General features: G+C 37.2%; 52 protein-coding genes and 1 riboswitch (2 of these 53 running past the window's edge). Of the genes, 45 read left to right on the plus strand and 7 right to left on the minus strand.

All coding sequences use genetic code 11. From position 1 onward, the window contains the following. Positions 1 to 302, plus strand: the final stretch of a protein-coding gene (ezrA, locus tag AAFN87_RS00590) for a septation ring formation regulator EzrA (protein ID WP_347789049.1). The gene continues 1,402 nt to the left of window position 1, outside the view; the window shows 302 of its 1,704 coding nt (coding positions 1,403–1,704); its start codon lies off the left edge, out of view; it ends in the stop codon at positions 300 to 302. Between the two features lie 141 nt (positions 303 to 443). Here ezrA and AAFN87_RS00595 read toward each other — a convergent pair whose 3' ends face one another. Further along, a complete protein-coding gene (locus AAFN87_RS00595) occupies positions 444 to 2,063 on the minus strand; it encodes a M28 family metallopeptidase (RefSeq protein ID WP_347789050.1) in 1,620 nt (539 codons plus the stop codon). Next, positions 2,039 to 2,371, minus strand: coding sequence for a hypothetical protein (locus AAFN87_RS00600; protein WP_347789051.1), 333 nt, complete (start codon positions 2,369 to 2,371; stop codon positions 2,039 to 2,041). Before AAFN87_RS00600 ends, AAFN87_RS00595 begins: the two co-directional genes overlap by 25 nt. A gap of 95 nt (positions 2,372 to 2,466) precedes the next feature. Here AAFN87_RS00600 and AAFN87_RS00605 point away from each other — a divergent pair, with 95 nt between their 5' ends. The 9 genes from AAFN87_RS00605 to AAFN87_RS00645 all read left to right on the plus strand — a co-directional run bounded on the left by AAFN87_RS00605 (position 2,467) and on the right by AAFN87_RS00645 (position 10,784). Then, the gene (locus AAFN87_RS00605) at positions 2,467 to 2,598 is read left to right on the plus strand and encodes a hypothetical protein (RefSeq protein ID WP_347789052.1); all 132 of its coding nucleotides are present in this window, start codon (positions 2,467 to 2,469) and stop codon (positions 2,596 to 2,598) included. Positions 2,599 to 2,715: 117 nt separating this feature from the next. Beyond that, entirely contained in the window at positions 2,716 to 3,864 is a 1,149-nt protein-coding gene (locus tag AAFN87_RS00610) for a cysteine desulfurase family protein (protein WP_347789053.1), read from the plus strand. Further along, entirely contained in the window at positions 3,861 to 5,069 is a 1,209-nt protein-coding gene (thiI, locus tag AAFN87_RS00615; protein ID WP_347789054.1) for a tRNA uracil 4-sulfurtransferase ThiI, read from the plus strand. Before AAFN87_RS00610 ends, thiI begins: the two co-directional genes overlap by 4 nt. A 100-nt stretch (positions 5,070 to 5,169) precedes the next feature. Continuing rightward, positions 5,170 to 5,370, plus strand: a complete 201-nt coding sequence (locus tag AAFN87_RS00620) for an alpha/beta-type small acid-soluble spore protein (protein ID WP_347789055.1) — start codon at positions 5,170 to 5,172, stop codon at positions 5,368 to 5,370. A 154-nt stretch (positions 5,371 to 5,524) separates the two neighbouring features. Beyond that, positions 5,525 to 7,105, plus strand: a complete 1,581-nt coding sequence (gene mbcS, locus AAFN87_RS00625; protein WP_347789056.1) for an acyl-CoA synthetase MbcS — start codon at positions 5,525 to 5,527, stop codon at positions 7,103 to 7,105. Positions 7,106 to 7,227: 122 nt separating this feature from the next. Then, positions 7,228 to 8,244, plus strand: coding sequence for a signal peptide peptidase SppA (gene sppA / locus AAFN87_RS00630; RefSeq protein ID WP_347789057.1), 1,017 nt, complete (start codon positions 7,228 to 7,230; stop codon positions 8,242 to 8,244). Between the two features lie 14 nt (positions 8,245 to 8,258). Beyond that, on the plus strand, positions 8,259 to 8,783 hold the full coding sequence (locus AAFN87_RS00635) for an RDD family protein (protein ID WP_347789058.1): 525 nt from the start codon (positions 8,259 to 8,261) through the stop codon (positions 8,781 to 8,783). Between the two features lie 466 nt (positions 8,784 to 9,249). Next, positions 9,250 to 9,756 (plus strand): thiol peroxidase, encoded by a 507-nt coding sequence (gene tpx / locus AAFN87_RS00640; protein ID WP_347789059.1) that lies wholly within the window; start codon positions 9,250 to 9,252, stop codon positions 9,754 to 9,756. A 98-nt stretch (positions 9,757 to 9,854) separates the two neighbouring features. Next, complete coding sequence (locus tag AAFN87_RS00645) at positions 9,855 to 10,784, plus strand: class I SAM-dependent methyltransferase (protein WP_347789060.1); 930 nt, start codon at positions 9,855 to 9,857, stop codon at positions 10,782 to 10,784. A 197-nt stretch (positions 10,785 to 10,981) separates the two neighbouring features. Here AAFN87_RS00645 and AAFN87_RS00650 read toward each other — a convergent pair whose 3' ends face one another. Beyond that, on the minus strand, positions 10,982 to 11,323 hold the full coding sequence (locus tag AAFN87_RS00650; protein WP_347789061.1) for an NIPSNAP family protein: 342 nt from the start codon (positions 11,321 to 11,323) through the stop codon (positions 10,982 to 10,984). Positions 11,324 to 11,529: 206 nt separating this feature from the next. Beyond that, positions 11,530 to 11,976, minus strand: coding sequence for a universal stress protein (locus AAFN87_RS00655; RefSeq protein WP_347789062.1), 447 nt, complete (start codon positions 11,974 to 11,976; stop codon positions 11,530 to 11,532). A gap of 312 nt (positions 11,977 to 12,288) precedes the next feature. Between AAFN87_RS00655 and ald the strand changes: the two genes are divergently transcribed. After that, on the plus strand, positions 12,289 to 13,413 hold the full coding sequence (ald, locus tag AAFN87_RS00660; protein WP_347789063.1) for an alanine dehydrogenase: 1,125 nt from the start codon (positions 12,289 to 12,291) through the stop codon (positions 13,411 to 13,413). 49 nt (positions 13,414 to 13,462) lie between these two features. Then, entirely contained in the window at positions 13,463 to 14,233 is a 771-nt protein-coding gene (locus AAFN87_RS00665; RefSeq protein WP_347789064.1) for an ABC transporter ATP-binding protein, read from the plus strand. A 238-nt stretch (positions 14,234 to 14,471) separates the two neighbouring features. On the opposite strand, the gene AAFN87_RS00670 is transcribed toward AAFN87_RS00665, so the two are convergent. Beyond that, positions 14,472 to 15,560 (minus strand): M24 family metallopeptidase, encoded by a 1,089-nt coding sequence (locus AAFN87_RS00670; RefSeq protein ID WP_347789065.1) that lies wholly within the window; start codon positions 15,558 to 15,560, stop codon positions 14,472 to 14,474. A gap of 106 nt (positions 15,561 to 15,666) precedes the next feature. Between AAFN87_RS00670 and AAFN87_RS00675 the strand changes: the two genes are divergently transcribed. Further along, positions 15,667 to 16,347 carry a metal-dependent hydrolase gene (locus AAFN87_RS00675; RefSeq protein ID WP_347789066.1) on the plus strand — a complete coding sequence of 227 codons (681 nt, stop codon included), beginning with the start codon at positions 15,667 to 15,669 and terminating at the stop codon, positions 16,345 to 16,347. Between the two features lie 412 nt (positions 16,348 to 16,759). Then, the gene (locus AAFN87_RS00680; RefSeq protein ID WP_347789067.1) at positions 16,760 to 18,067 is read left to right on the plus strand and encodes a DRTGG domain-containing protein; all 1,308 of its coding nucleotides are present in this window, start codon (positions 16,760 to 16,762) and stop codon (positions 18,065 to 18,067) included. Between the two features lie 49 nt (positions 18,068 to 18,116). On the opposite strand, the gene AAFN87_RS00685 is transcribed toward AAFN87_RS00680, so the two are convergent. Beyond that, on the minus strand, positions 18,117 to 18,422 hold the full coding sequence (locus AAFN87_RS00685) for a YtpI family protein (protein WP_347789068.1): 306 nt from the start codon (positions 18,420 to 18,422) through the stop codon (positions 18,117 to 18,119). Positions 18,423 to 18,516: 94 nt separating this feature from the next. Here AAFN87_RS00685 and AAFN87_RS00690 point away from each other — a divergent pair, with 94 nt between their 5' ends. The 8 genes from AAFN87_RS00690 (at position 18,517) to AAFN87_RS00725 (ending at position 28,921) form a co-directional block, all read left to right on the plus strand. Continuing rightward, entirely contained in the window at positions 18,517 to 19,458 is a 942-nt protein-coding gene (locus AAFN87_RS00690) for a DHH family phosphoesterase (RefSeq protein WP_347789069.1), read from the plus strand. A gap of 16 nt (positions 19,459 to 19,474) precedes the next feature. Then, a complete protein-coding gene (gene dnaE / locus AAFN87_RS00695) occupies positions 19,475 to 22,549 on the plus strand; it encodes a DNA polymerase III subunit alpha (RefSeq protein WP_347789070.1) in 3,075 nt (1,024 codons plus the stop codon). Positions 22,550 to 22,702: 153 nt separating this feature from the next. Then, positions 22,703 to 23,326, plus strand: coding sequence for a FadR/GntR family transcriptional regulator (locus tag AAFN87_RS00700; RefSeq protein WP_347789071.1), 624 nt, complete (start codon positions 22,703 to 22,705; stop codon positions 23,324 to 23,326). A 24-nt stretch (positions 23,327 to 23,350) separates the two neighbouring features. Then, positions 23,351 to 24,223 carry an acetyl-CoA carboxylase, carboxyltransferase subunit beta gene (gene accD / locus AAFN87_RS00705; protein WP_347789072.1) on the plus strand — a complete coding sequence of 291 codons (873 nt, stop codon included), beginning with the start codon at positions 23,351 to 23,353 and terminating at the stop codon, positions 24,221 to 24,223. After that, complete coding sequence (gene accA / locus AAFN87_RS00710; RefSeq protein WP_347789073.1) at positions 24,216 to 25,178, plus strand: acetyl-CoA carboxylase carboxyl transferase subunit alpha; 963 nt, start codon at positions 24,216 to 24,218, stop codon at positions 25,176 to 25,178. Before accD ends, accA begins: the two co-directional genes overlap by 8 nt. Before the next feature lie 306 nt (positions 25,179 to 25,484). Then, positions 25,485 to 26,444, plus strand: coding sequence for a 6-phosphofructokinase (gene pfkA / locus AAFN87_RS00715; protein WP_347789074.1), 960 nt, complete (start codon positions 25,485 to 25,487; stop codon positions 26,442 to 26,444). Positions 26,445 to 26,473: 29 nt separating this feature from the next. Further along, positions 26,474 to 28,234: a pyruvate kinase gene (gene pyk, locus AAFN87_RS00720; protein ID WP_347789075.1), complete on the plus strand. Its 1,761-nt coding sequence runs from the start codon at positions 26,474 to 26,476 to the stop codon at positions 28,232 to 28,234. 297 nt (positions 28,235 to 28,531) lie between these two features. After that, positions 28,532 to 28,921, plus strand: a complete 390-nt coding sequence (locus AAFN87_RS00725) for an FxsA family protein (RefSeq protein ID WP_347789076.1) — start codon at positions 28,532 to 28,534, stop codon at positions 28,919 to 28,921. Here the strand turns inward: AAFN87_RS00725 and AAFN87_RS00730 are convergent. Continuing rightward, positions 28,905 to 29,831, minus strand: coding sequence for an AI-2E family transporter (locus AAFN87_RS00730; protein WP_347789932.1), 927 nt, complete (start codon positions 29,829 to 29,831; stop codon positions 28,905 to 28,907). The genes AAFN87_RS00725 and AAFN87_RS00730 overlap by 17 nt on opposite strands. Positions 29,832 to 30,126: 295 nt before the next feature. Here AAFN87_RS00730 and citZ point away from each other — a divergent pair, with 295 nt between their 5' ends. The 23 genes from citZ to infC form a co-directional block, all read left to right on the plus strand. Next, positions 30,127 to 31,242 (plus strand): citrate synthase, encoded by a 1,116-nt coding sequence (citZ, locus tag AAFN87_RS00735; RefSeq protein WP_347789077.1) that lies wholly within the window; start codon positions 30,127 to 30,129, stop codon positions 31,240 to 31,242. Between the two features lie 78 nt (positions 31,243 to 31,320). Continuing rightward, positions 31,321 to 32,586 carry an NADP-dependent isocitrate dehydrogenase gene (gene icd, locus AAFN87_RS00740; protein ID WP_347789078.1) on the plus strand — a complete coding sequence of 422 codons (1,266 nt, stop codon included), beginning with the start codon at positions 31,321 to 31,323 and terminating at the stop codon, positions 32,584 to 32,586. A 134-nt stretch (positions 32,587 to 32,720) separates the two neighbouring features. Next, positions 32,721 to 33,659: a malate dehydrogenase gene (gene mdh / locus AAFN87_RS00745; protein ID WP_347789079.1), complete on the plus strand. Its 939-nt coding sequence runs from the start codon at positions 32,721 to 32,723 to the stop codon at positions 33,657 to 33,659. A gap of 227 nt (positions 33,660 to 33,886) precedes the next feature. Continuing rightward, entirely contained in the window at positions 33,887 to 34,327 is a 441-nt protein-coding gene (locus AAFN87_RS00750; protein ID WP_347789080.1) for a MaoC/PaaZ C-terminal domain-containing protein, read from the plus strand. 46 nt (positions 34,328 to 34,373) lie between these two features. Further along, complete coding sequence (locus AAFN87_RS00755; RefSeq protein WP_347789081.1) at positions 34,374 to 35,081, plus strand: winged helix-turn-helix domain-containing protein; 708 nt, start codon at positions 34,374 to 34,376, stop codon at positions 35,079 to 35,081. After that, positions 35,078 to 36,625, plus strand: a complete 1,548-nt coding sequence (pnpS, locus tag AAFN87_RS00760) for a two-component system histidine kinase PnpS (protein ID WP_347789082.1) — start codon at positions 35,078 to 35,080, stop codon at positions 36,623 to 36,625. Before AAFN87_RS00755 ends, pnpS begins: the two co-directional genes overlap by 4 nt. Before the next feature lie 228 nt (positions 36,626 to 36,853). Continuing rightward, a complete protein-coding gene (hflK, locus tag AAFN87_RS00765; protein ID WP_347789083.1) occupies positions 36,854 to 37,807 on the plus strand; it encodes an FtsH protease activity modulator HflK in 954 nt (317 codons plus the stop codon). Then, positions 37,807 to 38,835: a protease modulator HflC gene (hflC, locus tag AAFN87_RS00770; RefSeq protein WP_347789084.1), complete on the plus strand. Its 1,029-nt coding sequence runs from the start codon at positions 37,807 to 37,809 to the stop codon at positions 38,833 to 38,835. Before hflK ends, hflC begins: the two co-directional genes overlap by 1 nt. Positions 38,836 to 39,085: 250 nt before the next feature. Then, positions 39,086 to 39,529: a DNA polymerase I gene (locus tag AAFN87_RS00775; protein WP_347789085.1), complete on the plus strand. Its 444-nt coding sequence runs from the start codon at positions 39,086 to 39,088 to the stop codon at positions 39,527 to 39,529. A 124-nt stretch (positions 39,530 to 39,653) separates the two neighbouring features. Continuing rightward, a riboswitch (SAM riboswitch) is annotated at positions 39,654 to 39,753 on the plus strand. A gap of 109 nt (positions 39,754 to 39,862) precedes the next feature. After that, positions 39,863 to 40,888 (plus strand): methionine ABC transporter ATP-binding protein, encoded by a 1,026-nt coding sequence (locus tag AAFN87_RS00780; RefSeq protein ID WP_347789086.1) that lies wholly within the window; start codon positions 39,863 to 39,865, stop codon positions 40,886 to 40,888. Continuing rightward, positions 40,878 to 41,540 (plus strand): methionine ABC transporter permease, encoded by a 663-nt coding sequence (locus AAFN87_RS00785; RefSeq protein WP_347789087.1) that lies wholly within the window; start codon positions 40,878 to 40,880, stop codon positions 41,538 to 41,540. Before AAFN87_RS00780 ends, AAFN87_RS00785 begins: the two co-directional genes overlap by 11 nt. 13 nt (positions 41,541 to 41,553) lie before the next feature. Continuing rightward, entirely contained in the window at positions 41,554 to 42,423 is an 870-nt protein-coding gene (locus tag AAFN87_RS00790) for a MetQ/NlpA family ABC transporter substrate-binding protein (protein ID WP_347789088.1), read from the plus strand. A gap of 15 nt (positions 42,424 to 42,438) precedes the next feature. Then, on the plus strand, positions 42,439 to 43,647 hold the full coding sequence (locus AAFN87_RS00795) for a M20 family metallopeptidase (RefSeq protein WP_347789089.1): 1,209 nt from the start codon (positions 42,439 to 42,441) through the stop codon (positions 43,645 to 43,647). A 139-nt stretch (positions 43,648 to 43,786) separates the two neighbouring features. Further along, positions 43,787 to 46,414 carry a DNA polymerase I gene (gene polA / locus AAFN87_RS00800; protein ID WP_347789090.1) on the plus strand — a complete coding sequence of 876 codons (2,628 nt, stop codon included), beginning with the start codon at positions 43,787 to 43,789 and terminating at the stop codon, positions 46,412 to 46,414. Positions 46,415 to 46,426: 12 nt separating this feature from the next. Next, positions 46,427 to 47,299, plus strand: a complete 873-nt coding sequence (mutM, locus tag AAFN87_RS00805) for a bifunctional DNA-formamidopyrimidine glycosylase/DNA-(apurinic or apyrimidinic site) lyase (protein ID WP_347789091.1) — start codon at positions 46,427 to 46,429, stop codon at positions 47,297 to 47,299. A 10-nt stretch (positions 47,300 to 47,309) separates the two neighbouring features. Next, complete coding sequence (gene coaE / locus AAFN87_RS00810) at positions 47,310 to 47,903, plus strand: dephospho-CoA kinase (RefSeq protein WP_347789092.1); 594 nt, start codon at positions 47,310 to 47,312, stop codon at positions 47,901 to 47,903. Positions 47,904 to 48,168: 265 nt separating this feature from the next. Continuing rightward, positions 48,169 to 49,188, plus strand: a complete 1,020-nt coding sequence (locus tag AAFN87_RS00815; RefSeq protein WP_347789093.1) for a glyceraldehyde-3-phosphate dehydrogenase — start codon at positions 48,169 to 48,171, stop codon at positions 49,186 to 49,188. A gap of 253 nt (positions 49,189 to 49,441) precedes the next feature. Next, entirely contained in the window at positions 49,442 to 49,804 is a 363-nt protein-coding gene (gene speD / locus AAFN87_RS00820; RefSeq protein ID WP_347789094.1) for an adenosylmethionine decarboxylase, read from the plus strand. A gap of 158 nt (positions 49,805 to 49,962) precedes the next feature. After that, positions 49,963 to 50,430, plus strand: a complete 468-nt coding sequence (gene nrdR, locus AAFN87_RS00825; RefSeq protein ID WP_347789095.1) for a transcriptional regulator NrdR — start codon at positions 49,963 to 49,965, stop codon at positions 50,428 to 50,430. Positions 50,431 to 50,456: 26 nt separating this feature from the next. Next, entirely contained in the window at positions 50,457 to 53,153 is a 2,697-nt protein-coding gene (locus tag AAFN87_RS00830; protein ID WP_347789933.1) for a DnaD domain protein, read from the plus strand. A 1-nt stretch (position 53,154) separates the two neighbouring features. After that, on the plus strand, positions 53,155 to 54,096 hold the full coding sequence (gene dnaI, locus AAFN87_RS00835) for a primosomal protein DnaI (RefSeq protein WP_347789934.1): 942 nt from the start codon (positions 53,155 to 53,157) through the stop codon (positions 54,094 to 54,096). 671 nt (positions 54,097 to 54,767) lie between these two features. Continuing rightward, positions 54,768 to 56,699 carry a threonine--tRNA ligase gene (gene thrS / locus AAFN87_RS00840; RefSeq protein WP_347789096.1) on the plus strand — a complete coding sequence of 644 codons (1,932 nt, stop codon included), beginning with the start codon at positions 54,768 to 54,770 and terminating at the stop codon, positions 56,697 to 56,699. A gap of 614 nt (positions 56,700 to 57,313) precedes the next feature. Next, a protein-coding gene (gene infC, locus AAFN87_RS00845; protein WP_347789097.1) for a translation initiation factor IF-3 crosses the window boundary here: on the plus strand, positions 57,314 to 57,671 show its 5' portion. 149 nt of this gene lie beyond the right edge of the window; only the first 358 of its 507 coding nucleotides appear in the window; the start codon lies at positions 57,314 to 57,316; its stop codon lies off the right edge, out of view.

The following is a 57,671-nucleotide window of genomic DNA, read 5'->3' on the forward strand; positions in this document are numbered from 1 at the left end:
ATATGGGACTTGTACATAATAATTTATTAAGTGCAAAAAAATGTATTGAAGAAGTCAACGACCGAGCAGAAGAAATGATTGAAAATGTCATGCTAATTGAGCGAATTATTCAGTATGGTAATCGTTATCGTGCAACAAACCCGCAAGTACATGCCCGTTTACTTGAAGCGGAGGAAGCATTCCATCAATTCCGTTATGTGAAGGCACTAGAAGATGCAGCGACTGCTGTAGAATCGGTAGAGCCAGGTGCAATAAAACGTATTGAAGCACTTGTGCAAGAAGAAATGTATACGGAATCTTGAATCTATACACTTTATTGACAGTAGCATATAAAAAAATTAGAAATAGAAAACCACCGCGCATTGTTTGTGCTGGTGGTTTTCTTATGACAAAAATGAAACAGCCGATTTCCCTGAACGAAATCGGCTGTATTACTTGCACTATTATAAACCCATCTGCTGTGTCCATTGTTCTAAGTTAAATGAATCAATCGTTTGTAACTCTTGTTCTAACTCTTCAGAATTCCACAAAAGGATATTTTCTCCTTTCTCATTTCGCTTGATTTTACTAATTGAATAATAATATGTTTTATTATCCCATTTACGTGTTGTGTGGATAGTAGTTAAATATGGATGAGAATCGTACACTGTATATTCATGTTCGCCAAATGTAACTAACTTATTAGTCTCATTATTTTGGATAGGGCTTGTACTAATCCAAATTGAATAACCATCAAAATTTGAATCTAAATATGTTAGGGAAATCGAGTTAAAATCTTCTAATGACACAACATCTATTTCATATACTTTATCGATTTCTAATGAATCATTATTATCAGGTGTTATATTTAAATGCATATTGGCACTATTAAATGAATAACTATTTAATTGCTCTGGGACCCGTAGCCAATTTAATTTATCTGGTATTGAAGTAGTTGATGTAAATTCGGCTACTGAATTAATAGCAAGCATAGAATGCGTATATTCAATCTCGTCATTAGTTAATTCGAGTAGTTTATATTGTCCGAATTGTAACTTACGTGATTCTTCATTTGCTAACTCTATAAACTCAATTAATCTTGCTTTTTCATCTTCTTCGCTTACATCAGTTTGTTCGTTTACTACATCTAAATGGTGACTATCATTTTCAATAATAAAATTAAATACAACTGTCATAATCTCATGAAGTTTTTCAGGGTCAATATTGTCTTTCGTGTCTTGAAGGGTATGAATGACTGATAAATTTCGTTGACTAATTGTGATAGCTGGAAAATTATTATTAGCAAATGATTTATGGTCGCTCGTTAAAGGAGGATTGTCATTTTGAATATTGATTTGATGTTCGGTCAAAGCGTTAACTAACTGTTCTCGTAGCATTTGTCCGTTATCGTGATTTACTAGCGTATATTCATCTCTGCCAGGTATACCAATACAGTCAATATTGATATTTGTGATATTAGTAAATTGTTTTGCAATATCTTTAACAAATGCCTCACTACCTAGCATATTAGATTCTTCACCATTAAAAGCGACAAATATAATGTCAGATTGAAATTCATTTGCTAAACTATGCTGCTGTATAGTAGAAATAAGCTGGATGAGTGAAGCGACACCAGAGGCATTATCAAGTGCACCCTCTATATAACTATCTCCCATTGCTCCAACTGAATCGAAATGGGCAGTTATAATCATGGCATCCTTATGATCACCGTGTCCTGTACCAGAGATTTTCCCAACTACATTATAGGCCTCGATCTTCTCGCTATATAGTTCCATGTTCATTTCAATTAGTTGAATTTTTTCATCATTATTGAGTAAACGAAGATAGATTTCCTCTTGAATTTGATAAATAGGAATTCCTTCTAAATGTGTAGGTAAGCGCTTTGAAAAAGTAGTTGTTGATTTGAGTACACCTTTAATAAAAGGATTATTTACTGGAAACGATTCATTTGCAATAAATATACAATCTTCTTGAATTAGTGTTTCTTGTTGAGGACAAATAGGTAATTGCAGTTGAATTGACTGTACAGATTTCTGCTCTAAAAAGTCTTTTCCATACTCCAATTCAATTTTCTCATCTTCAGAAATAAAAGATAACTCAATATTTTGTTTTTCTGGATCAAAAAAGTGTGAGTATATGGATGCAAGTAAGATTCATTAAAAACAGGCTCGAGCTTTGCAGAAGTAAATTGCTCTTTAATATAATTCATTGCATTTTCATTACCTTTTGTTCCCGTTAAACGTCCATTCATCTCTTCGCTTGTTAATTGATTGATCGTTGTTAAATAGGGATTAGTCTCTTGTTGCTCTTGTTCTACACATCCTGATAAAAACAAAAAGAAGAAAAGGAATACTATTTTGTATAGTTTCATTTTTATTACCTCCCATTTATTTCTCTACCAAAACCATATCATATATGTAAAATTTTACAAAATATTTAGAATGTTATAATAATTAGAAAGGGTAGATGAGGAACATTTCGTCAATCCGTTATGTGAAGGCACTAGAAGATGCAGCGACTGCTGTAGAATCGGTAGAGCCAGGTGCAATAAAACGTATTGAAGCACTTGTGCAAGAAGAAATGTATACGGAATCTTGAATCTATACATGCTACCTATAAAAGAGTTATAATAAAATAAGAAATATTAAACCACCGCGCATTTTGTGCAGGTGGTTTTCTTATGACAGTTCTCTTTAAAAAGAAGGTAGGATAACAATGATTTATTTAGATAATAGTGCGACGACAAAGCCGCATAAAGAAGTGTTGAACACATTTGTCCAAGTAAATGAAATGTATTATGCGAATCCATCGTCTATTCATGAGGCGGGTGTTGAAGCAAATACTTTACTTATGCGGGCACGTGAACAAATAGCCAATATTTTAAATACAGAAGCAAAAGAAGTAATCTTTACAGCGGGTGGTACAGAGTCGAATAATTTTGCGATTTTTGGTACAGCAAAAGTAAGTACGCATAAAGGAAAGCATATTTTAACGACTGCAATTGAACATCCTTCCGTTTTACAATCCGTGAAAAGACTAGCTGAAGAAGGCTACGAAGTCGAATATTTATCTGTTGATGCTACAGGTGTTATTTCATTAGATGAATTACATGAAAAAGTGCGAAAAGACACGATTTTAGTAAGTATTATGCATGTTAATAATGAAATGGGTGCGATTCAGCCTATTAAAGAGGCGGCAGCAATAATTCATAAGCAAAGTCGAGCAGTATTTCATGTCGATGCAGTACAAAGCTTTGGGAAATTACCAATTAGCTTTAATGACGACAATGGTCCAGATATTATTTCCATTTCAGGTCATAAAATTCATGCATTAAAAGGTTCAGGTGTTATAGCGTTCCGTAAGCATATGACAATTGCACCGCATATTGTCGGTGGCGGACAAGAATTTGGACTTCGCAGTGGGACAGTTGCTGTACCGCAAGCTGTTGCATTAGCAAAAGCGGCACGTATGGCGATCGAAACAATGCCTGAAAAAGTGCAGAACTACAAAAAATGGTCGACGGATTTACATGCTTTCTTACGCACTTTTGGTGGAGATATTCATTTATTATCTACTGAAGATGGAGCCCCGCATATTTTATCCTTTAGCGTAAAGGATTTAAAAGGTGAAATTTTGATAAATGCGCTTCAAAAACGAGGTGTCATTGTTTCTACATCTAGCGCATGTTCGTCGAAGCAAACGAAAACGAGCCATGTTGTAGAAGCATTAAATATAAACAAAGCATTTACAAAAGGTGTGCTACGCTTAAGCTTTGGAGCACAAACTAATGACGCTCATATAGAAGAGTTTAAAACAGTATTTACCCAAGTGATGAATGAACTAAAAGGAGAAATAGTAGTATGATTTTTAAAGAAATTTTAATACGTTACGGTGAATTATCGACGAAAGGGCGCAATAAAAAGGATTTTATCAATCGACTTCGTGAAAATATTCGCTATTCATTTGCAGATGTATTGCCATTAAACATACGTGCAGAAAGAGATCGTATGTTTATCGAAATTGAAAACGAAGAAAAGTTACAGCTGTTAATGACACGATTACCAGAAGTTTTTGGAATTCAATCCTTTAGCCCGGTTGCTTCTTGTACAAAAGACATCGATGAAATGAAAGAACTTGCTATTAAAATCATGGAGCAGTATAAAGACGAGGAACTTACATTTAAAGTAGAAGTGCGTAGAACAGATAAAACTTTTCCGCTTGATTCACATGCAATTCAACGGGAAATTGGTGGCACAGTACTTCGCAATTATCAAAATTTATCGGTTCAAGTACGGAAACCAGATGTGGAATTACGAATTGAAGTACGAAACGATGCCGTTTATATGATGGCCCAAGTAATTCCTGGTGCGGGTGGTATGCCTATTGGTTCGAATGGAAAATCACTTCTCATGCTTTCTGGAGGCATTGATAGTCCTGTTGCTGGTTATTTAATGATGAAGCGTGGTGTCCGTTTAGAAGCGATTCACTTCTTCAGTCCACCGTATACAAGCGAAAATTCATTGCAAAAAGTAAAAGATTTAGCAAATGAATTAACTAAATTCGGTGCGAATATTCGACTGCATATAATTCCGTTTACTGAAATTCAAGTGTTAATTAAAGAGCGTGTACCAGAAAATATGTCTATGACTTCGACGCGAAGAATGATGCTGCGTGTAGCTGATAAAGTGCGTGAAGAAATTGGTGCACTGGCAATCGTCACAGGCGAAAGTTTAGGACAAGTTGCATCACAAACATTAGATAGCTTAACAGCAATTAATGATGTGACGAGTACACCTATTTTACGACCTTTAATAGCAACAGACAAATTAGACATTATTAGTATTGCTGAGCGGATCGGTACTTATGAAACATCCATTCAGCCATATGAAGACTGCTGTACAATTTTCACACCTGCAAGTCCGAAAACAAAGCCGAAATTAGAAAAAGTAACGTACTATGAAAGCTTTACTGAATTTGATGAGTTAATCGATCGTGCTGTACGAAATCGTGAAGTACACATTTTGCCAGAAAAGAAAAACGTAGTCGATAAATTTGCCGATTTACTATAATGGTAAATACGTACGATTGAAAGAACATTTTACCTCTATTTTTTTACGTATTAAAAATCCTTCCTTGAGCATTCTAATTGCACAAGGAGGTGAGATAGAGATGACTTCAAACAACAGTTCAAACAAACTTTACGTGCCAGGTGCACAACAAGCGTTAGACCAAATGAAGTATGAAATCGCACAAGAATTCGGTGTTCAACTTGGACCAGAAGCTTCTTCTCGTGCAAACGGTTCAGTAGGTGGCGAGATTACAAAACGTCTAGTTGCTATGGCTGAACAACAATTAAAAGGTACAAAATAATCTAAGTACCTTAGGGCTAGTAGCGTAAATGCTACTAGCTTTTATTTTTGCCCGTTTTAAATTACGTATGCAAAAATAATTGTGACGTTTTTTTGGAAAAACATATATTATCCCGTATAATAAATAGTGTAATACAACAAAGGGGGACTAGAATATGAAACACCAACAATTATTAGCACCAGATGTTTATAATTTAGTCGATGAAATTGAAAAGCATGCGCATGGGAAGAAAAAAGCATTGCTTGTTCATCACGAAAACGGGGAAATCGAAGAAATTACATATGTTGAACTAATTAAAAAAGCAAATCAAGTAGCAAATACACTAATAAATAACGGGCTTACTAAAGGCGATGTAATACTCGTAATGGTACCGCGCTCAGTTGAAGCATATATAACGTATATTGGAGCATTAAAAGCCGGCTTAGCAATAATTCCAAGCTCGGAGTTATTACGTGCAAAAGATATTGATTATCGTATTATACATGCAGAAGCGAAGGCAGTTGTAGCGAACGAACAATATATTAAAGAATTTGATGAAGTTAATCATTTAGATGGCCTATCTTTATTCGTTATCGGTCAAGCACATGCACCGTGGATTTCATTAATGGAAGAAGCTAAATCCGCAGCGACAACATTTACAGGTGTCGAAACAAAGGCAAGTGATACAGCATTTATTGCGTATACAAGTGGTACAACAGGTAATCCAAAAGGGGCAGTTCACACTCATAGCTGGGGTTATGCACATTTACGTACAACAGCGGAAAGTTGGTTAGGTGTAAGCGATGGAGATATTGTTTGGGCAACAGCTGCACCGGGCTGGCAAAAGTGGATTTGGAGCCCATTTTTAGCCGCTTTAGGTAGTGGTGCTACAGCATTTGTGTATACAGGTAAATTTGATGCAGAAATATATTTAAATTTATTGCAAAATATAAAAGTGAATGTTCTATGCTGTACACCAACAGAATATCGTATTATGGCAAAGGCTGAAAATTTAAATACTTATAATTTATCTGCATTACGAAATGCAGTATCAGCGGGGGAACCGTTAAATCGTGAAGTGATTGAAACGTTTCTTCGTGAATTTAATGTACAAGTACGAGATGGATACGGTCAAACCGAAAGTACATTATTAGTTGGTACATTAGTTGGAATGGAGCCTCGCCCAGGTTCAATGGGGAAACCGACTCCAGGAAATTATATTGAAGTCATTGATGAAGATGGTATCCCAGTGGAAGCAGGAATCGTGGGCGATATTGCGGTTCATAAATCTACACCAGCTTTATATAAGGGATATTTAAAAGATCAGGAACGTACGCAAATGCAATTCCGAGGTGAATGGTTTATTACAGGTGACCGTGCGCGTAAAGATGAGGATGGGTATTTCTGGTTTGAAGGCCGTGGTGATGATATTATTATTTCATCTGGTTACACAATTGGACCATTCGAAGTGGAAGATGCACTTGTAAAGCATCCAGCAGTTCGTGAATGTGCAGTTGTAGCAAGTCCAGATGCAGTTCGTGGAAGCATTGTTAAAGCTTTCGTAGTACTGCGTGATCCAACACAAAAAGATAACCCGACAATTATTAAGGAGTTACAAGATCATGTAAAAGATTTAACTGCTCCTTATAAATATCCTCGTGCGATAGAATTTTTAGACGAATTACCAAAAACAATTTCCGGCAAAATTCGTCGTGTAGAATTACGTCAAAATGAGCAGAATAAGCAACTTTCATAAATATTACCCGGGAAATAGAAAAGCGGTTCGCATTTTTTAGCGGAGCGCTTTTATTATTTGAATAAATTTTGAATCATTTGTCGAAGTAGCTCGTATACAGTAAAAAAGAAGGAGGCAATATAATGAATTTTAAAAGATGGATAGCGCTTGGTGTAGCGGCAGTATTGCTTGTGTTCTCACTAGGGTTAAACACGATTATGACTTTATTTAAAACGGATTTTTTCAATTCAATTGACACGGCGCTAGGTATGTCAAAGGATGTTGAAATGTATGAGTATGTTGTAGAAACGGGTGATTGGGATAACCGCATTGCTTTATTAACGGTTGACGGTACGATTCAAGATGTTGGTTCTAACACAGCTTGGTCCGCAGTAGAGTACGATCATCAGCTATTTTTGGATCAACTAGATGCTATTTACAATGATGAATCTGTAAAAGCGGTTGTATTATCGATTAATTCCCCAGGTGGTGGAGTTGTCGAATCAGCTGAGATTCATAAAAAACTTAAAGAACTTAAAGAACAGCGTAAAATTCCAATTTATGTATCTATGGGTACTATGGCAGCATCAGGTGGTTATTATATTGCTGCACCAGCGGATAAAATTTTCGCATTGAAAGAAACGATTACAGGCTCAATTGGTGTTATTATGCAAGGTATTAACTACGCGGAGTTAGCAGAAAAAGTAGGAGTGAAATTTGAAACAATTAAATCAGGGCCACATAAAGATATGCTAGGTGGAACTCGTGATACAACTGAAGAGGAGCTTGCAATGTTACAAGAAATGATCGATGAAATGTATGAAGATTTCGTTGATGTTGTAGAAGAGGGGCGCGGTATGTCTGAAGTAGATGTTAAAAAAGTAGCTGATGGACGCGTTTTAGGCGGTTCACAAGCTCTGAAAGCAGGATTAGTGGACGAAATTGGTTCATTAGATGAAACAATTGCAGCTGTTCGTGCTGATTTCGGTTTGGAAAATGCAGAAGTTTTCGAGTATGCTGTCGGTGGTGATAGCTTTGCGTCATTAATCGGAATGAAAGTAAGTTCAGTTTTTGGACCTTCTGTTGAAGAGCGTTATTTAACACGTATTTTAACAACTCATAGTGCACCTCGCGCAATGTATTTATACGGTGAATTTTAAGGGAGGGATTTTTAATGGAAATTGAAAAAATAGTAATCCCGACAGAAAAACAGTATACACATAAAACAGCCGGATTTTGGATGCGCTTTTGTGCATATATAGTTGATGCTCTTATTATTGCTGCAATTATTGGTGTTATAATAAACCCGATTTTCCTTTTAAACGATTGGAGTTTAGCAGATACAGTTTGGTATGCACCAATATCAATTATTACCACTATCACCTATTATGCTTACTTCGTTATTATGACAAAGCTCTGGCAGCAAACACTCGGTAAAATGATTTTTGGGCTTCGAGTAGAGAAGCTTAACGGGGAAAAACTTGATTGGTTAACTGTAATTTTCCGTGAGGTTGTCGGTCGTTTTATTAGTAATGTTGTGTTTTATTTACCATATATAATTATTGCATTTACTACAAAAAATCAAGGTGTACAAGATTATGTAGCTGACACAGTTGTCGTCCATGAAAATGTTTTTACAGAACATATTTCAGCAGCTGATAAAACGGATATTGAGTATGCAACTACACCTTCATTATAAAGAAAGTCGCCTCTTATAGGCGACTTTTCTTTTGTTAAAATAGAAGAATCCATGTCTCCGTTGCTGAACAATGGTTAATTACAGTAACGAAAAATAAATTACTATGATAGGAGGGCACTGAAAAGGTGGTATTTACCCGAAATTTTTGATAGGAATTCGCTTTCTAACTAAATAATGAATTAGCATTCTGTTGATTTATTTATCTAGGTAATCGCGCTAGCGCACGAGACTTAGAGCTGTGTTGTACTGTCTTATCCGACTCGTTTTTGCACTTCATTCAAGGCGCGATTGATAAAGGTTTTTCTTCTGAACCTATTGATATAGAGCCTCTAGGTTTTTCAGTACCCTCCTTTGATAGTGAGACTTATTCTTCTTATATAGAATTGCTATAATTTCCAAGCTGTGTGAGTTGCAAATGAAGAATCAAATTTAGTAAGATTAGTAAATAACTAAGGAGGCGTTATTCATGGCAAAAATAACATTTAAAAATGGTCCAGTAACATTAATCGGGAATGAAGTAAAGGTAGGAGACCAAGCTCCTGATTTCAAAGTGTTAGCAAATGACTTATCACCAGTAACTTTAAAAGATTCTGAAGGGAAAGTTCGTTTGTTTTCAGTTGTTCCTTCACTTGATACAGGCGTATGTGATGCACAAACTCGCAAATTCAACGAAGCAGCAGCTGAGCTAGGGGAAAATGTAGTTATTTATACAGTTTCAATGGACTTACCATTCGCTCAAAAACGTTGGTGCGGGGCTGCAGGGATCGAAGCAGTACAAACTGTATCGGATCACCGCGAAGCGTCATTCGGTAAAGCATATGGCGTCCTTATTGAAGAATTACGCCTATTAGCACGTGCAGTTTTCGTAGTAGATACTGAAGGTAAAGTAACATATGTAGAATACGTTTCTGAAGCGACAAATCATCCAAACTATGATGCTGCTATTGAAGCAGTAAAAGCATTAACAAATTAATAATATTTTGCGTGTGTACGTTTTTGTAGTACAGTGTAAATAGAAATTGAAAACCCACTCATATTTTGAGTGGGTTCTTTACATGAGGGAGTAATCGTATGGAAAAATTTGAACAAATTTTTATGCATATTAATGGAGAAACGGAAAAGCGTGAGCAAGCGAATGCGCAAACGTATCTAGAAAGTTTATTAAGTACATTAGAAAGCACATTAGATAATACATTTGAATGGCAAGTAGAAGGCGCATCCAAAGAGGATATGCGTAAAGCTATTCAAATTGCTATATTAAAAGGAATGCGGAAAGGTTCCCAACCGAATCATCAAATGACTCCAGATACATTAGGCTTACTTGTTGGTTATTTTGTGGAGCAATTTTTCGAAAAAGAGCTAGAAGAAGGTATTATATCAGTTCTTGATTTAGCTGTTGGGACAGGAAATTTATTGTACACAGTAATGAACGCAATGGATAATAAAATAAGTGCTACTGGTGTTGAAGTAGATGAATTATTAATTCGTTTAGCGGCTGCTACTGGAGATTTAATCGAGCAACCAGTTGCTTTATATCGACAAGATTCTCTTGAGAAAATGTTAGTAGATCCTGTTGATGCTGTTGTATGTGATTTACCGGTTGGCTATTATCCTAATGAAGAAGTGTCGTTAGATTATGAGCTATGTGCAAAAGAAGGTATGAGCTATGCACATCATTTATTTATCGAGCAGGCGGTGAATTATACAAAAGATGGCGGCTATTTATTCTTTTTAATTCCAGCTAATTTATTTGAAAGTGAGCAAGCGAAGCAACTCCATAAATATTTAAAATCACATGTGTGGATTCAAGCAGTTATACAATTGCCAGAAACAATGTTTTCAGCAAAAGCTCATGAAAAAAGCATTTTAATTTTACAGAAGCAAAGTAAAGAACTAAAAGCGCCACGTGAAGTGCTGCTTGCAAAAGTACCGAATATGTCGAATAAGCAAGCACTCGCGATGTTCTTTGAAAAAGTTCAAATGTGGAAAGAAAATAAGTAATAACTAAAAAAAGAAAGTCCTCTTGATAAAGGAGGGCGCTGAGTTTAGTTCAATGATTGTCTAGTGTTTTCCGCACCGCTATAGCCTTTGGGATTAAATCGAATTGAAATAGGGTATCTATGTCCTTTCAATTAGGTTTTCTCCTCAAAGGTTTTTTTGTGAGTTATTTTTTGAGTGGCGAAGATATTACAATCGCCCTACAAATTTAAAGTTGAAAAAATTTCCTCATTTCTAACTTCTAAAATATACTTTTTATAGACGTTCTCTTTGCCACCATGCTTTTCATACCAATCGTGTATTCTTTGAACATGAGCTTTATCATTTATTACATTCTTCTCAATTTCTTCATACTTTTCGTAGCTTTCATATTCCCAAATAGCAAATATTTCTACCAAACCGTCGTCTCGTTTTGCCATCCATCTACCTACTAGCTTTGCGCCATACTTTAATTGATTAGGTAAATTTGTTTGGTTGAAATGGTCATTAAAAATATTTATGAATTCAGGTTTTACTACATAAAACTTTCTTCTATAAAACATTTTCAGTAAACCTCCTACTTCCCTTTTCTTAATTATTTGATTTTCTCTCGCTATATATATAATGTGGTTGTCTAAGATTTTTTGATTGAATTGTTTTTTTGTTGTTGGATAATACAGAAAAAAAACGAGATATCCCGCTGTATGAATTGCTGGATACCTCGAAAAGAGAAACTATATGGATATCATTGTGAGACTTTCATTTAAAATCACTCTGGTGTACGGATAACTAGAACGTCACAAGTTGCAGAACGAACGATTGCTTCTGATACAGAACCGATTAAGAAACGTTCTACAGCGTTCAAACCTGTAGCTCCACAAATAATTAGGTCTGCTTGCACTACTTTAGAAAGCTCTTTTGTAATAATATTTTTAGGTGAACCGTATTCAATTACTAAATTTACGTTTTCAATGCCTTCTTCAAGAGCAGTTTTTTTGTAACCTTCTAATAGTTCTTCCGAAAACTTTTGAGCACGTTCAGCAATTGTACGGTCATAAGCTTCGATTGCAGCGAAAGAACGAGTGTCGATTACATTTACTAAGTTAAGTGTTGAACCTACGTTGCGTCTAGCAACATCGATTGATTTACGGAAAGCATACTCTGCTTCTTTAGAACCATCTACAGCCACTACGATATTTTTATAATGATTAGCCATTTTAATTTCCTCCTAACTATTTGTATAACCTCATTATAGCAAATGTTTTCCATATGAAAATAGCTGCCTAAGAAAAAATGTAAAAAATTCTCACAATTTTGTACGTTATGTTAAATTTCTTTTCGAAAGTGTGAAATATTAGTCGTTTGTAGTATGAAATTGTAAAAGTATTCATAGTCCAATAGAACTGACGATTCAAAATTCTAATTTTTTAGAAAAAATATATTTGTTTTTAAATTAAAAATTGATAGAATTAATTTGATTTGGAAATTATTATTTCTTTGTCTTTTACATCAGAGGAGGAGAACAGCGATGAAAATCGGGGTACCAAAAGAAATTAAGAATAATGAAAATCGTGTAGCAATGACACCTGCTGGGGTAGTGACATTAGTGCATGCGGGTCATGAAGTGTTTATTGAATCAGGAGCTGGCCTAAGTTCTTCCTTTACGGATGCCGATTATGAGGCAGCTGGTGCGACAATTGTTAAAACGGCAAAAGAAGCTTGGAAAGCGGAAATGGTAATGAAAGTAAAAGAACCTATTTCTAGCGAGTACGACTATTTTTATGAGGGTTTAGTTTTATTCACATACTTACACTTAGCACCTGAACCACAATTAACTGAAGCGTTGCTTAAACATAAAGTTGTTGGCATTGCTTATGAAACGGTGCAATTACCAAACCGCACATTACCATTATTAACACCGATGAGTGAAGTTGCAGGGAAAATGGCAACACAAATTGGTGCGCAGTATTTAGAGAAAATGGAAGGCGGTAAAGGTATTTTACTAGGCGGCGTTTCAGGAGTACAGCGCGGTAAAGTCACTGTAATTGGTGGCGGTATCGCAGGAACAAATGCTGCTAAGATCGCCGTTGGTATGGGTGCAGATGTTACTGTGATTGATTTAAGTCCTGAACGTTTACGACAATTAGAGGATTTATTTGGACGTGATGTACAAACATTAATTTCCAATCCATTTAATATTGCTGAAGCTGTAAAACAATCAGATTTAGTAGTAGGTGCGGTACTTATTCCGGGTGCAAAAGCGCCAAAACTTGTAACTGAAGCAATGATTGAATCAATGCAGCCTGGTTCAGTTGTAATCGATATTGCGATTGACCAAGGTGGGATTTTTGAAACAAGTGACCGTATTACAACGCATGATGACCCAATATATGTGAAGCATGGAGTAGTGCATTATGCCGTGGCAAATATGCCAGGTGCTGTACCGCGTACTTCAACAGTAGCATTGACAAATAATACAGTACCGTATGCATTACAAATTGCGAATAAAGGTTATATACGTGCATGTATCGAAAATCCTGCATTAAAGCTTGGTTTGAATACTGTAGATGGAATGATTGTGTATGAAGCAGTAGCGAAAGATCAAGGACTACCTTTTACACCAGTAGATGAAGTATTACAAATAAATGTATAAACATTATGGCTGTCCGTTAATCGGGCAGCCTTTTTAGGAGGTAATAGTAATGATTCATTTAAAAAACGTAGAACTATATCGTAATCGAAAAACGATTTTACATAATGTATCATGGGACGTAGAAAAAGGGCAGCACTGGACCATTTTAGGACTGAATGGTTCAGTTAAAACGACACTTTTAAAAGTCATAAATGGCTACTTATGGCCGAATGGTGGTTCCGTAGAAGTTCTAGGTGAGACATTTGGCAAAACAGATATTCGTGAGGTGCGCAAACAAATGGGGTGGGTAAGTTCTGCAATGGTTGATCAATTTAACTGGTGTGATCCGGCTATTGAAATTGTACTAAGTGGCAAGTTTGGAGCAATTCGTCTTTTTGAATCTGTAAGTGACGAGGAAATCGATGAAGCTGTAGGTATCATGAAGTTACTTCATTGCGATCATTTAGTGAATAAAGCGTTTGAATTACTATCCCATGGTGAACGTCAGCGAGTTCAAATTGCGCGTGCTTTAATGGCTAGACCGAAACTACTTATTTTAGACGAGCCAACAACAGGGCTGGATTTGATCGAGAGAGAGCGTTTATTACAAACCATTGCAAAACTTGCAAATAGTGAAGAAAATCCTACATTACTCTATGTAACACATCATGTAGAAGAAATATTACCTTGTTTTACACATATTTTATGTATGCGTGATGGAGAAGTTTTTGCCAGCGGAGGGCGCGACGAATTACTAACAACTGAAAACTTGTCTCAGTTTTTTGGTCATCCTTTAACAATTACTTATGAAAACAATCGCGCGTGGGTAGCATTGAAATAAGGTTCTATAATATTTGTTGGGATATGCACACAATTTCGAACAAAAAAGTACATGGTTATGCTCATATATATTCCGAAAAATGAGGGACGCGTTGATTGAAATGGAGGAGGGGCGACTCCATATCGCAGATTAACGGGCAGTAAGACTCCACTGATTGAAGATTCACTTTATTGAACCCTTAAACATAAAAGAAAAGTGGCTGTCTCGCTTATGAGACAGCCACTAGAAATTAGTAACCTTATAAAATTACAAGTTCTTTTGTAAACTTCGTTAACACTTCAACGCCATCTTCAGTAACTACAACGTCATCTTCTATACGTACACCCGTTACATCAGCTTTATATACACCTGGTTCAATTGTGAATACTGTGCCAGGTTTAAGAGCCAATTCATTAGTACCTGTAACAGAAGGATATTCATGAACAGAAATGCCAAGACCATGACCAAGACGGTGTGTAAAATACTCGCCGTAGCCAGCATCCGTAATAACATCTCGTGCAATTTTATCTAAATCGCATGCGCGCACACCTGGTTTTACAGCTGCGATCGCATCCTCATTTGCTTTACGTACAGTGTTATAAATATCTTTCTGAGCTTCACTTACTTCGCCAAATGCAACTGTTCGTGTAATGTCAGAGCAGTAGCCTTCATAAATAACGCCTAAGTCAAATAAAATCATATCGCCGCGTTTAATTTTACGGTCTCCAGGTGTACCATGAGGAGATGCTGATTTTTCACCTGCTAACACCATTGTATCAAAACTCATCGCATATCCTTTTGCTTTTATAGCGGATTCGATAGCGTTTAATATATCCATTTCTGTTTTACCTTCTGCTATTGCATCACAGCCTACTTGAATAGCATAATCTGCTAATTTTGCAGCTTCACGCATTTTTTCTAGCTCTATTTCGTCCTTAATGACACGCATTTCGTTAATTTTATCATCTAAACGCTCGAAAGTTGCATTCGGGTAAAAGCTTTGTAATGCTTCAAGACGCTCTACAGTTAAATGAGCTTTTTCAATTGCCATTTTTGAAATGCTGACACCGCTAGCTTGAATTTTATTGACAAGTACTTCCCAAGCATTGTCTGTATCGGCATGACCGATAACATCATATTCCCAACCAGCAGCCTTAGCATCAGGGACTTCCATTTTTGGACAAATTAAAAACGGTGCTTGTTCTTGAAATACAACAACACCTAATAAACGTTCATGTGGATCGCTATTAAATTCCGAAAAGTAAAAAACGTTATCAGGTGTTGTTATAAATGCAGCATCTGTATTTGTTTGTTGTAAATAGTTTTGTAATTGTTGAATTTTATTCATTGGAGTTCCTCCTCATTATTTTGCCTTCTAAGCATATCAAAAAAAAGGGGAAATAGCAGTTGTAGCGAATAAAGTTAGTGAATAAATTTCGCTAAGGGGGATTTTTATGCAAATTTCGTATCATGGGCATTCTGTTGTTAAAATTATTACAAATGACAAAACAATATTAATTGATCCTTTTATTCGTGGGAATGATGTAACGGATCTACAAGTTGAAGAGCAAAAACCTGATGTAATATTACTAACGCATGGTCACAATGATCATGTAGGAGATACGGTAGAAATCGCGAAAGCAAATGGAACTTTAGTAGTTGCTCCTAATGAACTTGCAAATTATTTAGGATGGCAAGGTGTCAATATACATCCAATGCATATTGGAGGAGCAAAAGAGTTTGATTTTGGTAAGGTGAAGTTTACTCAAGCATTTCATGGGTCATCTTTTGTAACTGAACAAAATGAAATTATTTACACAGGAATGCCAGGTGGAATTTTATTTATGGCAGAAGGCTTAACAATTTATCATGCGGGTGACACAGCTTTATTTGGAGATATGAAGCTAATAGGTGAGCGTCATCCGATTGATGTAGCATTTTTACCAATAGGCGATAATTTCACGATGGGTCCAGAAGATGCTGCATATGCTGTTTCATTATTAAAACCTAAAATTGTTGTACCAATTCATTACAATACATTCCCGCCAATTCAGCAAGATCCGCAAAAGTTTGCCCAATTAGTTGAGGGTGCAGAAGTACAAATATTACAGGCTGGCCAATTCGTAAAGCTTTAATTATAAAATGTATTTTGCTCGTAGACGAAGTCAAATTAGGCTTTGTCTACAGTTATTTTCAATGCTATTTATTAATCAATTATAACAAAGACATTATGTTCATAACCAAAAGATATGAGCGACATTTTATTAAAACGTATTTAAGTAAAATGGAGAATGGGCGACTCCTTGGAGATTAACGTCACAGATGAGACCATGGAACGAACTTAATAGTAAAGCGTTCACCTTCCGTCCTCAGGAAAGCACCAAATCGTAACGAAAAATTATTTCGGATTTCTGTGTGAAGAACAAAGTATCATTTAAAGTTTCAATTATTTTGCAATTGAAGTTGCTCGTTATTATTTTTTACAATTATTTGAGAGAAATATGTTACACTAAGGGCAGGAATGAATGATGAGAAATAGGTGATATTGTGTCAACAAAACATGAAAAGATTTTGCAATATATTGAGTCATTACCTGTTGGTGATAAAATTTCTGTTCGACAAATTGCAAAGGAAATGCAGGTAAGTGAAGGAACAGCTTATCGTGCGATTAAAGAAGCCGAAAACCGTCGCCTTGTCAGTTCCATTGAACGTGTTGGAACGATTCGTATTGAAAAAAAGAAGAAGGAAAACATTGAACGTCTAACATTTGCAGAAATTGTTAATATTGTTGATGGACAAGTCCTTGGTGGGAAATCTGGTTTACATAAAACATTAACGAAATTCGTTATCGGTGCTATGAAACTTGACGATATGATGCGCTATTTGGATGCCGGCAGCTTATTAATTGTAGGGAATCGAACACAAGCCCATGAATATGCTTTGAATACAGGTGCAGCAGTACTAATTACAGGCGGGTTTGATACGACAGAGGAAAATAAGTATTTAGCAGACAAACTAGATTTGCCGATAATTTCGACAAGCTATGATACGTTCACTGTTGCAACGATGATTAACCGTGCAATTTATGACCAATTAATTAAAAAAGATATTTTATTAATTGAAGATATTTTCGTACCTATTGAATCTACGGCAGTACTTCGTAATGATCAAACAATTGGTGATTTCCGTAATCAAAACAAGCTTACAACGCACGGAGCATTTCCCGTTGTGACAAGTCAAAACAAGCTTGTAGGGATGATTACAGTGAAAGACGTAATCGGCAAGGAAGATGATGAACTAATCGATAAAGTTATGACGAAAAATCCAATTGCTGGGTCGATGAAAACAAGTGTTGCTTCAGCCGGTCACCGTATGATTTGGGAAGGTATTGATTTACTACCTATCGTCAATGATGATAGCATTTTGCAAGGTGTTATTAGTCGTCAGGACGTTTTAAAGGCACTTCAGCTAGCTCAGCGTCAGCCACAGCACGGTGAAACAATAGATGATTTAGTGAAAAATGAAATGAAAGTACTCGGAGATGAGGATGTCATCGTAGAATTTACCGTAACACCGCAAATGACGAATCAGTTCGGTGCCATTTCATATGGTGCCTTTACTACACTACTTGCAGAAGTTGGGTCATTTGCGTTAAAACGTCGTAAGCGCGGGGATGCCGTTGCAGAAAATATGACAATCTACTTTATTAAACCAGTTCAGATGGAAAGTATATTAACTGTAAAGCCACGTATATTAGATATGAGTCGTAAGTTCGTAAAAATGGACTTTGAAGTATTTAATGGTACAGTACTTGTCGGCAAAGCAATGATGATGTTCCAACTGTTAGAGCGATAAATGAAAAGGGACCGTCTGAAATTTATGCCTGAGACGGTCCCTTCTTGTATTACTTATTCAATTCATATTCTTCTTGAATGTATTGCCCTTCATGACGTGCCCGTTTATAATTGTTGAATGCTAAACTCGCGCCTAAAATAATAAACACGACTGCGACGCCGTATCCAACAGCAGTTGGGTAAATGATTGTTGCATTTAGTCCAAAAGCGATAATAAATACGCCGAGTGCAACCCCCGCTTTTGCTGTATACCATTTTTTTCGAATAGGTAGTGTTGAGCGGAATTGTTTCGTTTTATAGTAGAAATAGAATACAAAAGAAACAACAATGAAAAAGACAAAAATATAATTTAACATAGTGGAACCTCCCGTAAAGCAAAGCTGTTACTATTGTACAGATTTTTCTAAAAAAATGCGAACGGATTTCACTTAAGTGTAGGAGGAAGAGCTTTTGAAACGTCAAATCATCGACACAATTGAACGATATAATACGATAATAATACACCGCCATGTGCGACCAGATCCAGATGCTTACGGTTCTCAAATCGGTTTAAAGGAATTAATAATAGCGAATTACCCGGAGAAAAAAGTATATGCTGTTGGTGAACATGATCCATCTCTTACTTTTTTAGCACAGCCAGATGAAATTGCAAATGATGTTTACGATGGGGCACTTGTTATTATAACGGATACAGCTAATACAGAGCGTATAGATGACGACCGCTATTCAACAGGAGCGGCCATTGTAAAAATCGATCACCATCCTAATGATGATGCATACGGAGATTTACTATGGGTAAATACAGATGCGAGTTCAGTTAGTGAAATGATTTACGAACTATTTAAAGAAGGTCAAGCTTATAAACAATGGACACTTCCCGATACAGCAGCACGTTTATTATTTGCTGGAATTGTTGGCGATACGGGTCGTTTCCGTTTCCCAAGTGCAAGCCCAACAACATTTGAAACAGCGGCGCAATTAATTAAATATAACTTTAATCGCAATCAAATTTTTGATGGTATGTATGAGATGGACCATAAGCTGCTGCAATTACAAGGCTATTTCTATCAATATTTCGAAATGGATGAGAACGGTGCTGCGTCTTTAAAAATTACTGAAAAAATTTTAAATGAATACGGTGTGACAGCTTCTGAAACATCTTTACTCGTTGGATCTCTTGGTAATGTTAAAGGAATTTGTGCATGGGTTATTTTCATTGAGGAAGGCGATACAATTCGTGTGCGCCTCCGCTCAAAAGGACCTGTTATTAATGAATTAGCAAAAAAATATAATGGTGGCGGCCATCCACTTGCATCAGGTGCATCTGTGCATTCGTGGGAAGAAGCGGCACAAGTTGCTGCCGATTTAAAAGAGATTTGTCGTCAATATTAATGAAGGAGGGGCGGCTATGTCGGTTTATCCACAAATACGAACAAGTGCCGATTTATTAAAAAGTACTATTCGGATCGAAGCGCTCATCCCCTTTCTACAACAGCAAAAGGCAGAAGCATGTGCAATCGTCAATTCGAAACTGTACGGGCTTTTGCCTTTTTGGCATGCTATGAAAGAAGCGAATATTCACCCAGTTATTGGGTTAACAGTGCGTGTGCAATTTTCAGAAGATGTGCACTTGCCGGTCATTTTATATGCACAAAATAATGAAGGATATGCACATTTATTAAAGATTAGTAGCAGTATTGCGATTCGCAAAGAGGAAACTTTACCATTTCGCTGGCTTGCTGGTTATGCTTCGGGGTGTATAGCTGTGCTGCCGCTACTTGATGAGCAAGCGATTTGGTTACTCCATACGAATGAACCACACGCTCATGATCTAAAAGCGTTGTTTGGTAATAGGTTATTTGTAGGTATTTCGCGTAAAGGACAGCCTGAAGTAGAAGAAGGACTTGCAATTAATCTAAGTGAAAAAATAGCTTGTCCAATTATGGCGATACATGAAAGTACATTTTTGGAAGAAAATGATCATTTTGCTTATGAGGTAGCTCGGGCGATTGATACGGGCGTAAAAATAGGCGAATCACTAAGCTATAAATCTCAGCATCAATATGTGCTAACAAATGATCGGTGGCAACAGTATTTTAGTGATCGCCTAGAGTGGTTGCAGCAAACGCGTCAGGTACTTATCAGCTGCCAAGTAACGCTTGAAATATCGAATACTTATATGCCACGATTTCCTGTAGAGCCAGGACAAACTGCAGAACAACTATTAAGTTCACATGTATTGAGTGGGCTGCATAGTAGATTAGGTGAACAAATTCCTCAAGTGTATATGGAGCGAATGCAATATGAATTAGGTGTTATTTGCTCTATGGGCTATGCTGATTATTTTTTAATTGTTGAGGATTTTATGCGCTTCGCAAAAGAGTCGAATATTTTAACCGGTCCAGGTCGGGGATCTTCAGCAAGTTCACTCGTCGCGTATGCATTACAAATAACACAAGTTGACCCATTACAATATGATTTGCTATTTGAACGATTTTTAAATCCACAGCGCGTGTCGCTTCCGGATATTGATATTGACTTTGTAGATACGAGACGGCAGGAAGTCATCCAATATGTCGCAAAAAAATATGGTAAGCAATATGTTGCACAAATTATCACGATTGGAACATTATCTGCCAAGGCTGTAGCACGTGATGTGGCGAGGATGTTTAACTTTGACAGTGAGACGCTTGAAAAAATATCGAAAATGATTCCGAATAAGCAAGGTACGACATTACAAGATGCCTATGCACAATCTGAAAAATTGCGCGCTTGGATTATCGAGGAACCGATGCGCGGTCGTTGGTTTGAAACAGCATTAAAGCTAGAAGGGTTGCCACGAAATTCCTCTACGCATGCAGCAGGGGTTGTACTGAGCCCAGTACCACTTGTAGAAGTCGTGCCAATAGAGGATGGGCATGATGATATTTATTTAACACAATGGCCAATGCAGGAAGTGGAGCAATCCGGCTTATTAAAAATGGATTTTTTAGGGCTTAGGAACTTGACGATTTTAGAGCAAATGCGTAACTCTATACAATTTACTCATCAAATTGCAATTGATTTTAACAAAATCCCATTTCAGGATGATAACACATTTGCATTACTTCAAGCGGGTGATACTTCTGGTATTTTCCAACTTGAATCAGACGGGATGCGACAAGCGTTACGTGAAATTAAGCCAACACAATTTTTAGATATAGTGGCAGTTAACGCACTATACCGACCAGGTCCAATGGATTTTATTCCGGTTTACGCACGCAGAAAGCATAGGCAGGAGCCAGTTATTATGCCACATGCAGCGCTAGAGCCTATTTTGCGTGAAACGTACGGTGTAATCGTTTATCAGGAGCAAATAATGCGTATTGCAAACGTTCTTGCAGGCTTTTCTATCGGGGAAGCGGACTTACTTCGCCGCGCAGTTAGTAAGAAAAAAAGAGAAGTACTAGAGCAACAGCGTGTTAATTTTATAGCTGGAGCAAAAAAACAAGGCTATGATGAAAAAACTGCAGATGAAGTGTATGAGTTAATTGTACGCTTTGCTGATTATGGGTTTCCGAAAAGCCATGCCGTTGCATATAGTGTCATTTCGTATCAAATGGCGTATTTAAAAGCGAATTTTCCGGTCAATTTTTATGCTGCGTTACTGACGAATGCAACGGGGAATCATGAAAAGCTGGCACAAATTTTGATGGAGGCAAAAATGAAGGGCATAGTTATTTTACCACCATCAATTCAAAAAAGCGGTCGCCACTTTAAAGTAGAAAATGGACAAATTCGCTTTAGCTTATCTGCCATAAAAAATGTACCGCAGCCGTTTTTACAAAAATTAATGGCAGTTCGTGATGTGCGAAATGAGCCGTTTGAGGATATTTTTGATTTAGCGATTTCGTTAAGTGCGGCTGTCTTTAATCGCAAAGTAATTGAACCACTTATTAAAGCAGGTGCACTAGATGATTTTGGTAAAGACCGCGGTGTACTTCTTGCTACAATTGAAGCAGCATTGAAGCAGGCAGAAATTGTACGCCCAAATGAAGATGAAGATTTGTTTTCGGCATCTGTTTTAGCATTCGGTAAACCAAAGCATGTACAAGTCGAACCAATACCTGAAAAAATGAAGCTACAATTTGAGAAGGATGTGCTCGGTTTTTATTTATCTGAGCATCCTTTATCAAAAGTAAGGAAAACAATGCAACCAGCTGTTACGACTCAACATCTAAAACAAATACGTGCAAATAGCTACATCAAATTTCTCGGAATCGTTGAAGATATTCGTGTAATCAGAACGAAAAAGGGAGAACAGATGGCATTCGTCGAACTGCAAGATGAATTCGGCAGCCTTTCAGCTACGCTATTCCCGAAAGAATTTGAAACTGTGAAGCAAGGGCTTGCCGTTGATAGTTTTGCTTTTGTGGAAGGATACGTTGAAACAAGATTTGGCAAATTACAATTGAAAGTAAAGCAAATAAAAATACAAGCTTAACTTTCTCCTTAATATAAAAACTGTCTTATAAGTGCAAATTTGTGCTTTTAGGGCAGTTTTTTCTTTACTTTCTTAAAACTATTATGTATAGTGAAATCGTAACCAAAAGTGGTCAGACCACTTTTGGAAGATGATGCTCTAAACGAGGTGCGTATGAACGAAAATAAAAAAATGTTTATTCAAATCGTGAAACAGCTACGTGAGTTAATACTTGAACAACAAATTGAACCAGGTGATAAATTACCGTCTGAACGTATGTTGTCGGAGCAACTTGGTGTTGGTCGTTCGTCTATACGTGAAGCATTACGCAGTTTAGAATTACTCGGCTTGATTGAAACAAAGCATGGTGGAGGTACATTTTTAGGCTCCGTACAGCAGCATCAGTTAATTGAAGTTTTATCGTCATTTATTTTGCAAGAAACGAAATCCATTGAAGACGTACATGCCACTCGAGAAATGCATGAACGGGAAGCGATTCGTATTGTTTGTAGAAATGAAATATTACGGTCATTACCAGTGTGGGATAGTATTTTTATTAAAATTGAATTAGAGCAAGAATTAGTACGTGAAGATATTTTGCGTGAATGCATCATTGCTTCAGGTAACCGTCTTGCATTAAAAATTTGGCTCCAATTAATTGCCTACAGTACAGTGCCACTAAAAGAATTTGTAACGGCTAACGAAAAGCAATCATTACAAATTTTCATTAAATCGATTCAAATGGGGTACATAAAAGAGGCAATTGAAGCATACGAAGAATGGATGACGACCATTTAATGGGAACAACAAGGGGGATATAGTATGGCCATTCGTGATATATTTGCAATGAATAGAAAAAAACAAAAAGGTGTCATTATACAAAGGACGAAAGAAAAAGAATTTCCCGAAGGATTAATGATGAAATGCCCTGAATGCCGCAAAATACATGTTACAAAAGAAGTCGAGCAAAATTTAAAAGTTTGTCCAGCGTGCGATCATCATATTAAAATGACAGCTCAGGAACGTGTTCATATTTTTTTAGATAAAGACAGCTTTATATCGCTAGACGATCATTTACAAACGACGAATCCACTTGGCTTTCCTGCATATGTAGAAAAGATAGAAGTTGATAAAAAGAAAACAGGCTTGAATGAAGCGGTGTTGACAGGTGTAGGTCTACTAAAGGGAGTGCAAGTCGTTGTCGCAATTATGGATTCTCATTTCCGTATGGGGTCAATGGGCTCTGTCGTAGGAGAAAAAATTACACGTGCAATTGAAACCGCAACTGAGCTACGTGTACCTTTTATTATTTTCACAGCAAGCGGCGGTGCGCGCATGCAAGAAGGTGTCCTATCACTAATGCAAATGGCAAAAACGAGTGTAGCATTGAGTCGCCATAGTGAAGCGGGATTATTATATATTTCGGTAATGACACATCCAACAACAGGTGGTGTTTCAGCAAGCTTTGCGTCAATCGGTGACTTGAATATTGCGGAACCACAGGCGCTTATTGGCTTTGCAGGTCGTCGCGTAATTGAACAAACAGTACGAGAAAAGTTGCCAGATGATTTCCAAACGGCTGAATTTTTACTTGCACATGGGCAACTAGACGCTATTTTCCATCGCCATGAAATGCGGGATAAGCTCGCAACAGTTGTAAAACTACATCATAAGGGGGAAGTAGCAAATGTCTAAAACGATGCCATTCGAACAGCCAGTTATTAAATTACGAGAAAAAATCGATGAGCTAAAACTTTTTGCTAATGATGCAGAAGTAGATATGAGCGGGGAAATTGAAAAATTAGAAGTCCGTCTCGAGCAGCTTGAGCAATCTATTTATTCGAATATGGAGCCATGGGACCGTGTTCAAGTAGCGCGACATCCTGAACGTCCGACAACATTAGAATATATAGCATCAATTTTTGATGATTTTATTGAATTGCACGGAGATCGCACATACGGAGATGATGAAGCGATTGTTGGTGGAATTGCTTCTTTTAACGGACAGCCTATTACAGTAATCGGTCATCAGCGTGGAAAAACAACGAAAGAAAATATTCGCCGTAATTTTGGTATGCCACATCCAGAAGGCTATAGAAAAGCATTGCGTTTAATGAAGCAAGCCGAAAAATTTGCCCGTCCGGTTATTTGTTTTATCGATACGAAAGGGGCGTACCCGGGTAAAGCTGCAGAGGAGCGCGGACAAAGCGAAGCTATTGCACGTAACTTAGTTGAAATGGCAGGGTTAAAAGTGCCTGTTATTAGTATTGTTATTGGTGAAGGGGGAAGTGGTGGAGCACTAGCACTAGGTGTTGCCAATAAAATATTAATGCTAGAAAACTCCACATATTCTGTTATTTCACCTGAAGGAGCAGCGTCAATTTTGTGGAAAGACGCCTCACTAGCAAAACAAGCAGCTGAAGCGATGAAAATTACTGCTCCTGACTTAAAGTCTATGGGCGTAATTGATGAGATTATTTCTGAAATAGCTGGTGGTGCTCATAAAAATATGGAGAAACAAGCTGTGATCATGAAAGAATGTATTACAAATACACTTGCTTTATTAAATGCAATGTCTGCTGATGAGCTTGTACTTGATCGCTATGAGAAATTTAAAGCAATTGGGCAGTTTGTGGAACCAGAATTATAATTTAGTGAGAATTGCGTAAACTACTAATGTAAATGTGACTCGTGAAACCTTGCATTAGCGGAATTGTCGAGGATGCTGGTCGTTTCATCTATGGAAAGCGAAGTTGTATTGCGAAATTAAACAGAAAAAAATAACAGTGCCAAATAATAAAAGGCGTTTTTGCGTTTTTCGATAGAAAGCACGTGAAAACGCATTCTTTATTTTTTTTGTAAAAAGCTTGTGATAAGTTCTCTAGAATACTTACATAGTTTGAATATTCATGTTAATGTGTTTAATAATAGTGATTTTATTAGGAGGAAAAATTACATGAAGAAAATAGCCGTTTTAACTAGTGGTGGAGATTCACCGGGGATGAATGCTGCCATTCGTGCGGTTGTTCGTAAAGCGAATTTCCATGGAGTTGAAGTGATGGGGATTTTTCAAGGATATGAAGGTTTTATTGCTGGGAATATGGAAAAGCTTGATCTAGGCTCTGTAGGCGGCATTATCCAGCGTGGAGGGACAAAGCTATTTTCCGCTAGATGTCCAAAATTTAAAGAAGCTCAGTATCAACTTCAAGGAATTGAAAATATGCGAGAAGCAGGTGTCGGAGGTTTAGTTGTAATTGGTGGAGACGGCTCATACCGAGGTGCAATGGAACTAACAGAAAGAGGCTTCCCTTGTGTGGGCATACCAGCCACTATTGATAATGATGTGCCAGGAACAGAATATACAATCGGCTTTGATACGGCACTTAATACAGTTATCGAATCCATCGACAAAATTCGTGATACAGCAACTTCACATGAAAATACATTTATCGTTGAAGTAATGGGACGTGACGCAGGTGATATCGCATTATGGGCAGGTTTAGCAGCAGGTGCTGAATCTATTTTAATTCCGGAAGAGGAATATAATATTGATGAAATTATTTCACGTATTGAACGAGGGGTTGCGCGTGGAAAGCGACATAGTATTATAATTGTCGCAGAAGGTGTTATGCCAGGCAGCGACTTAGCGAAAATTATAAAAGAAAAAACAGGTATTGAAACTCGTGTATCCGTATTAGGACATATTCAGCGAGGTGGATCACCAACAGCGCGTGACCGTGTTCTTGCAGGACTCTTTGGTGCAAAAGCAGTTGAAGTGTTATTAGAAGGACGTGGTGGTAGAGCGGTTGGCATAAAAAATCACGAAGTAATCGATTATGATTTAAAAGAAGCGTACGAAAATAATCATAAAGCAGATTTAAGTTTATATACGTTATCTAAAGAATTATCGATTTAATTTAGGGTGAAAACGGAGAGAACAATCAAATGAGAAAAACAAAAATAGTATGTACAATTGGACCAGCAAGTGAATCACCAGAAATGCTCGAAAAATTAATTGAAGCAGGCATGAACGTTGCTCGCTTGAATTTCTCGCACGGGAATCATGAGGAGCATGCGATTCGTATAGCAGCTATTCGTGATGCAGCAGATAAGGTAGGCAAACCAGTAGGTATTCTACTGGATACAAAAGGACCAGAAATTCGCACACATACAATGGAAAATGGTGAGCTTCACCTTGTTACAGGTCAAGTGATTGATATTTCTATGACAGAAGTTGTCGGGAATGCAAACAGTTTTTCTGTTACGTATGAACAGTTAATTGATGATGTTGATCAAAACGATATTATTTTATTAGACGATGGGTTAATTGAACTGCGTGTACTTGCAAAAGATAAAGAGCACGGTTTAATTCATACAATAGTAGAAAATGCTGGAGTATTGAAAAATAAAAAGGGTGTGAATGTTCCGGGTGTTTCGATTAAACTACCGGGCATTACAGAAAAAGATGCGCAAGATATTTTATTTGGTATAGAGCAAGGTATTGATTTCGTTGCAGCATCATTCGTTCGAACAGCAAAAGATGTGCTTGAGATTCGAGAGTTATTAGAGCAAAACAACGGTGGCCATATTCAAATTATCCCAAAAATTGAAAACCAAGAAGGCGTAGATAATATTGATGATATTATTCAAGTATCAGACGGCTTAATGGTAGCACGTGGTGATCTAGGGGTAGAAATACCGGCTGAAGAAGTACCACTTGTGCAAAAATCACTAATTTTAAAATGTAACCAAGTCGGAAAACCAGTCATTACAGCAACCCAAATGTTAGACTCTATGCAGCGCAATCCGCGTCCTACACGTGCAGAGGCGAGTGACGTAGCGAATGCCATTATCGATGGTACAGATGCAATTATGTTATCGGGTGAAACGGCTGCAGGACTTTATCCAGTTGAATCGGTACAAACAATGAATAAAATCGCTGAGCGTACAGAGCAGTCACTTGATTATCGTGCAATCGTTTCGCAACGTAGTCGAGAAAAAGATGCTAATATGACAGAGGCGATTTCCCAAGCTGTAGCTTATACATCTATTAACCTTGGTGTGAAAGCAGTACTTGCTCCTACTGAAAGTGGAAATACTGCGAAAATGATTGCGAAATATCGTCCAGGTGTACCAATTGTTGCAGTAACCGGTTCAGTTAATACAGCACAAATGCTTACTCTAGTATGGGGTGTGAAGCCTGTTGTTTGTCAGCGTGTAACGACAACAGATGAAATTTTAGAGCTAGCTGTAGATGAGTCATTAAAACATGGTTTTGTAGATCATGGGGATGTTGTTGTTATTACAGCAGGTGTGCCAGTTGGTGAAGCTGGTACAACAAACTTAATGAAGGTACATGTCATCGGGGATTTACTAGCGCGGGGTCAAGGCGTTGGAAAAGCATCAGTTATGGGTAAAGCTGTTGTAGCTAATAATGCAGGAGAAGCGTTAGCATATGACACAGAAGGAACAATTTTAGTTACAGTCGGTACTGACCGTGAAATGATGCCGGCAATTGAAAACTGTGTCGGGATTATTACTGAAGAAGGCGGCTTAACAAGTCATGCAGCAGTAGTAGGTCTAAGTCTAGGCATTCCGGTAATTGTTGGTGTTAAAGAAGCGACAACATTAATTCGTCATGGACAAGAAATTACAATGGATGCAGAAACAGGTGTTATTTATAAAGGACATGCCAGTGTTCTTTAAATAAAAAAAGTTGTTCCAAGCATGTTGAAACAACTCAAAGAGTATAGACAAAGTTGTTTTTGACTTTGTTTATACTCTTTTTTAGAATAAATAAACGAAATAAACCGATATATCGTGAAAAAAACTAATTTATCGTGAAATCCCAACGATATATCGTAAAATAAACTAATATATCGTGAAATCCACCAACGATTATCTTCAACCCACAAGCATGTGCTATGATCGAATTATTTTAGACCAAAAATGAAACTTTTTACTCGCTAAATCGTATTACATTAGTAAGCAGGAGGTGCTGTTATGCAAAAGATTTTATTAGCATTTGTCGTATATATGTTTGCAGAAATTGCGACTTTAATACTGGTTGGTAAAGCAATAGGTGTATTTGGCACACTATTACTAATCATTTTAACAAGTGTACTTGGTTTCTTCGTTATTAAGAACAAGGGCATGAAATCATTTCAATCAATTAAGCAAAGCATCGCACAAGGGCAACCACCTGGTGTAGCAATGATTGAAGCTTTCATGGTATTTATCGGTGGAGTATTATTGATTGTACCAGGTTTTATAACAGACATAATTGGCCTTTTAATGCTCACTTCATTCACACGTAATTTATTCAAACCAGCAATTTTCTTTTGGTTAAGGAAGAAAATGAAAAATGGTCAAATGATTATCGTGCAAAGATAGAGTTCTCTTTTACTTTTACTGCAATTAACAATAAAAACGGACTAAGTAAAATACCGTAAATACCGAATAATAATATCGAGGCAGCGCTGATGATAAACGAATGGACCGTCCGCAGTTGAAATGTGGAAGCCCATACAATTGATTCAGTTAGCTGTCTCGTTATTTGTATAAAAATATATAACGCAATGAGCGAAGCAGCGAGCCATTTCTGACCAATGACAAAAAAATAAACAGCAGCAGGAATGATAAATAAGCCAATTCCAAAAAATGGAAGTGCATCAGCTAATGATATGAGTAGTGCTTTACTTATTGGGTTTTCAAATTGTAAAAGCCAAAAACCGCTACTGAGCAAAATAAACGTTAATGAAAATAATTGCAATTCTACATATATAAAATACGAGAATATACTCATCGCTCGTTTAAAATATCGCTTCCACTCATCTCTGTATTGCTTAGGAACGTAAACAAAAAACCACATTCGGTCTTTACGCGATTCAAATAAAGCAAAATAAAATGCAACAATAAACACGAAAAACTCAAATAAATAGCTAAATATTTGTTGGGCAACGTTCAAAATAGACATGATAATGGTATCCATCATGGATAGTGACTTTTCAAGTATTAATGGAAAAAAAATAATATCAGCGTAATTGGTAGAAAATGCGTCTAAATGCATTTTTATGTGAGGAATAAAAGTAAGTAAGCTTTGAATTAAAACTGCGCTAACTTGATAAGTTAAATAAAAAAATGAGATTGTTACTAAAAAAATGCTAATTAAAAATGGGATATGGAGCTTTTTGTAAAAAAACTGCACGACTGGAAAAAGTAAGTATGCGCTGAAAATGCCGAGGGATATAGGTAAAATTAAAAATAAAATGGCAAAATACCCGATTATTGATAAATATTTCATAGTGCTTTTGTACGAAAAAAATTTAAAGTTACTGTTATACAAACAATTCACCTCTTAATTATGTAATAACTATCTCGTTAAAATCTTTTTATGCTCTTTCGGGATTATATTTTATATATAATACCTTTTTTTCTTAAAATAGTTACTTTTCATTCACAAAGCCGTCAAAATTGATTATAATGATTCATGTAAGCGATTTACTTATAGGTTCATTGAGCAGAACATAAAGTGTCTTTCTTTTTTAATTTTAAGAAAGCACTTACAAAACAACTAAAACATGAGGGAGCGATTATTTATGACAGCAACACGCGGTTTAGAAGGTATCGTAGCGGCGGAGTCTAAAATCAGTTCAATTATTGACGACACACTTACATACGTAGGTTATAATATTGACGATTTAGCAGACAATGCAAGCTTTGAAGAAGTTATTTATTTATTATGGCATACTCGTTTACCAAAAGCGGACGAGCTTGCTGAATTAAAACAACAATTAGCTGATAACATGGCAGTGCCACAAGCAATTCTTGATCAGTTTAAATCATATCCATTAAATACAGTTCACCCAATGGCAGCTTTACGTACAGCTGTTTCATTACTAGGTGTATTTGACGAAGAAGCAGACGTAATGGAACCAGAAGCTAACTACCGCAAAGCAATTCGCCTACAAGCGAAAATTGCTACTGTAGTAACTGCATTCTCTCGTATCCGTAAAGGTTTAGAGCCAGTAGCTCCAAAACCAGAACTTGGTTACGCTGCAAACTTCTTATACATGTTAAAAGGCACAGAACCAGCACCAATCGAAGTTGAGGCATTCGACAAAGCGCTAGTTTTACATGCTGACCACGAATTAAACGCATCTACATTTACTGCACGTGTATGTGTAGCTACACTTTCTGATGTATATTCAGGTGTAACTGCTGCAATCGGCGCTCTTAAAGGTCCACTTCATGGTGGGGCAAATGAGCAAGTAATGAAAATGTTATCTGAAATCGGTTCACTTGAGAATGTTGAAACATACATCCAAACTAAACTTGATAACAAAGAAAAAATCATGGGCTTCGGTCACCGCGTATACCGTAAAGGCGACCCACGTGCACCACATTTACGTGTAATGTCACAAAAATTAACTGAACTTACTGGCAAACCAGAGCTTTATGAAATGTCAGTTAAAATCCATGATATGATTGTAGAACAAAAGAAACTACCTGCAAACGTAGACTTCTTCTCTGCATCTGTATATGATTCACTAGGTATCGAGCATGATCTATTCACACCAATCTTCGCTGTTTCACGTACTTCTGGTTGGGTTGCACATATCCTTGAGCAATACGCTAACAACCGTTTAATCCGTCCACGTGCTGAGTATGTTGGACCAGGTATGCAAAAATATGTTCCAGTTGAAGAGCGATAATTTAGAAAATATGCTAAACTTATCTAGGACTGTGCCCATCGCTCAGTCCTAGATTTACGAATACAGGAGGCAATATTCATGACTAACAGTAAAATTGTAGTAGAAAACGGTGTACTTAACGTACCTAACAACCCAGTAATCCCATTCATCGAGGGTGACGGTATTGGTCCAGATATTTGGGCAGCAGCATCTCGCGTAATCGACGCAGCTGTAGAAAAAGCTTACAATGGTGAAAAGAAAATCGAATGGTTAGAAGTTTTAGCTGGTGAAAAAGCATTCAACCAAACTGGTGAATGGTTACCACAAGAAACTTTAGATAAAATTAACGAATATTTAATCGCTATTAAAGGTCCACTTACAACTCCAATCGGTGGCGGTATCCGTTCCCTAAACGTAGCATTACGTCAACAACTTGACCTATATGTATGCTTACGTCCAGTACGTCACTTTGACGGAGTACCTTCTCCAGTTAAACGTCCAGAAGATGTGGACATGGTTATTTTCCGTGAAAACACAGAAGACATCTACGCTGGTATCGAATTCGAGGCTGGATCTGAACAAGCTCAAAAAATCATCAACTTCTTACAATCAGAATTTGGTGTAAAACAAATCCGTTTCCCAGAAACTTCAGGTATCGGTGTAAAACCTGTATCTAAAGAAGGTACTGAGCGATTAGTGCGTTCTGCTATCGAGTATGCTATTAAACATAACCGTCCTTCTGTAACATTAGTTCACAAAGGTAACATCATGAAATTCACTGAAGGTGGATTCAAAAAATGGGGTTATGAATTAGCTGAAACTGAATTTGCAGACCAAACTTTCACTTGGAACCAATATGATGCAATTAAAGCAGAACAAGGTGAAGAAGCTGCAAACAAAGCACAAGCAGATGCATTAGCTGCTGGCAAAATCTTAGTAAAAGATTCAATCGCTGATATCTTCTTACAACAAATTTTAACTCGTCCAACTGAGTTCGATGTAGTAGCTACTATGAACTTAAATGGTGACTATATTTCTGATGCACTAGCTGCACAAGTTGGTGGTATCGGTATTGCTCCAGGTGCGAACATTAACTACGTAACTGGTCACGCGATCTTTGAAGCTACTCATGGTACAGCTCCAAAATATGCTGGCTTAGATAAAGTAAACCCATCTTCAGTATTACTTTCAGGTGTATTAATGCTTGAACATTTAGGATGGCAAGAAGCAGCAGACAGCATTACAAAATCAGTAGAAAAAACAATTTCTTCTAAAGTTGTAACTTATGACTTTGCTCGTTTAATGGACGGCGCTAAAGAAGTAAAATGTTCAGAATTCGCTGATGAGTTAATTAAAAATCTTTAATTTTCCGTTTCTTTTTGAATAAAACGAAATATAGTAACACACTTGATTTGTTTAATTGAGGGAGAGAGCATAGCCTCCTCCCTCTTTTCGTAGAATGAAAATTATTAAACCAACAATCAAAGGAGTGTATTCAAATGACTTTGAAGCGAAAAAAAATCTCAGTAATCGGCGGCGGTTTCACTGGTGCTACTGCAGCTTTCTTAGCGGCACAAAAAGAACTTGGTGATGTAGTGTTAGTTGATATTCCTGCAGCAGAAAACCCAACAAAGGGGAAAGCTTTAGATATGTTTGAAGCTTCACCAGTACAAGGCTTTGACGCTAAAGTAATTGGTTCTTCTAACTACGCCGATACGGCTGATTCTGATATAGTTATCATTACGGCTGGTGTTGCTCGTAAACCAGGTATGAGCCGTGATGATTTAGTTCAAATCAATCAAAAAGTAATGATTTCTGTATCTACAGAAATCGCAAAATACTCTCCAAACGCAACAATTTTAGTTTTGACTAACCCAGTTGATGCTATGACTTACACTGTTTATAAAACTACTGGATTCCCTAAAAATCGCGTAATCGGTCAATCAGGGGTTCTTGATACAGCTCGTTTCCGTTCATTCATCGCTGAAGAACTTAACATCTCTGTAAAAGACATTACTGGTTTTGTATTAGGTGGGCATGGTGATACAATGGTGCCGCTTACTCGTTATTCATTCGCTGGAGGAATCCCATTAGAAACGTTAATTGAGCCTGAGCGTTTAGAGGAAATCGTTGACCGTACGCGTAATGGCGGTGCTGAAATAGTAAACTTACTTGGTAACGGTTCTGCATATTATGCTCCAGCAGCGGCACTAATCGAAATGGCTGAAGCTATCCTTAAAGATCAAAAACGTGTATTACCATCAATCGCTCTTCTTGAAGGTGAATATGGATATCACGATATTTACCTAGGTGTTCCAACGTTACTTGGTGCTAATGGTATTGAAAAGATCTTTGAACTTGAATTAACGGACAATGAAAAAGCAGCATTAGACAATTCTGCTGAAGCTGTTAAATCAGTACTGCGAATTTTAGATTAATAAAATATGCGCGTGACGGGGAAGCAATTCCTCGTCTTTTTTTATTATTATAGATGGTAAATAAAGAAGGATTCCGCACGCAACGACAACCCGCTTTCGAAATAGAGTTTAGCGAATACGCTTTTCATATAGTATGATTAATAATGGGTGTCTATTTATACATAATTGTACTTTTCTGAAAAAATTGTTACTATGAATGTAGTCTCATATAAAAGGGAGTTGCGTGAGTGTTGCTACGAAAAGATGGGAAGCAAGGTAAAAGGATAGCTGATATTACTGTTGGTGAAAAATTGCATGTTACCGAAAAAATAGAAGACAAAGATTTACTGTTATATTTAGGGTTAACGAATGATAATAATCCTTTATTTATTCAGCATGATTATGCAGCTAAGACCCCTTTTGAACAACCTATCGTACCGCAAATTATGCTGAATGGTATTATTACGTCTACTATTTCTAAACATGTACCTGGCCCAGGCTCATATATTAAGGAACAGTCGATTAAGTTTTTACAGCCAGTGCGTCATTATGAGACGATTGATTTTGTTTTGCAAGTCGATGAAGTCGATGTACAAAATAATGAAGTGTCAATTGCTGTAACGGCTAATAATGCGCAACGAGAATTAGTAATTGAGGGCATTCTAAAAGTTTCACCTCCTTATTTATAATTAGGTTTGAAATGGGGGTTTCAAATCGATGATGGAGGCAAATTCAATGGGAAAAACAATTTTAATTGTTGAAGATGAAGTGTCAATCGCAACACTTCTGCAATATAATTTAGAGCAGGCAGGTTTTACAGTATTGCTTGCACATGATGGCAAAGTTGGTCTTGAATTAGCTATAGAAAAGGCCCCAGATTTAATGCTACTTGATTTAATGTTACCGAAACTAGATGGTATGGAAGTATGTAAAGAACTACGTAGCTTAAGGAAGAATATTCCTATTATAATGTTAACAGCGCGTGATGATGAATTTGATAAAGTGCTTGGGCTTGAGCTAGGGGCAGATGATTATATGACTAAACCATTTAGCCCGCGTGAAGTTATTGCACGTGTTAAAGCTGTATTACGTCGTTTTACTACGCCAGTTATAGAGGAAATAAAGACAGGTGAAAAGCTGTATGAATATGGACCTTTGAAAGTATTTCCAGAGCGGTTTGAAGCATCTTTAGAAGAAGAAGCACTTGAATTTACACCAAAAGAGTTCGAATTACTTGTTTATTTACTAGAAAATAAAAACCGTGTTCTAACGCGTGATCAGCTATTAAGTGCAGTGTGGAATTATGATTTTGCTGGCGATACACGCATTGTTGATGTGCATATTAGCCATTTGCGTGAAAAAATCGAAGAAAATAGCCGTAAACCGCTATTTATTAAAACAATTCGCGGACTCGGATATAAATTTGAGGAGCCCAAAAAATGAATAAATCAATGAGTGGCCGTTTATTCTTTTCGTTCGTATTTCTCTTAGTGGCTATTTTTGCTGTCCTAGTGCTTGTCATAGGTCAGCTTTTTCCTTTTTATGTAAAGGATTATATGCAGTCACAAATTGAAATTTCGCAAAAAAATGTTAAAGAACTTTTACAAGAAGCAAATGTTGAGCTGACAAGTGAGCAACAAGAACAATTGCTGCAAACGTATGAATTCAGTGCAGACCATGAACATTTAAGTTATTTGCAAATGCGTTTACTGCTTGTACTCGGTTTTTTATTTACTATAGCTCTTATAATTCTTAGTGTTCTAACTTATAAAATGGTGCTTAATTTTGTTGAGCCGATTGTTAATGTTACAAAGACAGCGAGGGAGCTAGCGGTAGGGAATTATCGTGCGCGTGCTTTTGCAAATGGACCTAAAACAATTGTTGAGTTGCGGAACTCTATAAATATTTTAGCCCGTAATTTACAAGATATTACGAAAATGCGCGAAATTGAAGATGAGCGTTTAAAAACATTAATTGAAAACATGGGTAGTGCCCTCATGATGATTGACCGTGAAGGGCATGTATCCATTGTTAATAAACGATTTTTAGAACGTTTTGGTTTAGAGTATGGGCAAGTAAGAGATAAAAACTTTTTAACACTTGGTTTACCTGAAGAGCTAGAGGCTTTTATTGACCATGTGTTTTTAACTGAGCTACCATACCGAAAGCAGCTTGAAATGGAAGTGCAGCAAGAAATAACATATAAATTTGTATATGGTGCGCCTGTTGTTGGAGAGAATGGTAGATGGCTTGGTGTAGTGCTCGTTATGCATGATGTAACAGAACTCGTGCGTTTAGAACAAATTCGCAAAGACTTCGTAGCCAATGTGTCGCATGAACTTCGAACGCCCATTACGTCTATTAAAGGCTTTTCGGAGACATTGCTTGATGGAGCCTACAAAGATGAGAAAATGCTACTGTCGTTTTTAGATATTATGTACCAAGAAAGTAATCGTCTGCAAATGCTTATTCAAGATTTATTAGAACTGTCGAAAATTGAACAACATGGCTTTTCGGTTGATATAATGTCTACGAGTTTACAAGATGTTCTTATCCGAGCAGTCGATGTAACGAGTCCACGTTTAGACGAAAAAGATATGCAGTTCTCAGTTGATATTGCAAGAGATGTGCGCGTACTAGCAGATGCGAATCGTCTTATACAAATATTTACGAATTTAATAGCAAATGCGATTATGTATTCTCCTGAAGGAACGACGGTGACACTGCGTATTAAAGAAACGGATGAATATGGTATTGTGGAAGTTGAGGATCAGGGTATTGGTATCGAGAAGAGTGAAATCGCTCGTATTTTTGAGCGCTTTTACCGTGTGGATCGAGCTCGTAGTAGAAATTCAGGAGGTACGGGGCTCGGTTTAGCCATTGTAAAGCACTTAGTCGAAGCACATCATGGTAAAATTCAAGTAACTAGCGAAGTAGGGAAAGGTACGTGTATTAAAATTTTATTACCGCTCGATAAGCCATCTTAACAAAATATTTACAAAGCTGTTACAAGAAATTTAACATTTACCTTTATAGTATGTATTAGAAACCCCTATTTCTAATTGAATAAAATAGTAAGTAAAAAGTGGTGAGCGGATGAACGCTCACTACTTTTTTCGTTTTTGTGAAACTTTTTGCAAACTAATCCCGTAAATGAATTATATATAAAAAGTTTCCTATTTAGGATACTTATACATAATAAGGGAGGAATAAGCATGAGCGTAAAGCGAACATTATTAACGATAGCATTAGGGTTATTTGCAGTTGTAGGCTTAATTGTAGTATTAACATCTTGGTATACCGTGGATGAATCAGAGCAAGCGGTCGTCATTACATTTGGTAGCGCGGATGAGATCATTACAGAATCAGGTTTACATTTTAAATTACCGTGGCCCGTACAAAGTGTAGAAGTATTGTCGAAGGAAACATTTAGTTTAGAGTTCGGATATAAGGAAGCACCAGACGGCTCGATGGAAGTGTACGATGCCGAAACGAAAATGATTACAGGTGATGAATTCATCGTGTTAACGGATTTAGTTGTACAGTGGAAAATTACCGATCCAAAAAAATATTTATTCAGCTCACAAAATCCGAAAGAAATATTACACAGTGCGACATCAAGTTCAATTCGTTCGATTATCGGTAGCTCTAAAATTGATGACGCTTTAACGGAAGGGAAATCTGAAATCGAAGCAAAAACGCGTGATTTATTAGTAGAACTAGTTAATAAATATGATATTGGGATTAGCGTTTTAGGTGTCAAGCTACAAGATGTAGAATTACCGAATGCAGAGGTTCGTGCGGCATTTACAGCGGTAACAGATGCACGTGAAATGAAAGATACAAAACGAAACGAAGCACAAAAATATGAAAACCAACGTAATAGTGAAGTGGAAGGAGAAATTGCTGCTATACAAGCAAAGGCGGAAGGACAAAAGTTTGCCCGCATTGAGCAAGCACGAGGGGAGGTAGCAGTATTTAATAAACTATATAACGAATACAAAGGTAACAAAGCGATTACACGTGAACGTTTAGTTCTCGAAACATTAGAGAATGTACTACCTAATGCACAAATTTATATTATGAATGACGATGAGGGTAGTACGCTGAAATACTTACCGATTCAGCCTCCAACGACTACGGGTAAAACAGAAGGGAGTGGTAATTAATGAGTAATAATAATTTTGATGGAGATTTAGAGAAATTCATTAAAAATTTATTTGCAGATAAAAATAAAAAACGTAAAAATGTTGTTGATATGGAGCCGAATACGTCTAATGCAAAAAAGCCGAAAAAGGAAAAGAAACCAGTTAATATGCGTCAATGGGTAACTTCTGGCATTCTCATGACTGTCATTTTTGCAATTATGGTTATAGTTATTGCGAATCTATATGTCGTAAAAGAAAGCGAATATAAAGTTGTGCGTCAGTTCGGTGAGGTCGTAAAATATGAGCGTGAACCTGGCCTCCACATGAAAGTACCATTCATCCAAAGTGTGACGACTTTACCGAAAAATTTAATGACGTATGATATGACACAGGAAGAAATTAATACGAAAGACAAAAAACGAATTATTATTGATAACTATGCGGTTTGGCGTGTTGTGGATCCGAAAGCTTTGATTTCCAATGCAGGTACATTACAAAATGCTGAGCGACGTATGAGTGAGTTTATATATTCAGTTATTCGTTCTGAACTTGGTAAATTACCATATGGTGAAATTATAAATGATGGAAATTCATCGCGTGGTAATATTAACGACAGTATTACAGAAAAGGTTAACGAGTTATTATCTAATGATAATTACGGTATTGAGGTAGTTGATGTACGGATTCGTCGTACAGATTTACCACCGGAAAATGAGCAAGCCATTTATAATCGTATGATTTCAGAACGTGAAAAAACTGCGCAAACATATTTATCAGAAGGGGATGCGGATAAAAAACGTATTGAAGCGGAGACGGATCAAAAAGTTCAGCAGAAACTTGCTACAGCAAATAAAGAAGCTTCACTCATTCAAGCTCAAGGGGAAGCTGAAGCTGCAAAAATTTTTAACGAAGCGTTCTCAAAAGACCCTGAATTCTACTCACTATACCGCACATTAGAATCGTACAAGAAAACGATCGGAGAAGATACGATGATTATTTTACCATCAGATTCTCCGTATGCGAAACTATTATCTGGATATATAGAATAGAATTCAATTTAAGATTAGAAGAGAGTTTTTAGTAATAAATAACCTCAATTGAGATACGATTGTTCACATACAGGTTGAACTTGAAACACCGATAAATGACTGTTTAAACGTCATTTGTCGGTGTTTTTTCCTTGATTTGTAATGTATTTTCTAATTCGTTGAAGCTATCTATTTTGTTACGGAAAAATATATTACTTTAAAATAATATATTTTTTGTTATAATAGTCTATGAAACTTTATTAAGGGGTGAATGCACTTGAGTAAATGGATTCAAAATACATTACTAGCGTTCATTATCGCCACATCCGTAACAGCACTGTTCCAATCTACTAATTTTACTTGGATGAATGCTAGTATTTTTCATATACCAGTTTTATTTATAATATTAATGTTTGTCGGTTTAGTTATTGCAGAAGATGTTCGAAATTCGTTTAAAAAAGTTTTATGGTTCGAAAAACGTGAAGATAAGCGCCCGATTTGGCAAGTTGGGGTTGGCATGATTTTTTATTTTGCACAAGTAGGCTTTGTAGAAGTGTTTGCTCGAGGATTAATGACATATAATTTAGGGGGCATGCCTTTATATTTAGTATTTAGTTTTTTAAATGCCTTTTTATTAACTGTCATTTTTGAAGAAATTTTTTATAAAGAAAAACAAAATACAGCGGCAAACTTTAAATTTAAAAAGTTAAAATAATAAAATATGTGTACAATTCTTGCGTATTTTCAAAAAAATCATTAATTTTAGATAAATGATTGACAAGCAGATTACTAAGGTTTAAAGTAGTAAACAATTAATCAAACAATTTAATAAGTCACAATTCTTATCAAGAGAGATGGAGGGACAGGCCCTTTGAAGTCTCGGCAACAGCAATTATGCAATGTGCCAAATCCTGCAAGCGTATGCTTGGAAGATGAGAACAAAGTGCTTTTCGATTTGAAAACCTTTTGTTTCTTTTTCTTTTAAGAAACGAAAGGTTTTTTTATATTTAAAAAACAAAGATGTTTTATGGGGAAAGTAGGTTTTAAAATGATTGAATTTTTAAATGTTTCGAAAAGTTTCGAAACACCAAAACGAGATGTTCATGCAGTAAAAAACGTAACGCTCACAATTAATAAAGAGGATATTTTCGGTGTTATTGGTTTTAGTGGTGCAGGGAAAAGTACATTACTCCGCTTAGTGAACTTACTTGAAAAGCCTACTTCAGGTGTAGTGAAGGTTAATGGAACGGATTTAGCCTCGCTCTCAAGTAAAGAGCTCCGTACATTGCGTAGAAGAATAGGTATGATTTTTCAAAATTTTAATTTATTCACATCGAGAACCGTGGCAGGGAATATCGGGTATCCGTTAAAGTTAGAAGGTGTGTCAAAAGCAGAAATTGAACGTAAAACAAAAGAACTATTATCTTTCGTTGGTTTATCAGATAAAGCAAATGACTACCCAGAGCAGCTATCAGGTGGGCAAAAACAACGTGTAGGAATTGCTAGGGCACTTGCAACTTCACCGGAAATTTTAATTTGTGATGAAGCAACCTCTGCGCTTGATCCAGAAACGACAGCCGATATTTTAAAATTACTAAAACGTGTAAATGCTGAACTTGGCATTACGGTACTACTAATCACACATGAAATGAATGTTATTCAAACAATTTGTAACCGCGTTGCTGTAATGGAGCAAGGGGAAGTGATTGAATCAGGTGATGTATTTGATGTATTTACGCGACCAAAGCATACGACAACACAACGATTTATCCAGTCGGTGCATCAAGATATTCCTTCGACAGAAGTATTGCAAGAATGGAAAGGAAATGGTGGGCAGCATTTATACCGTGTGTTATTTAAAGGGGCTGTAACGAATAATCCGCTACTTTCAGAAGTAACACAAAAACACGGAATCCACTTTAATATTGTGTATGGTTCAGTTCGAGAAATTCAGCAGCAGCTATTCGGTAATCTAGTAGTATCGTTTGAAGGGCAAATAAACGATGTGAAAAAAGTTATTGATGAGTTAGCGCTGAAAGTAGATATCGAGGAGGTTTTAGCTGATGAAGGTTGATTGGACTACATTTTGGCCAAGAATTGTGGAAGCAACAGGTGAGACGCTTTATATGGTGTTATTAACGCTGATTTTCGGTTCAATTCTAGGTATTACTCTAGGTTTACTTTTGTTTGTCACACGTGAAAATAATATTTTAGAAAGTAAAATCACGTTCAACGCTCTAAATTTATTTATTAATATCATTCGTCCAATACCGTTCATTATTTTCCTTGTGGCACTTTCTCCATTGACAAGAATAGTAATGGGTACAACGATTGGGACAACAGCAGCTGTATTCCCAATGACAATCGCGGCGGCATTTGGTATAGCGAGGATAGTTGAAACTAACTTAATTAGTATTGATCCAGGTGTTATTGAAGCAGCAAGGGCGATGGGAGCAAGTCCATTTCAAATTATTTATACAGTTCTTATTCCTGAAGCGCTCGGTCCACTTATTTTAGGTTTAACGTTTGTAACAATTAGCTTAATTGACTTCTCGGCAGTAGCGGGAACAGTAGGAGGCGGTGGACTTGGACATGTAGCAATTACATACGGTTACCAACGCTTTGATGGTAGTGTCATGATTGTTACGGTTGTTATATTAATAGTCCTTGTACAATTAGCTCAGTGGCTAGGCAATGCTTTATCTAAAAAAATATTAAGACGATAGGAGAACTAAGAATATGAAGAAAATATTATTACTAATTGTAACGGCACTAGCTGCAATTGCTTTAGCAGCATGTGGAGGAAATGAGGCAACTAATGCCGAGGCTTCAAAAGTGATTAAAATCGGTGTTAATGGTGCAGACGGTGCACAGTGGCCAATCTTAAAAGAAAAATTAGCGGCAGAAGGTATCGAAATAGAACTAATCGAATTCTCGGACTACACATTACCAAATAACGCTTTAGCACAAGGGGATGTGGATTTAAATGCATTCCAACACATTTCTTTCTTAGCTAGTTATGTAAAAGAGAGCGGCAATGATTTAGTGCCAATCGGTTCAACAATATTTGCACCTTTAGGTTTATATTCAGAAAAAATTAAAGATATAAATGAAATTAAAGAAGGTGACAAAATCGCAATTCCAGATGATCCGACAAACCAAGCTAGAGCATTGCGTTTACTTGAATCGGCAGGTTTTATTAAATTGGCAGATGACTTCGGTTTATTTGGAGACCCAACAAAAATTACAGAAAATCGTTTGAAATTAGATATTATTCCAATGGTTGCACAACAAACACCACATGTATTACCAGATGTTGCAGCGGCAGTTATTAATAATGGTATTGCTGGGCAAGCGGGGCTTTCGCCAGGTGAAGATCCAATTTACCGTGAACTAGCTGAAGACGATAGTGTATTCCCTTATGTAAACATTATTGCAGCACGTGCTGAAGATATAGATAATGCTACATACAAGAAAATTATAGAATTATACCATTCAGAAGAAATTGAAAAAGTGATTACTGAAGATACAAATGGTGGTTCAAAGCTTGTTATTCTCACAGATGAGCAATTAAAAACTACATTTGAAGATTTAAAAAATCAAAAATAAGAGGAGTGTTTTTTCATGACAACAGCAATTAATGGACATGATGTTATTGTACAATCAGTCGAACGATCAAAGGCTCAATATATTGAGGTTAGTAAGGCGATTCATGCTAATCCGGAAATCGGTAATAAGGAGTTTTTTGCAAGCGAGCAATTAGTGAATATATTACGTGATGCACAGTTTCATATTGATACAGCAGTTGCTGGTCATGAAACATCATTCTATGCTGTAAAAGATAGCGGCAAGCCGGGTCCAACAATCGCTTATTTAGCAGAGTATGATGCACTACCAGGTTTAGGGCATGCATGCGGTCATAATATTATTGGTGTGACAAGTGTTGCAGCAGCAATCGCCTTAGCAGAAACTATCGAACAAACTGGTGGACGTGTCGTAGTATTAGGTACTCCTGCTGAAGAAGGTGGACCGAATGGCAGTGCGAAAGGTAGCTTCGTGCGCCATGGCTACTTAAAAGATGTTGATATCGCATTAATGCTACACCCGTCTGGAAAAACATCGCTAACATCGAATTCATTAGCTGTTGATCCTTTAGATTTTCATTTTTACGGAAAAGCAGCGCATGCATCGGGCTCGCCTGAAAAAGGGATTAATGCATTAGATGCAGTTATTCAGCTTTATAACGGTATTAACGCATTGCGTCAGCACGTACCATCAGATGTACGTATTCACGGCATTATTACACATGGCGGGGATGCACCAAATATTGTTCCAGATTATGCATCTGCTCGCTTCTACTTCCGTGCCAATACGTGGAAAAAAACGGAGGAAGTTGTAGAACGTGTTCGTGCAATTGCTGAAGGTGCAGCACTTATTACAGGCGCAACAGTGAAAATCGAACGCTTCCAAAATGAAGTAAAGGATTTAGTTATAAATGATGTTGTAGACCGTGTATTGGGCGAAAAGCTTGCTGCTGTTGGTGAACATTTAGAATTAAAACGCGATGGCGGTCTTGGTTCAACAGATGCAGGAAATATTAGTTACGAAGTACCAACTGCACACGGTTATATTAAAATCGGACCAGATGATTTAGTTGCTCATACGAATGAATTTAGAGAAGCGGCAAACTCTGAAGTAGGTTACGCTGCACTTGTGAAAGGTGCAATTGCATTAGCGCAAACTGGCTACGACTTTATTCAATCCCCTGAGTTAGTAGCAGAAGCTAAAGCGGCATATGCAACAGCAATAGCCAGTAAAGAAAGCGAAGCATAAAATGGAAGCTATGCAAGAAGATAAATGTCTTCTTGTATAGCTTTTTTGGTGGTAAAATCCTAGTTTTCACGCTAAAGTAAACTAGAGAGGATTTCGAACGCATGTTTTATATATTTAATGATAGAAGGGGTTGTGCTGTATGGCGAAAGAAAAATTATTATTATTAGACGGCAATAGCTTAGCTTATCGTGCCTTTTTTGCGTTACCATTGCTGACAAATGATAGCGGTATTCATACAAATGCTGCGTACGGTTTTACGACAATGCTACAAAAAGTTTTAGAGGAGGAAAATCCAACGCAAATGCTCGTTGCATTTGATGCTGGGAAAACGACTTTCCGTCATGAATCATACGGTGAATATAAAGGGGGGCGTCAAAAAACGCCACCTGAATTATCAGAACAATTCCCATACATTCGAAAGCTTATTGATGCGTACAATATTAAGCGCTATGAATTGGAGATGTATGAAGCAGATGACATTATCGGTACGCTAGCAAAGCAAGCGGTAGCTGACGATATTGAAGTTATTATCGTATCTGGCGATAAAGATTTAACACAGCTTGCAACAGATAATGTGACAGTATACATCACCCGTAAAGGGATTACGGATGTTGAAAAGTACACACCAGCCCATATCGAAGAAAAATACGGTTTAACGCCGCTACAAATAATTGATATGAAAGGATTAATGGGGGATGCATCCGATAATATTCCAGGTGTTCCGGGTGTAGGAGAAAAAACCGCAATTAAGTTATTAAAAGAATATGGTTCGGTTGAAGCATTGTACGAAGCGATTGATTCGATGAAAGCTTCTAAAATGAAGGAGAAGCTTGTAGCTAATGAAGAAAGTGCGCATTTATCGAAAAAATTAGCAACAATTTACACAGAAGCGCCAATTGAAGTGACGCTTGCAGATTTAACCTACACAGGACCGGACGAAGATGCACTGCTTGCTGTATGGCGAGAACTTGGCTTTAAATCGCTAATTGAAAAGAGCGATATGCAAGGAGTAGTTCAAGAACAAGAAAAATTAACTTTTAATATTGTTAAGGAAATTACAGCGGATCTACTGAAAGATGAAATGGCAATTCACGTTGAGCTTGAAAATGAGCACTATCATAGCTGTCGTATGCTAGGACTTGCTTTAACAGATGGCAACTCTACATCTTACATTCCAGCCGAACTCGTATGTAATAATGAGTTATTAAAGGACTGGCTTGAAGATGCAACGAAGAAAAAATATATAGCAGATAGTAAAGCGACGCAAGCAATGTTAGCCCGACTTGATATTAATCTAGCTGGCGTAGCATTCGACTTACTGCTTGCATCATATATCGTCAACCCAGCGATTTCAGGAGATGATGTTGCGACTCTAGCAAAAGAATTCAGCTATTCGAATGTCCAATCTAACGAAATAATTTACGGAAAAGGTGCAAAGTGGGCTGTGCCAGAAGAAGAGGTGCTCGCAGAACATGTAAGCCGTAAAGCTGTTGCTGTGTGGAATGTGCAGCCGATTGTTGAAGATAAGTTAAAAGAAAACGAACAATATGATCTTTATCACGATTTAGAGTTACCACTTGCTTACGTTTTAGGGAAAATGGAAATAATGGGTATTCGTGTAGATGTAGATACACTAGAGGTAATGGGTACGGAGATACAAGCAAAACTTGCAATAATAGAAAAAGATATTTACGAATTGGCAGGTGAGAAATTTAATATAAATTCACCGAAGCAATTAGGTGTGATTCTATTCGATAAACTAGGGCTACCAGTAATTAAAAAGACGAAAACAGGTTATTCAACAGCTGCTGATGTACTTGAAAAATTACAATCAGAGCATGAAATTGTAAAGCATATTTTAAACTATCGCCAATTATCGAAGCTACAATCTACTTATATTGAAGGGCTAATAAAAGAAATACAACCTGAAGATAGCAAGGTGCATACGCGTTTCCAACAAGCGCTGACTGCAACAGGACGTTTAAGTTCAACAGACCCGAACTTACAAAACATTCCGATTCGCCTAGAGGAAGGGCGTAAAATTCGCCAAGCATTCGTACCATCACATGAAGGCTGGGTATTATTTGCAGCCGATTACTCTCAAATTGAGCTACGCGTTTTAGCGCATATGTCTGAAGATCCTGCATTAGTAGATGCGTTTAAACAAGGAATGGATATCCATACACGAACAGCGATGGACGTATTTAATGTACCTGCTGAGGAAGTTACATCAAATATGCGTCGTGCAGCAAAGGCGGTAAACTTCGGTATTGTTTACGGCATTAGTGATTATGGTTTGTCTCAAAACTTAGATATTACACGTAAAGAAGCGGCAACCTTTATTGACAATTACTTAGCGAGCTTCCCAGGAGTAAAAGGCTATATGGACTCGATAGTACAAGATGCCAAAAAGGCAGGCTATGTCACAACGATTTTAAATCGACGCCGTTATTTGCCGGATATTAAAAGCTCGAACTTTAATTTACGAAGCTTTGCAGAACGTACAGCGATGAATACACCAATCCAAGGTAGCGCTGCTGATATTATTAAAAAAGCGATGATTGATATGGATGCACGCTTACGTCAAGAAGGCTTGCAAGCTAAATTATTATTACAAGTACATGACGAATTAATATTTGAAGCACCTGAAGAGGAAGTAGCGATTTTAGAACGCATCGTACCAGAAGTAATGGAGCATGCCATTGAACTTGCTGTGCCATTAAAGGTAGATTACTCCTACGGTAAATCTTGGTACGACGCGAAGTAAGGAGTGGGATTTATGCCTGAATTACCAGAAGTAGAAGGCGTTGTAAGGGATTTGAAACCCGCTGTGGAAGGAAAATCAATTACGGGCATTGTGTTGTCTGAGACAATTCTAGCGTCTACTGCTGCAGGAAAGCAGTGCATCATCAAAAATATCGAGCCACATTTATTTGAACAAGTTATGACTGGCATGGCCATTGAAAAAATCGAGCGCAGATCAAAATATATTTTCTTTACAATTGTACGAGATGGCGAAGCGTTTATATTAGTAAACCATCTTGGAATGACTGGAGCATGGTTTATAGTAGATTCGCTTGAAGGGATTACAGAGGAAAAATTTCGTAAGCACGCCCATGCAATTTTCACTTTAAATACAGGGGAACTACTCGTTTATTCAGATATTCGACGATTTGGGGAATTGCGTTTTATAAAAAACTTAAGTGATCACCCACCACTACTAAAAATGGCACCAGAGCCCTTTGATGAAGATGCTTGTAAGTTTTTTTTAGCGCAATGTGATAAGCCAAAGTATGCGAATAAAGCGATTAAAGAAGTCATTATGGACGGGCAAGTTATTTCGGGTTGTGGCAATATTTATGCGACAGAAGCGCTCTTCAAAGAAAGTATTCATCCAGCAAGGAAAGTAAGTCGTATTAGTAAAGTGCGTAAGCAGGCACTCTTTGCTACGATTCAAGCAGTCTTACAGGAAAGTATTGATAGCGGCGGCTCGACAATTTCAGATTATCGGTCAATTAATGGTGGAGCAGGAGAAATGCAGCATCGTTTGAAAATGTATGGGAAGAAAGTTTGTCCAGTTTGTGAGACGAATACAAAATCGATGACAATTGCAGGTCGTACATCTGTTTATTGTCCAAACTGTCAACGGTAGGTGTTTAAAAGTGATTATTGGATTAACAGGAAGTATTGCAAGTGGGAAAAGTACAGTAGCGGAGATGCTAAAAGGTTACGGACTCCCGATTGTTGATGCGGATGTAGTAGCACGTGAAGTAGTAGAGCCTGGTACACCGACCTTAGCGCTTATTGCAGAAGCGTTTGGACCTGAAGTCATTGCAACAGACGGCACTATGGACCGAGCAAAGGTAGGGGCTCTTATTTTCCATGATACAGCAAAACGTAAGCAATTAAATGATATAATTCATCCAGCTATTCGTGCGGAAATGCTACGCCAACGTGAAGAATTCGTTGCGAACGGTGCGGAAACGGTCATTATGGATATTCCATTATTATTTGAAAGCAAGCTACAGCATTATGTAGAAAAGATACTTGTCGTATCTGTAAAGGAAGATGTTCAATTGGCGCGTTTAATGGAGCGTAATAATTTATCGCGTGATGAAGCTTTAGCGCGCATTAATTCGCAATTACCAATGTCGGTGAAAGAAAAAGGTGCCGATGCTGTTATTTATAATAATTTGAATATAGAAGCAACCGAAAAGCAATTACAGCACATTTTACAAAATTGGAATGTAATTTAACAAGGGGAGGGCTGTCTCATAATGTGAGGCAGCCCTTTTTGTGATTAGGTTTACTTTGGAATTTGGTGATGTTGAATAAGTCAAATGTGCCACATTGAGGGAATATTATAGTGAAAGTTCATTCAATCACAATGGAATATTTTCTGAATATAACAACATTAAATTTTTGGAAATAAATTGTTCATCTTTTTTCTAAATATGCTATACTAATTTGCGTATATAACATTAAATATGATATCGGAATTAACAGGAGGCATTTAAAATAATGACAGTTTCTATTGCTATTAACGGTTTTGGCCGTATTGGTCGTATGGTATTCAGACAGGCGATTTTACAAGATGAGTTAAGTGTTGTGGCGATTAACGCAAGTTATCCACCAGAAACTTTAGCACATTTAATTAAGTATGACACAAATCATGGCACTTTTGAAGGTACGGTAGAGCCACAAGAAGGCGCTTTAATCGTAAATGGTAAACATGTTGCGATCGTTAGTGAACGCGATCCTTTAAAATTACCTTGGGCTGAAATGGGTGTAGACCTAGTTATCGAAGCTACTGGTAAATTTAACGACCGTGAAAAAGCTGCATTGCACTTAGAAGCTGGCGCTAAAAAAGTTATTTTAACTGCTCCAGGTAAAAATGAAGATATTACAGTAGTTCTTGGTGTAAATGATAACTTATTAGACCTTGCTAAACATGATGTAATTTCAAACGCATCTTGTACGACAAACTGTTTAGCTCCTGTAGCGAAAGTATTAAATGATAAGTTCGGGATAAATAACGGATTAATGACGACAGTTCATGCATATACTAATGACCAAAACAACTTAGATAATCCACATAAAGATTTACGTCGTGCGCGTAACTGTGCATCGTCAATTATTCCAACTTCAACAGGTGCTGCAAAAGCTTTATCATTAGTATTACCTGAGTTACAAGGGAAACTACATGGTATGGCGTTACGTGTTCCTACACCAAACGTATCTTTAGTAGACTTAGTTGTTGATTTAAACAAAGATGTAACTGTAGAAGAAGTAAATGCAGCATTTCAAGCAGCAGCAGATGGTCCAATGAAAGGTATTTTAAATGTATCTATGGAACCGCTTGTATCTTCTGATTACAACACAACAACTTTCTCATCAACAATTGATGGATTAACGACAATGGTTATGGGCGACCGCAAAGTTAAAGTACTTGCTTGGTATGACAACGAATGGGGTTACTCAGCTCGCGTTGTAGATTTAGCGAAAAAAGTATCAAAAGCATTAGAAACTGTTAAAGCATAAACATTTGCCTCGGGATTAATTAGTAATTCCGAGGTTTTTTTGGCAGTATGCATCTATTTTGGGGATTTAATAACGAGTTTTTAAAATAGCATATTTTTGCTATTGCATAGTTGTTTGAAAAATCTTATAATCACATTTGAGTGAGTTTAATCACATGACTACTTAAAGGGTTAGGACCTCTTTGGACTAACTTTCCCCCGTGGTAGTCGACTTTGAACATTACAAAATATTATGTCAAAGGGGGAAGCGAACCATGAGAACGATGGGGCGTCATGTAATTGCTGAGCTTTGGGATTGCGATTTTGAAAAGTTAAACAATGTTAACTTTATTGAACAAACTTTTGTCGATGCCGCTTTAAGATCAGGGGCAGAAGTGCGTGAAGTTACTTTTCATAAATTTGCACCTCAAGGGGTAAGCGGAGTAGTTATTATTTCTGAATCGCATTTAACGATCCACAGTTTTCCTGAGCATGGCTATGCTAGCATTGATGTGTATACGTGTGGCGATTTAGATCCAACAGTAGCAGCAAATTACATTGCGGAAGCACTCGGCGCGAAAATGCGTGAAGCAGTCGTTGTGCCACGCGGTATGGGACCTGTTGTTGTTGGTATTTAAAAGAAAATCTAGTTAAATGAATAAAGTGAGGTAGGGGATTGATCCTCTGCCTTTTTCTGTTTCAAGGAAATAATAAATGTTTTGCAATTGCTAACTCCCGCTAAATGTTATTTGGTATAATGGTAACAGTAAATTGATATGAATCAGGAGAAATAACTATGAGATGTCCAGCTTGTCAGTACAACGGTACACGCGTTGTTGATTCAAGACCTGTAGATGATAATAAAGAAATAAGAAGACGGCGTGAATGTGAATCATGTTTATTCCGTTTTACAACGTTTGAAAAAATAGAAGAAACACCACTCATTGTAGTGAAAAAGTACGGTTCACGTGAGGAATTTAGTCGCGAGAAAGTGCTGCGTGGTTTAATTCGTGCATGTGAAAAACGACCAGTGCCATTAGACTCATTAGAAGAGCTTGTAATGGCGATTGAAAAAGATTTGCGTCGAATTGGAAATCCAGAGGTGCGTTCTGAGGATGTTGGTGAAATGGTCATGGATCGCCTAGCGAAAATTGATGAAGTCGCATATGTACGATTTGCATCTGTTTATCGACAATTCAAAGATATAAATGTGTTTATTGATGAATTAAAAGAATTAATTCATAAACAATCAGAGACAAAATAGTTACTGTAGGAGGGAATACATTGAACATGATCAATCAGCTACATCCGTATGATACTTGTGAAATTAGATGCCCTCATGAATTTAGTTTAGAAAGTCAAAAAGTTTTGCAATTATGTTATCAACCAATAATTGGTGTAGAGGCAGTCGCTTTATATTTAAAGTTTTGGGCGGAAGCTGAGCAAAGTTCACCTACATTTCATCACCATTATTTACTTGATAGCTTAGGCTTTTCGATTAAGCAATTATTTCAAGCGCGCATTACTTTAGAAGCGATTGGCTTATTGCAAAGCTTTAGCAAAGCAAGTATTTCAGCTACGCATTACGTATATAAATTGAAGAGACCTTTAGAAGCAAGTGAATTTTTTGCAGACTCCATATTATCGGTGTCACTTATGCGTAAAATTGACCGTAAAGCATATCAATCATTGCAAGATGCATTAGTAAAGAGAGAACAGTCGATTCAAGGTTTTACGGAAGTGACACGTAGCTTTAATGATGTCTTTTTAAATGTTACTGAGGCAGAACTGCAAAATATCGAACAGTTTTTTCCTCAGCAAATGGGAAGTACAAGCAGTAAAAGTTATCCATTTGAATATGATTTATTTGATTTCAAATTATTCATGGACGGTATGAGTAATTCTTTAGTACCGAGCAAATTATTTACACTTGATATAAAAATAACAATTGCTAAAGTCGCTTTTTTATATAATTATTCGGTAACAGATATGCAAAAAATTGTATTGATGGCACTAAATGAAGATGGCTCATTATCAACGACGATGATTGAGAAGAATGCAGAGGACTTTTATCAATTATCTAGTTCTGGCAACGTACCTAAGCTTTTAAAGCGTTACGAAGTTGATAATGTGAATGTAGAGCAACCTGTTCAAAAAGCTAGCTCAAAAGAAGAACATATTCGTTATTTAGATACGACATCACCGATTAAAGTGTATGAAGATATGAACGGTGTTTTACCTTCAGAAGCGACAGTTATGCAGTTCAATGATTTTCTGCGCCAAGGCATTTCATATGGTGTGTTAAATACGTTAATTCAGTATATCGCGATGTCTGATGGAAAGCTTGATTACGGGGCGAAATTACTACAAAGCATTGTAGATAATTGGGTAAGTAAAGGGGCAACTAATGCCGCTGAAGCAATTCGGATCGCGACTTTAGAGCACGACAAACGTCAAGGAACTGGTCCTACAATTCGAAAAGTAGATCGTATACCTGAGCAAAATATTCCTGATTATGTGAAAGATTATGAACTATCAACACCGTATGAATTCCTTAAAATTTTGACAAAAGGGAAGGAACCATTTAAAGGACAGATACGAATTGCCGAAAGCCTTGTGAAATCTTACGGCATCGCGCAAGGTGTTGCAAATGTCATTGTACAATATGTATGGAACGAGACGAACGGCAAATTACCAGAAAAATTCGTTGAATCTGTCGCATCTGAAATGCGGCAAAAAAACATACAATCGGCTGAAGAAGCTTTGCAATACATTGAACAGCGAGGGACAATTCCTTATAAAATTGGACAAGATGCACTCGGGGAATTTGCATTATCTCCACAAGCACTTGTTTACGATAAAACAACGCCTTACGAATTTTTAAAGCAATTATATGGTGGCAAGGAACCTGTTCGATTTACAGTTGAGCTTGCAGAACAGCTAGTGCTAGCCCAAAAAATGCCGATTGGTGTAGTCAATTATTTAATGGAATATGCGATGCGTGAAACAAACGGCAAAATGACAAAAAACTACATTCAAGCAGTAGCGAGCAACTGGTTAGCGCATAATTTAAAAAGCGCAGCAGATGCGATTCAGTTAGTTGAGCAGGAACAGGCCCCTAAAACGAAACATAAAGTAACGATGGATACACCTCTTGCGTTTAAAGCACAGCAAAAGAATTTAGATAATTGGCTGCCGCGTTATGATGAAGTGATTCCATATGAGTTTTTAAAGGGCTTGAAAAAAGGTGATGAGCCTCTTCCGTATATTGTTGAAATGGCAGAGAATTACGTGTTAACTGGTGGTATGACTGTTGGAGTAGTAAATGCTTTATTTGAATATGTAATTGTTAAATCAGGCCGAATAAATAAAAAGTTCATCGATACGCTAGCTTTCAACGTTCAAATGCAGAATATAATGTTAGCTAAAGATGCGCTACAATATTTCGAGCAAAACAATCAAAAGGCAAATGTTGCGACGATCACACAAGCAAATTTATTGCAATTTTATCCACAAAATTATGAGTTTGCTGATGCGGAGTCAAAATATGAAAAGCAAACACCGTATGAATTTATTAAACAGCTTAACAACGGACAAGAGCCGTTTGACTATACGGTAAAGGCTGCCGAAAAGCTAATAACGCAGTATAGTATGACGCCTGCTGTAGTGAACTATTTGCTTGAATATGTGTTAGAAAAAACAGACGGTGCATTGCCCGAGAAATATATTAACAGTGTGGCGGACTCTTGGCGACGAAATAACTTGCAAACGCTTGGACAAGCAAAAGATTATGTTAAACGCTCTGAGCAAAAAGCGACAGTGAAAAAAGGTGTGAAAGTGGAGCGTGTGCCAGAATGGTTCCATAAAAAAGAAGACTTAATTGAAACTAAGAATTCTGAGCCAGCATCACAAGATCACGTCGATTTAGAGGCAGAGCATAAAAAATTACTAGAACAATTACGGAATTACGATGGGAAGGTGAACTAAAATAGAACCGATAAATGAAGCGTTAAAGCGTGTGGTCAATGTACCATCTTTCCAAGAGAGATATAATGCAATGCGACGGGATATTTTACAACACGAGCAAATACAAAAATTTTTAAAGGACAATGCTGAACGTATTGATGACGGGATGATTGAGCGTAGCATGTCAAAACTCCATGAATTTGTTAGTCAATCGACTGAATGCTGTAAATGCGGCTCGACAAATAAATGCACAAACTATTTAGAAGGCTTCATTCCGAAATTAATAATTGCAAATAGTCGTATCGATGTTTCGTATGAACGCTGCGAACAAAAAATCGTAGAGGATGAACGTCGTGAAATGGCATCGATGGTATCATCTATTCATATGCCAAAGGATGTTTTACAAGCAACGATTGAAGACATTGTAATCGAAGGTAATAAGTCGCGTTTCCAAGCTGTACAACAAATTGTATCATTTATTAATGAATACCGAGCAACTGGCCAGCTACCAGAAAAGGGATTATATTTATACGGTGAATTTGGCGTTGGGAAATCGTTTATACTAGGAGCAATAGCTAATGAATTAGCGAAAATAAAAATCAAATCGGTGCTTGTATATGTTCCAGAGTTTCTACGAGAAATAAAGGCAGCTATTAATGACCAAACATTGCAAAGTAAAGTGGATTTTGTTAAGAGGACTCCTGTTTTAATGTTAGATGACTTTGGAGCAGAAGGAATTACACCATGGGCACGTGACGAAATTATAGGGACGATTTTGCATTATCGCATGAGTGAGCGACTACCAACATTTATATCATCCAATTTTGATTATGATGATTTAGAATATAATATCGCTCGTTCGCAGCGTGGTGAAGTGGAAGAAGTGAAAGCTCGACGCATTATGGAGCGTATTAAAGCGACGACAACTTTGTTAAGGCTAGAAGGCGAAAATTTACGTCGTTAAATTTTCGGATTTTAGCAGTTGCTTTTTTCGATAAGCGAGCGTATACTGTGCTAGTAATTACAATATTTAAAGCATTGATAAGGACATGAAGTTTGTGCACCGACTTAGTAGAGAGGGGAGCCTTGGCTGTGAGCTTCCTAGCACGACACATACTTTACTACCTTTGAGCAGTGGCGGGGATAATCCGTCAACGTTTATCAGTACGTTAACTGACCTAGAGCTTCGTTCGAGATTTATCTCGGAAGGAAGAAGGGTGGAACCACGAGCATACGCGTCGTCCCTTTTGGTAGGGATGGCGCTTTTTTGTTTTCTAGGAGATTAAAATCAATTACGCCTCGGCGTAATTGCGTCCAGATTTTTTTCGAGCTCGCTCGAAAAACTCCCTTAAAAAATCTGTGACATCCGCCGGGGCATTAACTTGATTCAGCCGGGGTTTGATCAGCCACTGAATTGAATTTCATATTTAGCATTCATCCCTCACTTATAGAAGAAGGGGACTTCTGCTGAAACAAGTTAATAATTACGGATATAAGATCAATACTTATGTAGATTATATAAATAACTCCGAATATTAGATAAATATTTCTGTAAATTATATAAATATATCTAGAAAACAAAAAATGCTCGACTAAAGATCGCCCAAGTAAAAATATAAAATAGGAGGACTCAACATGTCTGAAATGATTAAATTAACATTTCCTGATGGTAATGTGAAAGAATTCGAAAAAGGAATCTCAACTTTAGATGTTGCTGGTTCAATTAGCCCAGGGTTAAAAAAGAGTGCACTTGCAGGGAAATTAAATGGTGTATTAGTGGATGCTAAAACACCGATTGAAGAAGATGCAGCAATCGAAATCATTACTAATAAATCACCTGAAGCATTAGAAATTTTACGTCACTCTACTGCCCATTTAACAGCACAAGCAGTGAAACGTCTTTTCCCAGAAGTAAAGCTAGGTATCGGACCAGTAATTGAATCTGGTTTCTACTATGATATTGATGCACCTACACCGATTACAGCAGAAGACCTGCCATTAATCGAAAAAGAAATGAAAAAAATTATCGCGGAAAACATTGAGATTGAACGTAAAAACGTTTCACGTGACGAAGCACAAAAAATTTATGAAGAAGTAGGCGACGAGTATAAATTAGAGCTTCTTGAAGCAATTCCGGCTGACGAGCAAGTATCTATTTATTATCAAGGTGATTTCTTTGACCTTTGTCGTGGTATCCACGTACCATCAACAGGTAAGTTGAAAGAATTTAAATTACTTTCATTAGCAGGAGCTTATTGGAGAGGAAACTCTGACAATAAAATGCTTCAACGTATTTACGGTACAGCTTTCTTTACGAAAGAAGAGTTAAAACATCACTTACAAATGCTTGAAGAAGCGAAAGAACGTGACCACCGTAAAATTGGTAAAGAACTTGATTTATTCATGACTTCACAAAAAGTAGGTCAAGGATTACCGCTATGGTTACCAAATGGTGCAACAATCCGCCGTGTAATCGAACGCTATATCGTGGATAAAGAATTAAAACTTGGCTACAAACATGTGTATACACCTGTGTTAGGTTCTAAAGAGCTTTACAAAACATCGGGTCACTGGGATCACTACCAAGATTCTATTTTCCCGCCAATGGAAATGGACAATGAAACATTAATTATGCGTCCGATGAACTGTCCACACCATATGATGATTTTCAAAAACGGTTACCATTCATACCGCCACTTACCATTACGTATTGCAGAGCTTGGTACAATGCACCGTTATGAAATGTCAGGTGCGGTTTCAGGTTTACAACGTGTTCGTGGGATGACTTTAAATGATGCGCACCTTTTCGTACGTCCTGACCAAATTAAAACAGAGTTCAAAAAAGTAGTTGAATTAATTTTAGATGTATACAAAGATTTTGATTTAACTGATTACACATTCCGTTTATCTTATCGTGACCCAGCGGATAAAGAGAAATACTTCGATGATGATGAAATGTGGGAAAAAGCACAAGCGATGTTAAAAGAAGCAATGGATGAGCTGGGCTTGGATTACTACGAAGCTGAAGGCGAAGCAGCTTTCTATGGTCCGAAATTAGACGTTCAAGTAAAAACGGCAATTGGTAAAGAAGAAACATTATCAACAGCTCAGCTGGACTTCTTATTACCTGAACGTTTTGACTTAACTTATGTTGGTGAGGATGGTCAACCACAACGTCCGGTAGTAATTCACCGTGGTGTCGTGTCAACAATGGAACGTTTCGTAGCCTTCTTAATTGAAGAATACAAAGGCGCATTCCCAACTTGGTTAGCACCTGTACAAGTCGAAATTATTCCAGTATCAAATGCAGTTCACTTCGATTACGCAAAACAAATCGAAGAGCAATTAATCGCTGCTGGTTTACGTGTGGAAATGGATGATCGTGAAGAAAAGCTAGGTTACAAAATCCGTGAAGCACAAATGAAGAAAATCCCTTATATGCTTGTGATTGGGGATAAAGAGGTAGAAGAGGGAGCTGTTAACGTTCGTCGTTACGGCTCAAAAGATTCAGAAACAATTAGTTTCGATGCCTTCTTATCAAATATTGTTGCAGAAGTGAAAAAGTAATATATGTAATTTAGCGCGGCGGTGCGACAGTGTAGCTGGCGGCTACGCCTTTCCCTACAGAGCAAAGCTTCCCGCGAGAAAAGCAAAAGAGGAACGAAAGCTAAATCCGTCACGTCGTCTGACAATGCCTTCGTGACCAATATCGTGTTGGTCCGAGACCCTGCAACGTAGTGAGGAGGCGCTGGGCCTTGCCCGCGGAAAGGGAGCACCAGAGCGCTAAATTATTTGAAAAGTAATTATTGAGAAATTTCACAAGAATTACTTTAGCCTTTATAAGAAATGAAACAATTAGTATGTAAATAAAAAAAGTTGACACATAGTTTTATGCGTGATATTATAGCTAAGGTTAATAAATACTAGTTTGTGGTTGAAGTAGAGGCTGCCCGCTTCTCACCTGATGCTCGACACATTTATGTAGTTGACAGGTTTGACACGTTGAATTGTTTTACGTAATGTTACGTATACACATATAGCGGGCGGACATCTTCTACAATGTCCGTCCTTTTTTTGTGGATAAACGTATAAGATGTACCGTTCAACCGGGTAAGAGTACTTGCTCAAACCATGTATTTGTTCGCGACACTACTTGGAGGTGGATTGTTATTAGCAAAGACATGTATGTAAACGAAGGCATTCGCGCACGTGAACTTCGTGTAATCGATCATAATGGTGATCAGCTTGGTGTAAAGACACGCAATGAAGCGCTTGAAATCGCCACTCGTGTGAACTTGGATCTTGTCCTTGTGGCTCCTCAAGCCAAGCCGCCAGTCGCACGTATCATGGACTATGGTAAATTTAAGTTTGAACAGCAAAAGAAAGACCGTGATATTCGTAAAAATCAAAAAGTTATCAATATAAAAGAGGTTCGTCTGAGCCCTTCAATTGATGAACATGATTTCCAAACGAAATTACGTGCTGGACTGAAGTTCCTTGAAAAAGGTGACAAAGTAAAAGCAAGTATCCGATTTAAAG

This window comes from Solibacillus sp. CAU 1738, assembly GCF_039888725.1.
GTDB lineage: Bacteria > Bacillota > Bacilli > Bacillales_A > Planococcaceae > Metasolibacillus.

Bases quoted from the DNA above. Each gene is read 5' to 3' on its own strand.
- AAFN87_RS00790 (WP_347789088.1), top strand. From the start codon at position 41,554: ATGAAGAAAATATTATTACTAATTGTAACGGCACTAGCTGCAATTGCT.
- AAFN87_RS00655 (WP_347789062.1), bottom strand. From the start codon at position 11,976: ATGGCTAATCATTATAAAAATATCGTAGTGGCTGTAGATGGTTCTAAA.
- polA (WP_347789090.1), top strand. From the start codon at position 43,787: ATGGCGAAAGAAAAATTATTATTATTAGACGGCAATAGCTTAGCTTAT.
- pnpS (WP_347789082.1), top strand. From the start codon at position 35,078: ATGAATAAATCAATGAGTGGCCGTTTATTCTTTTCGTTCGTATTTCTC.
- AAFN87_RS00610 (WP_347789053.1), top strand. From the start codon at position 2,716: ATGATTTATTTAGATAATAGTGCGACGACAAAGCCGCATAAAGAAGTG.
- pyk (WP_347789075.1), top strand. From the start codon at position 26,474: ATGAGAAAAACAAAAATAGTATGTACAATTGGACCAGCAAGTGAATCA.
- AAFN87_RS00635 (WP_347789058.1), top strand. From the start codon at position 8,259: ATGGAAATTGAAAAAATAGTAATCCCGACAGAAAAACAGTATACACAT.
- nrdR (WP_347789095.1), top strand. From the start codon at position 49,963: ATGAGATGTCCAGCTTGTCAGTACAACGGTACACGCGTTGTTGATTCA.
- dnaE (WP_347789070.1), top strand. From the start codon at position 19,475: ATGTCGGTTTATCCACAAATACGAACAAGTGCCGATTTATTAAAAAGT.
- AAFN87_RS00700 (WP_347789071.1), top strand. From the start codon at position 22,703: ATGAACGAAAATAAAAAAATGTTTATTCAAATCGTGAAACAGCTACGT.
- AAFN87_RS00815 (WP_347789093.1), top strand. From the start codon at position 48,169: ATGACAGTTTCTATTGCTATTAACGGTTTTGGCCGTATTGGTCGTATG.
- AAFN87_RS00755 (WP_347789081.1), top strand. From the start codon at position 34,374: ATGGGAAAAACAATTTTAATTGTTGAAGATGAAGTGTCAATCGCAACA.
- AAFN87_RS00795 (WP_347789089.1), top strand. From the start codon at position 42,439: ATGACAACAGCAATTAATGGACATGATGTTATTGTACAATCAGTCGAA.
- sppA (WP_347789057.1), top strand. From the start codon at position 7,228: ATGAATTTTAAAAGATGGATAGCGCTTGGTGTAGCGGCAGTATTGCTT.
- AAFN87_RS00645 (WP_347789060.1), top strand. From the start codon at position 9,855: ATGGAAAAATTTGAACAAATTTTTATGCATATTAATGGAGAAACGGAA.
- AAFN87_RS00725 (WP_347789076.1), top strand. From the start codon at position 28,532: ATGCAAAAGATTTTATTAGCATTTGTCGTATATATGTTTGCAGAAATT.
- AAFN87_RS00785 (WP_347789087.1), top strand. From the start codon at position 40,878: ATGAAGGTTGATTGGACTACATTTTGGCCAAGAATTGTGGAAGCAACA.
- AAFN87_RS00665 (WP_347789064.1), top strand. From the start codon at position 13,463: ATGATTCATTTAAAAAACGTAGAACTATATCGTAATCGAAAAACGATT.
- AAFN87_RS00650 (WP_347789061.1), bottom strand. From the start codon at position 11,323: ATGTTTTATAGAAGAAAGTTTTATGTAGTAAAACCTGAATTCATAAAT.
- hflK (WP_347789083.1), top strand. From the start codon at position 36,854: ATGAGCGTAAAGCGAACATTATTAACGATAGCATTAGGGTTATTTGCA.
- pfkA (WP_347789074.1), top strand. From the start codon at position 25,485: ATGAAGAAAATAGCCGTTTTAACTAGTGGTGGAGATTCACCGGGGATG.
- speD (WP_347789094.1), top strand. From the start codon at position 49,442: ATGAGAACGATGGGGCGTCATGTAATTGCTGAGCTTTGGGATTGCGAT.
- accA (WP_347789073.1), top strand. From the start codon at position 24,216: ATGTCTAAAACGATGCCATTCGAACAGCCAGTTATTAAATTACGAGAA.
- AAFN87_RS00775 (WP_347789085.1), top strand. From the start codon at position 39,086: ATGCACTTGAGTAAATGGATTCAAAATACATTACTAGCGTTCATTATC.
- thiI (WP_347789054.1), top strand. From the start codon at position 3,861: ATGATTTTTAAAGAAATTTTAATACGTTACGGTGAATTATCGACGAAA.
- tpx (WP_347789059.1), top strand. From the start codon at position 9,250: ATGGCAAAAATAACATTTAAAAATGGTCCAGTAACATTAATCGGGAAT.
- AAFN87_RS00780 (WP_347789086.1), top strand. From the start codon at position 39,863: ATGATTGAATTTTTAAATGTTTCGAAAAGTTTCGAAACACCAAAACGA.
- accD (WP_347789072.1), top strand. From the start codon at position 23,351: ATGGCCATTCGTGATATATTTGCAATGAATAGAAAAAAACAAAAAGGT.
- AAFN87_RS00830 (WP_347789933.1), top strand. From the start codon at position 50,457: ATGATCAATCAGCTACATCCGTATGATACTTGTGAAATTAGATGCCCT.
- hflC (WP_347789084.1), top strand. From the start codon at position 37,807: ATGAGTAATAATAATTTTGATGGAGATTTAGAGAAATTCATTAAAAAT.
- mbcS (WP_347789056.1), top strand. From the start codon at position 5,525: ATGAAACACCAACAATTATTAGCACCAGATGTTTATAATTTAGTCGAT.
- icd (WP_347789078.1), top strand. From the start codon at position 31,321: ATGACTAACAGTAAAATTGTAGTAGAAAACGGTGTACTTAACGTACCT.
- AAFN87_RS00605 (WP_347789052.1), top strand. From the start codon at position 2,467: ATGAGGAACATTTCGTCAATCCGTTATGTGAAGGCACTAGAAGATGCA.
- mdh (WP_347789079.1), top strand. From the start codon at position 32,721: ATGACTTTGAAGCGAAAAAAAATCTCAGTAATCGGCGGCGGTTTCACT.
- AAFN87_RS00675 (WP_347789066.1), top strand. From the start codon at position 15,667: ATGCAAATTTCGTATCATGGGCATTCTGTTGTTAAAATTATTACAAAT.
- thrS (WP_347789096.1), top strand. From the start codon at position 54,768: ATGTCTGAAATGATTAAATTAACATTTCCTGATGGTAATGTGAAAGAA.
- AAFN87_RS00600 (WP_347789051.1), bottom strand. From the start codon at position 2,371: ATGAAACTATACAAAATAGTATTCCTTTTCTTCTTTTTGTTTTTATCA.
- AAFN87_RS00730 (WP_347789932.1), bottom strand. From the start codon at position 29,831: ATGAAATATTTATCAATAATCGGGTATTTTGCCATTTTATTTTTAATT.
- mutM (WP_347789091.1), top strand. From the start codon at position 46,427: ATGCCTGAATTACCAGAAGTAGAAGGCGTTGTAAGGGATTTGAAACCC.
- AAFN87_RS00620 (WP_347789055.1), top strand. From the start codon at position 5,170: ATGACTTCAAACAACAGTTCAAACAAACTTTACGTGCCAGGTGCACAA.
- AAFN87_RS00670 (WP_347789065.1), bottom strand. From the start codon at position 15,560: ATGAATAAAATTCAACAATTACAAAACTATTTACAACAAACAAATACA.
- AAFN87_RS00685 (WP_347789068.1), bottom strand. From the start codon at position 18,422: ATGTTAAATTATATTTTTGTCTTTTTCATTGTTGTTTCTTTTGTATTC.
- citZ (WP_347789077.1), top strand. From the start codon at position 30,127: ATGACAGCAACACGCGGTTTAGAAGGTATCGTAGCGGCGGAGTCTAAA.
- ald (WP_347789063.1), top strand. From the start codon at position 12,289: ATGAAAATCGGGGTACCAAAAGAAATTAAGAATAATGAAAATCGTGTA.